The 54,958-nt window shown below is 65.2% G+C and carries 59 protein-coding genes and 1 tRNA gene (2 of these 60 running past the window's edge); 38 read left to right on the top strand and 22 right to left on the bottom strand.

All coding sequences use genetic code 11. From position 1 onward, the window contains the following. The 7 genes from ACTIF2_RS06220 to ACTIF2_RS06190 form a co-directional block, all read left to right on the top strand. On the top strand, positions 1-440 hold the end of the coding sequence (locus tag ACTIF2_RS06220) for an oxidoreductase (RefSeq protein WP_439496176.1). The gene continues 1,357 nt to the left of window position 1, outside the view; 440 of the gene's 1,797 nt are visible here — the last part of the coding sequence; its start codon lies off the left edge, out of view; the stop codon is at positions 438-440. Further along, on the top strand, positions 437-1,036 hold the full coding sequence (locus tag ACTIF2_RS06215) for a TetR/AcrR family transcriptional regulator (protein WP_439496175.1): 600 nt from the start codon (positions 437-439) through the stop codon (positions 1,034-1,036). Before ACTIF2_RS06220 ends, ACTIF2_RS06215 begins: the two co-directional genes overlap by 4 nt. 94 nt (positions 1,037-1,130) lie before the next feature. Further along, entirely contained in the window at positions 1,131-1,322 is a 192-nt protein-coding gene (locus ACTIF2_RS06210) for a hypothetical protein (protein ID WP_439496174.1), read from the top strand. A 178-nt stretch (positions 1,323-1,500) separates the two neighbouring features. Beyond that, on the top strand, positions 1,501-2,694 hold the full coding sequence (locus ACTIF2_RS06205) for a CaiB/BaiF CoA transferase family protein (protein ID WP_439496173.1): 1,194 nt from the start codon (positions 1,501-1,503) through the stop codon (positions 2,692-2,694). A gap of 14 nt (positions 2,695-2,708) precedes the next feature. Beyond that, a complete protein-coding gene (locus ACTIF2_RS06200; protein WP_439496172.1) occupies positions 2,709-3,488 on the top strand; it encodes an enoyl-CoA hydratase/isomerase family protein in 780 nt (259 codons plus the stop codon). 2 nt (positions 3,489-3,490) lie between these two features. Then, entirely contained in the window at positions 3,491-4,375 is an 885-nt protein-coding gene (locus ACTIF2_RS06195; RefSeq protein ID WP_439496171.1) for an NAD(P)-dependent oxidoreductase, read from the top strand. Between the two features lie 123 nt (positions 4,376-4,498). Further along, positions 4,499-5,113 (top strand): MarC family protein, encoded by a 615-nt coding sequence (locus tag ACTIF2_RS06190; RefSeq protein WP_439496170.1) that lies wholly within the window; start codon positions 4,499-4,501, stop codon positions 5,111-5,113. A 28-nt stretch (positions 5,114-5,141) separates the two neighbouring features. On the opposite strand, the gene ACTIF2_RS06185 is transcribed toward ACTIF2_RS06190, so the two are convergent. Further along, on the bottom strand, positions 5,142-5,867 hold the full coding sequence (locus ACTIF2_RS06185) for a GntR family transcriptional regulator (protein ID WP_439496169.1): 726 nt from the start codon (positions 5,865-5,867) through the stop codon (positions 5,142-5,144). A gap of 317 nt (positions 5,868-6,184) precedes the next feature. Here ACTIF2_RS06185 and ACTIF2_RS06180 point away from each other — a divergent pair, with 317 nt between their 5' ends. The 3 genes from ACTIF2_RS06180 to ACTIF2_RS06170 all read left to right on the top strand — a co-directional run bounded on the left by ACTIF2_RS06180 (position 6,185) and on the right by ACTIF2_RS06170 (position 9,143). Then, a complete protein-coding gene (locus ACTIF2_RS06180; RefSeq protein WP_439496168.1) occupies positions 6,185-7,189 on the top strand; it encodes a TRAP transporter substrate-binding protein in 1,005 nt (334 codons plus the stop codon). Between the two features lie 67 nt (positions 7,190-7,256). After that, positions 7,257-7,823 carry a TRAP transporter small permease gene (locus tag ACTIF2_RS06175; RefSeq protein ID WP_439496167.1) on the top strand — a complete coding sequence of 189 codons (567 nt, stop codon included), beginning with the start codon at positions 7,257-7,259 and terminating at the stop codon, positions 7,821-7,823. A 45-nt stretch (positions 7,824-7,868) separates the two neighbouring features. Continuing rightward, positions 7,869-9,143 (top strand): TRAP transporter large permease, encoded by a 1,275-nt coding sequence (locus ACTIF2_RS06170; RefSeq protein ID WP_439496166.1) that lies wholly within the window; start codon positions 7,869-7,871, stop codon positions 9,141-9,143. A 154-nt stretch (positions 9,144-9,297) separates the two neighbouring features. Here ACTIF2_RS06170 and ACTIF2_RS06165 read toward each other — a convergent pair whose 3' ends face one another. From ACTIF2_RS06165 to ACTIF2_RS06145, 5 genes are all read right to left on the bottom strand, one after another. Next, positions 9,298-9,969 carry a cyclase family protein gene (locus tag ACTIF2_RS06165; protein ID WP_439496165.1) on the bottom strand — a complete coding sequence of 224 codons (672 nt, stop codon included), beginning with the start codon at positions 9,967-9,969 and terminating at the stop codon, positions 9,298-9,300. Between the two features lie 147 nt (positions 9,970-10,116). After that, a complete protein-coding gene (locus ACTIF2_RS06160) occupies positions 10,117-10,707 on the bottom strand; it encodes a HutD/Ves family protein (protein WP_439496164.1) in 591 nt (196 codons plus the stop codon). A gap of 47 nt (positions 10,708-10,754) precedes the next feature. Then, positions 10,755-12,083 (bottom strand): TRAP transporter large permease, encoded by a 1,329-nt coding sequence (locus ACTIF2_RS06155; RefSeq protein WP_439496163.1) that lies wholly within the window; start codon positions 12,081-12,083, stop codon positions 10,755-10,757. Further along, on the bottom strand, positions 12,083-12,658 hold the full coding sequence (locus tag ACTIF2_RS06150) for a TRAP transporter small permease subunit (RefSeq protein ID WP_439496162.1): 576 nt from the start codon (positions 12,656-12,658) through the stop codon (positions 12,083-12,085). The genes ACTIF2_RS06155 and ACTIF2_RS06150 overlap by 1 nt, the downstream gene beginning before the upstream one ends. 87 nt (positions 12,659-12,745) lie before the next feature. Continuing rightward, positions 12,746-13,861: a TRAP transporter substrate-binding protein gene (locus tag ACTIF2_RS06145; protein WP_439496161.1), complete on the bottom strand. Its 1,116-nt coding sequence runs from the start codon at positions 13,859-13,861 to the stop codon at positions 12,746-12,748. Between the two features lie 449 nt (positions 13,862-14,310). Here ACTIF2_RS06145 and msrB point away from each other — a divergent pair, with 449 nt between their 5' ends. After that, on the top strand, positions 14,311-14,808 hold the full coding sequence (gene msrB, locus ACTIF2_RS06140; protein ID WP_439496160.1) for a peptide-methionine (R)-S-oxide reductase MsrB: 498 nt from the start codon (positions 14,311-14,313) through the stop codon (positions 14,806-14,808). 47 nt (positions 14,809-14,855) lie between these two features. Here msrB and ACTIF2_RS06135 read toward each other — a convergent pair whose 3' ends face one another. The 4 genes from ACTIF2_RS06135 to ACTIF2_RS06120 form a co-directional block, all read right to left on the bottom strand. After that, entirely contained in the window at positions 14,856-15,173 is a 318-nt protein-coding gene (locus tag ACTIF2_RS06135) for a hypothetical protein (RefSeq protein ID WP_439496159.1), read from the bottom strand. 198 nt (positions 15,174-15,371) lie between these two features. Then, positions 15,372-15,749: a DUF6481 family protein gene (locus tag ACTIF2_RS06130; RefSeq protein ID WP_439496158.1), complete on the bottom strand. Its 378-nt coding sequence runs from the start codon at positions 15,747-15,749 to the stop codon at positions 15,372-15,374. A gap of 82 nt (positions 15,750-15,831) precedes the next feature. Further along, positions 15,832-16,095, bottom strand: coding sequence for a 30S ribosomal protein S21 (rpsU, locus tag ACTIF2_RS06125; protein ID WP_439496157.1), 264 nt, complete (start codon positions 16,093-16,095; stop codon positions 15,832-15,834). Positions 16,096-16,240: 145 nt separating this feature from the next. After that, positions 16,241-16,450 (bottom strand): cold-shock protein, encoded by a 210-nt coding sequence (locus tag ACTIF2_RS06120; protein ID WP_439496156.1) that lies wholly within the window; start codon positions 16,448-16,450, stop codon positions 16,241-16,243. A gap of 301 nt (positions 16,451-16,751) precedes the next feature. On the opposite strand from ACTIF2_RS06120, the gene proB reads away from it, so the two are divergent. From proB to ACTIF2_RS06065, 11 genes are all read left to right on the top strand, one after another. Next, a complete protein-coding gene (proB, locus tag ACTIF2_RS06115; protein WP_439496155.1) occupies positions 16,752-17,876 on the top strand; it encodes a glutamate 5-kinase in 1,125 nt (374 codons plus the stop codon). A gap of 121 nt (positions 17,877-17,997) precedes the next feature. After that, positions 17,998-19,239: a glutamate-5-semialdehyde dehydrogenase gene (locus ACTIF2_RS06110; RefSeq protein ID WP_439496495.1), complete on the top strand. Its 1,242-nt coding sequence runs from the start codon at positions 17,998-18,000 to the stop codon at positions 19,237-19,239. Beyond that, entirely contained in the window at positions 19,236-19,847 is a 612-nt protein-coding gene (locus ACTIF2_RS06105) for a nicotinate-nucleotide adenylyltransferase (protein WP_439496154.1), read from the top strand. The genes ACTIF2_RS06110 and ACTIF2_RS06105 overlap by 4 nt, the downstream gene beginning before the upstream one ends. Before the next feature lie 162 nt (positions 19,848-20,009). Further along, positions 20,010-20,327, top strand: coding sequence for a ribosome silencing factor (gene rsfS / locus ACTIF2_RS06100; protein ID WP_439496153.1), 318 nt, complete (start codon positions 20,010-20,012; stop codon positions 20,325-20,327). 12 nt (positions 20,328-20,339) lie between these two features. After that, positions 20,340-20,819, top strand: coding sequence for a 23S rRNA (pseudouridine(1915)-N(3))-methyltransferase RlmH (gene rlmH / locus ACTIF2_RS06095; protein WP_439496152.1), 480 nt, complete (start codon positions 20,340-20,342; stop codon positions 20,817-20,819). A 29-nt stretch (positions 20,820-20,848) separates the two neighbouring features. Further along, positions 20,849-22,198: a murein hydrolase activator EnvC family protein gene (locus ACTIF2_RS06090; protein ID WP_439496151.1), complete on the top strand. Its 1,350-nt coding sequence runs from the start codon at positions 20,849-20,851 to the stop codon at positions 22,196-22,198. Then, the gene (locus ACTIF2_RS06085; protein WP_439496150.1) at positions 22,198-23,532 is read left to right on the top strand and encodes a S41 family peptidase; all 1,335 of its coding nucleotides are present in this window, start codon (positions 22,198-22,200) and stop codon (positions 23,530-23,532) included. Before ACTIF2_RS06090 ends, ACTIF2_RS06085 begins: the two co-directional genes overlap by 1 nt. Before the next feature lie 127 nt (positions 23,533-23,659). Then, complete coding sequence (locus ACTIF2_RS06080; RefSeq protein ID WP_439496149.1) at positions 23,660-24,868, top strand: divergent polysaccharide deacetylase family protein; 1,209 nt, start codon at positions 23,660-23,662, stop codon at positions 24,866-24,868. Continuing rightward, positions 24,865-25,371: an RNA pyrophosphohydrolase gene (locus ACTIF2_RS06075; RefSeq protein WP_439496148.1), complete on the top strand. Its 507-nt coding sequence runs from the start codon at positions 24,865-24,867 to the stop codon at positions 25,369-25,371. The genes ACTIF2_RS06080 and ACTIF2_RS06075 overlap by 4 nt, the downstream gene beginning before the upstream one ends. 168 nt (positions 25,372-25,539) lie before the next feature. After that, positions 25,540-25,926 (top strand): phosphoribosyl-ATP diphosphatase, encoded by a 387-nt coding sequence (gene hisE, locus ACTIF2_RS06070; protein ID WP_439496147.1) that lies wholly within the window; start codon positions 25,540-25,542, stop codon positions 25,924-25,926. Positions 25,927-26,051: 125 nt separating this feature from the next. Beyond that, positions 26,052-26,128 (top strand) — tRNA-Arg (locus tag ACTIF2_RS06065). Here the strand turns inward: ACTIF2_RS06065 and ACTIF2_RS06060 are convergent. From ACTIF2_RS06060 to ACTIF2_RS06015, 10 genes are all read right to left on the bottom strand, one after another. After that, positions 26,099-27,781, bottom strand: a complete 1,683-nt coding sequence (locus ACTIF2_RS06060; RefSeq protein WP_439496146.1) for a recombinase family protein — start codon at positions 27,779-27,781, stop codon at positions 26,099-26,101. The two genes, ACTIF2_RS06065 and ACTIF2_RS06060, sit on opposite strands and share 30 nt — an antisense overlap. Beyond that, the gene (locus ACTIF2_RS06055) at positions 27,778-28,278 is read right to left on the bottom strand and encodes a GNAT family N-acetyltransferase (protein WP_439496145.1); all 501 of its coding nucleotides are present in this window, start codon (positions 28,276-28,278) and stop codon (positions 27,778-27,780) included. Before ACTIF2_RS06055 ends, ACTIF2_RS06060 begins: the two co-directional genes overlap by 4 nt. Before the next feature lie 23 nt (positions 28,279-28,301). Continuing rightward, on the bottom strand, positions 28,302-28,607 hold the full coding sequence (locus ACTIF2_RS06050) for a type II toxin-antitoxin system TacA family antitoxin (protein WP_439496144.1): 306 nt from the start codon (positions 28,605-28,607) through the stop codon (positions 28,302-28,304). A gap of 85 nt (positions 28,608-28,692) precedes the next feature. Further along, entirely contained in the window at positions 28,693-28,932 is a 240-nt protein-coding gene (locus ACTIF2_RS06045) for a hypothetical protein (RefSeq protein ID WP_439496143.1), read from the bottom strand. 157 nt (positions 28,933-29,089) lie between these two features. Then, complete coding sequence (locus ACTIF2_RS06040; RefSeq protein ID WP_439496142.1) at positions 29,090-30,424, bottom strand: AbiJ-related protein; 1,335 nt, start codon at positions 30,422-30,424, stop codon at positions 29,090-29,092. Next, positions 30,421-32,304 (bottom strand): UvrD-helicase domain-containing protein, encoded by a 1,884-nt coding sequence (locus ACTIF2_RS06035; RefSeq protein WP_439496141.1) that lies wholly within the window; start codon positions 32,302-32,304, stop codon positions 30,421-30,423. Before ACTIF2_RS06035 ends, ACTIF2_RS06040 begins: the two co-directional genes overlap by 4 nt. Before the next feature lie 2 nt (positions 32,305-32,306). Further along, positions 32,307-34,274, bottom strand: a complete 1,968-nt coding sequence (locus ACTIF2_RS06030; protein ID WP_439496140.1) for an ATP-dependent nuclease — start codon at positions 34,272-34,274, stop codon at positions 32,307-32,309. A gap of 892 nt (positions 34,275-35,166) precedes the next feature. Continuing rightward, on the bottom strand, positions 35,167-36,441 hold the full coding sequence (locus tag ACTIF2_RS06025; protein WP_439496139.1) for a hypothetical protein: 1,275 nt from the start codon (positions 36,439-36,441) through the stop codon (positions 35,167-35,169). Beyond that, positions 36,438-36,791 carry a hypothetical protein gene (locus ACTIF2_RS06020; protein WP_439496138.1) on the bottom strand — a complete coding sequence of 118 codons (354 nt, stop codon included), beginning with the start codon at positions 36,789-36,791 and terminating at the stop codon, positions 36,438-36,440. Before ACTIF2_RS06020 ends, ACTIF2_RS06025 begins: the two co-directional genes overlap by 4 nt. Then, positions 36,791-37,357 (bottom strand): hypothetical protein, encoded by a 567-nt coding sequence (locus tag ACTIF2_RS06015; RefSeq protein WP_439496137.1) that lies wholly within the window; start codon positions 37,355-37,357, stop codon positions 36,791-36,793. The genes ACTIF2_RS06020 and ACTIF2_RS06015 overlap by 1 nt, the downstream gene beginning before the upstream one ends. Positions 37,358-37,393: 36 nt before the next feature. Between ACTIF2_RS06015 and ACTIF2_RS06010 the strand changes: the two genes are divergently transcribed. From ACTIF2_RS06010 to ACTIF2_RS05975, 8 genes are all read left to right on the top strand, one after another. Beyond that, complete coding sequence (locus ACTIF2_RS06010) at positions 37,394-37,831, top strand: HigA family addiction module antitoxin (RefSeq protein ID WP_439496136.1); 438 nt, start codon at positions 37,394-37,396, stop codon at positions 37,829-37,831. Continuing rightward, positions 37,828-40,590: a class I SAM-dependent DNA methyltransferase gene (locus ACTIF2_RS06005; protein WP_439496135.1), complete on the top strand. Its 2,763-nt coding sequence runs from the start codon at positions 37,828-37,830 to the stop codon at positions 40,588-40,590. Before ACTIF2_RS06010 ends, ACTIF2_RS06005 begins: the two co-directional genes overlap by 4 nt. Next, positions 40,587-42,662, top strand: coding sequence for a pseudomurein-binding repeat-containing protein (locus ACTIF2_RS06000; RefSeq protein ID WP_439496134.1), 2,076 nt, complete (start codon positions 40,587-40,589; stop codon positions 42,660-42,662). Before ACTIF2_RS06005 ends, ACTIF2_RS06000 begins: the two co-directional genes overlap by 4 nt. After that, positions 42,655-43,848 (top strand): GIY-YIG nuclease family protein, encoded by a 1,194-nt coding sequence (locus ACTIF2_RS05995; RefSeq protein ID WP_439496133.1) that lies wholly within the window; start codon positions 42,655-42,657, stop codon positions 43,846-43,848. Before ACTIF2_RS06000 ends, ACTIF2_RS05995 begins: the two co-directional genes overlap by 8 nt. Before the next feature lie 230 nt (positions 43,849-44,078). After that, the gene (locus ACTIF2_RS05990; protein ID WP_439496132.1) at positions 44,079-45,290 is read left to right on the top strand and encodes a DUF932 domain-containing protein; all 1,212 of its coding nucleotides are present in this window, start codon (positions 44,079-44,081) and stop codon (positions 45,288-45,290) included. 148 nt (positions 45,291-45,438) lie between these two features. Then, the gene (locus ACTIF2_RS05985; protein WP_439496131.1) at positions 45,439-47,568 is read left to right on the top strand and encodes a ParB/RepB/Spo0J family partition protein; all 2,130 of its coding nucleotides are present in this window, start codon (positions 45,439-45,441) and stop codon (positions 47,566-47,568) included. A 69-nt stretch (positions 47,569-47,637) separates the two neighbouring features. Next, complete coding sequence (locus tag ACTIF2_RS05980) at positions 47,638-48,696, top strand: DUF7146 domain-containing protein (protein WP_439496130.1); 1,059 nt, start codon at positions 47,638-47,640, stop codon at positions 48,694-48,696. A gap of 323 nt (positions 48,697-49,019) precedes the next feature. Next, positions 49,020-49,949, top strand: a complete 930-nt coding sequence (locus ACTIF2_RS05975; RefSeq protein ID WP_439496129.1) for a DUF2493 domain-containing protein — start codon at positions 49,020-49,022, stop codon at positions 49,947-49,949. A 74-nt stretch (positions 49,950-50,023) separates the two neighbouring features. Here ACTIF2_RS05975 and ACTIF2_RS05970 read toward each other — a convergent pair whose 3' ends face one another. Then, positions 50,024-50,233: a hypothetical protein gene (locus ACTIF2_RS05970; protein ID WP_439496128.1), complete on the bottom strand. Its 210-nt coding sequence runs from the start codon at positions 50,231-50,233 to the stop codon at positions 50,024-50,026. A 317-nt stretch (positions 50,234-50,550) separates the two neighbouring features. On the opposite strand from ACTIF2_RS05970, the gene ACTIF2_RS05965 reads away from it, so the two are divergent. The 3 genes from ACTIF2_RS05965 to ACTIF2_RS05955 all read left to right on the top strand — a co-directional run bounded on the left by ACTIF2_RS05965 (position 50,551) and on the right by ACTIF2_RS05955 (position 52,210). Then, positions 50,551-50,718 carry a hypothetical protein gene (locus ACTIF2_RS05965; RefSeq protein WP_439496127.1) on the top strand — a complete coding sequence of 56 codons (168 nt, stop codon included), beginning with the start codon at positions 50,551-50,553 and terminating at the stop codon, positions 50,716-50,718. 148 nt (positions 50,719-50,866) lie between these two features. Next, positions 50,867-51,301, top strand: coding sequence for a hypothetical protein (locus tag ACTIF2_RS05960; protein WP_439496126.1), 435 nt, complete (start codon positions 50,867-50,869; stop codon positions 51,299-51,301). Positions 51,302-51,886: 585 nt separating this feature from the next. Then, the gene (locus ACTIF2_RS05955; protein ID WP_439496125.1) at positions 51,887-52,210 is read left to right on the top strand and encodes a DUF736 domain-containing protein; all 324 of its coding nucleotides are present in this window, start codon (positions 51,887-51,889) and stop codon (positions 52,208-52,210) included. A gap of 216 nt (positions 52,211-52,426) precedes the next feature. Here the strand turns inward: ACTIF2_RS05955 and ACTIF2_RS05950 are convergent, their stop codons facing one another. Continuing rightward, positions 52,427-52,654, bottom strand: a complete 228-nt coding sequence (locus ACTIF2_RS05950) for a helix-turn-helix domain-containing protein (protein ID WP_439496124.1) — start codon at positions 52,652-52,654, stop codon at positions 52,427-52,429. A 186-nt stretch (positions 52,655-52,840) separates the two neighbouring features. Between ACTIF2_RS05950 and ACTIF2_RS05945 the strand changes: the two genes are divergently transcribed. The 5 genes from ACTIF2_RS05945 to parA all read left to right on the top strand — a co-directional run. Continuing rightward, positions 52,841-53,104 carry a DNA -binding domain-containing protein gene (locus tag ACTIF2_RS05945; RefSeq protein WP_439496123.1) on the top strand — a complete coding sequence of 88 codons (264 nt, stop codon included), beginning with the start codon at positions 52,841-52,843 and terminating at the stop codon, positions 53,102-53,104. Positions 53,105-53,228: 124 nt separating this feature from the next. After that, a complete protein-coding gene (locus ACTIF2_RS05940) occupies positions 53,229-53,453 on the top strand; it encodes a transcriptional regulator domain-containing protein (RefSeq protein WP_439496122.1) in 225 nt (74 codons plus the stop codon). A gap of 73 nt (positions 53,454-53,526) precedes the next feature. Beyond that, positions 53,527-53,991, top strand: coding sequence for a DUF2285 domain-containing protein (locus ACTIF2_RS05935; RefSeq protein WP_439496121.1), 465 nt, complete (start codon positions 53,527-53,529; stop codon positions 53,989-53,991). Between the two features lie 150 nt (positions 53,992-54,141). Continuing rightward, positions 54,142-54,435, top strand: a complete 294-nt coding sequence (locus tag ACTIF2_RS05930; protein WP_439496120.1) for a helix-turn-helix transcriptional regulator — start codon at positions 54,142-54,144, stop codon at positions 54,433-54,435. Next, positions 54,432-54,958 carry the 5' portion of a ParA family partition ATPase gene (parA, locus tag ACTIF2_RS05925; protein WP_439496119.1) on the top strand. It continues 112 nt past the right edge of the window, so the window shows 527 of its 639 coding nt (coding positions 1-527); it begins with the start codon at positions 54,432-54,434; the stop codon falls past the right edge of the window. The genes ACTIF2_RS05930 and parA overlap by 4 nt, the downstream gene beginning before the upstream one ends.

Here is a 54,958-nt window from a genome sequence, read left to right as displayed (position 1 = left end):
CGCGCGCCTGCAGGGATCAGGGAGCGACGATCCGGACGGGCGTCGACGTTCTGGCCGATCCCTCCCTGCTCGATGGCTTCGATCACGTCGTGGTCGCGACGGGTGCGCGCTATCGCGCCCGTACCGGGGCGCTGATCGAGAGCGCCTTGCGTCGCGGTGTCCTGCGCAAGCGGCCGTGGCGGGACCTGGCCGAGGGCGCGCGTCTGCGCAACTGGTTCTACTACAAGGCGCGCCGCGCCTCGGGCGAAGACGTCGCTGCCAGGTTGCGGGGGCGCGACTTCACGGTCGAGATCATCGGCGACGCGCTCAGCGCCGGGAAGAGCGAAGAGGCGATCGCCAGCGCCTTCGCGGCAGCTTTCGGGGCTCTGGACGGCGTTGCGAATAAGCCGCAGAAGGAGCCGATCCGCGGCGACTGGGACGGATTGGAGCAGGCCTCATGAAGGAGGAGATCAGACAAGTCTCTGTCGAGCTCCTGGTCCGCAACGGCTATCAGGGCTTTCGCTTCCGGGACGTCGCCGATCTCCTCAACACGACGCGCGCCAATATCCACTACTACTACGGCAACAAGCTCAATCTCACTGAGGAGGTCATCGTCGACTATGTCGAGCAGACGCTCGCCAACTGGGAGGCGAACTGGCGCAGCGAGAAGAGTTTCGAGGAGAAGATCCACGGCATGATGGAGTCGAACCGTCAGCGCTATCTGCGCTACAACCCGACGGGCACGACCGCCAATCCCTGGAGCCTGATCGGCCGGATGCGGCTCGAACGCGACGTGATCGGCCCGAAGGCGCGCGAGGCGCTGGCCCAGTTCGGCGTCACGCTCGAAAATCTCGTGATCACGGGCCTCGACCAGGCCGTGGCCAGGGGCGAACTCTCGAATGACGTTCCGCGCGGCGACATCGCGTTGCAACTGGTCTCGATCGCCGACAGCGCCGGGCCGATCACGCAGGATGGCGGCAATTTCGATCGGCTGGAGCAGCTCTACCGGTCCTTCAGCCGCGTCGTGCACCATGCCTATGGCTCGAAGCGGGGCTGATAGCGCGCCGATGGAACGCTGACGCCATCCCGGCGTTTCCCTCTGAGCCACGGTCGGGACCGGGGCTGAGATCGACACGAGACGGGGGAAGATCATGGCGAGCGCGGCTGCGAAGACCAATCCGGCTAAGGAAAGCCTACGCAAGGAGCAGCGCGAGCAGAAGCAGGTCGCGCGGAAGAGGGGCAAGGACGACGATCTCAGCGACGCGCTGAAGGACACCTTCCCCGCGAGCGATCCGGTCGCCGCCCAAACGGCGACGAAGCCAGGGGCGAAGAAGCGCCCTTAGGGCGCTGCGGCTGGCGCAGCCTGCATACACGGGTTTCGGCCGAGAGAGGCGCAGTTGAAGCTCTTTGGGTCGCCTTGCCCGCTTCATCCGAAAAATTGCATGCAAGATTCGACAGGCGTTGACGCTCGCGGGAGGGGCAACCATAGTCGGCGGCCCTGCCTTGATTGCAAGCCGAGCCATGCCCCGCCCGACGCCGTCCTCCGCCCTGTCGAAACTTCGCGTTCTGGATCTCTCGCGCGTCAGGGCAGGCCCCACCTGCGCGCGGGTTTTCGCGGATTTCGGGGCCGACGTGATCAAGGTCGAAAGCCCGCCCGGGCTCGATCCGAACGAGAACATGAGCGGCGCGCGGCATGGCTATGACATGCAGAACCTGCATCGCAACAAGCGCTCATTGACGCTCAACCTGAAGACGCCCGAGGGCAACGCGATCCTGGTCAAGCTGATCGAGGATGCCGACCTGCTGATCGAGAATTTCCGGCCCGACGTGAAGGACAGGCTCGGGCTCGATTTCGAGACGCTGCACGGGATCAACCCGCGCCTGATCCTGGTCTCGATCTCGGGCTTCGGCCAGAGCGGGCCCTATCGCACCCGCGCCGGTTTCGACCAGATCGCCCAGGGCATGGGCGGGATGATGTCGGTGACCGGGCTTCAGGGGCAGGGGCCGGTCAGGGCCGGCATCGCGGTCGCCGATTCCGCGGCCGGGCTTTACGGGGCGCTCGGCGCGCTGGTGGCGATCACCGAACGCGAGACCTCCGGCAAGGGGCAATGGGTCCAGACCTCGCTGCTCGAGGCGCAGATCGCGATGATGGATTTCCAGGCGGCGCGCTTCCTGGTCGAGGGCAAGGTGCCGCCGCAGGCCGGCAACGACCATCCCTATTCGACGCCGATGGGCGTCTACGCGACGAAGAACGGCCATATCAATATCGGCGTCGGGGCCGAGGGCCATTGGCGCTCCTTCTGCAAGGCGATCGGCCATCCCGAAATGGGGGAGAGCCCGGCCTATGACAGCATGGAGAAGCGCTACGATAAGCGCCCGGAACTGCGGGTCGTGATCGAGAGCATCCTGACCCAGCGCGATTCGGCGGATTGGCTCGCGGCCTTCGAGGCGCATGCCGTGCCGGCCGGGCCGATCTATGCGGTCGACGAGATGTTCGACGATCCGCAGGTGCAGCATCTGGGCATCGCGCAGCCGGTCAGCCATCCCGTCCTCGGCGATTTCCGGGTGGTCGGCGAGCCGGTCGCGTTGTCGCGGACGCCGGCCGGCGTCGCGACGCCGACGCCGGAGGCCGGGGAGCACAATGCCGAGATCCTGGCGGAGCTCGGCTACGATTCGGCGGCCGTCGCGCAGTTGCGCAAGGCTGGGGCGATCTGAAGGAGCGGCAGTGGATGGACGATGAAATCCTCTATGAGGTGAAGGACGGGGTCGGCACGATCACGCTCAACCGGCCGCAGGCGCGCAACGCCCTGACCTTCGCGATGTATGATCGCATCGCCGCGATCTGCGGCGATACCGAAGCCCATGGCGCTCCCAAGGTGCTGGTGCTGACCGGCGCCGGCGAGAAGGCCTTTGCGGCCGGCACCGACATCTCGCAGTTCCGCAGCTTCACCAAGCCCGAGGACGCGCTCGGCTATGAGGGCCGGATCGAGGAGATCATCACCACGATCGAGAGCTGCAAGCTCCCGACCATCGCGGCGATCTCCGGCGCGGTGACCGGCGGCGGCGCGGCCATCGCCTGCGCCTGCGACCTGCGCATCGCGACGCAGACAGCCCGCTTCGGCTTCCCGATCGCGCGCACGCTCGGCAACTGCCTCTCGATCAGCAATATCGCGCGGATGGCCAATCTGCTCGGCCCGGCGCGGGTCAAGGACATCGTCTTCACCGCGCGGCTGCTCGATGCGGAGGAGGGGCATCGCGTTGGCCTCTACAACGAGCTCGTCGCAGACCACCCGGCGCTGCTCGCGCGCGTCGCGGAGCTCGCGAAGATGATCGCCGGCCATGCGCCGCTGACGATGCGCGCGACCAAGGAGGCGTTGCGCCGGCTGGCGGTCGCGAACGCCCAGGCCGAGGACGAGGACCTCGTCCTGATGTGCTATATGAGCGCCGATTTCCGGGAAGGCATGGAAGCCTTCCTCGCCAAGCGCGCTCCCAACTGGCAGGGGAGGTGAGCATGGCGGACACGGTTGGATTCATCGGTCTCGGCCTGATGGGCGTGGGTTTCGTCAAGCGGCTGCTCGAGACCGGATACCAGGTCGTCGGCTGCGATATCGATGCCGGACGGCGCGAGGAGGCGAAGGCGCTCGGTGTCGCGCTCGCGGCCTCGCCGGCGGAGGTCGCCCGGCGCAGCAACCGCATCTGCATCAGCGTCACCACGATCAAGGCGGTCGATGCGGTCGTGTCGGGCTCGGACGGCATCCTGTCCGCTGCGCCGATCAGCGATGGCATCGTCGTTGATTTCTCGACGACCGAGATCGCGGTGACGCGCAGGCTCGGCGAGGCGCTTGCCGCAAAGGGCATCGCCTTCATCGACGCGCCGGTCTCGGGCGGCCCGAGCGCGGCCGAAGCCGGCACGCTCGCGATCATGGCCGGCGGGAGGCCCGAGGCGGTCGCGGCGGTGCGGCCGCTGGTCGAGCGGTTCGGCCTGTTCACCCATATGGGCGATATCGGCGCCGGCCAGGCGACCAAGCTGGTCAACCAGGCGCTGTGCCTGACCAATTACTGCATCGTCGCGGAGGGCCTGCGGCTGGCGGAGGCCTATGGCGTCGACGCCAGCAAGATCCCGGCGGCGCTGGCGCCGGGGCTCGGCAACTCGGCCGTGCTGCAGGCGATGATGCCGCGCATGATCGAGCAGGACTTTGCGCCACGCGGCTATGCCAGGCAGGTGCTGAAGGACCTCGAGATGCTGATGGAGGCCGGGCGCGAGCATCATCTCGCCATGCCGATGGTAGCCCAGGCGACGACGCTCTACCGCCTGCTGGTTGCGCAGGGGCATAGCGAGCTCGACGCGGCCGCCGTCCTCAAGGTCCTGCCCGAGGTCGAGCGCGGCGCGCATTGAGGAAGCCGCAGCGACGGGCTGCCACCATCCCGACGCGGTGATGGGGCAGGATCGGCTCGATACACAAGGTCCTCGCCCGGCCGGCGCTAGGCCTGTGCCTCGGCTGATCACGGGATTTCGACCATGGAGCGCTTTCTCACCGAGTTCATCAAGCTCTGGGTGGTGATCGATCCGATCGGCACCTTGCCGATCTTTTTGGCCGTGACGGCCGGAATGAGCGCGTCGGCGGCGCGGCGCGTCGCCTTGCATGGGACGCTGGTCGCCTTCCTCGTCCTGTCCTTCTTCGTTGTGGGCGGGCAGGTGCTGCTCGGCGCGATGGATATCGAATTGAGCTCGTTCCAGGTCGCCGGCAATATCGTGCTGTTCCTGTTCGCGCTCTCGATGATCTTCGGTGAATCGAAGCTGGAGGAGGAGGAGAAGCTGATCCGGCGCTCGGATGTCGAGCGCGCGGTCTATCCCCTCGCCATCCCGTCGATCGCCAGCCCGGGCGCGATGCTCACGGTGATGACCGTGACGGATAATTCGCGCTTCAGCATGGCCGAGCAGGCCGAGACGATGGTGCAAATCGTGGTCATCCTGGCGATCCTGCTGGGGCTGCTCTTCCTGGCGTCCCGCATCATCAAGATCATCGGCAATGCCGGAGCCAGCGTGATCAGCCGGGTGATGGGGCTGATCCTGGCCAGCGTCGCCATCGACGGGTTGGTCAAGGGCCTGCGCCAGATCATCGCTGGGTCCTGACGCGCCACGCGACGCGCGGACAGGGTCGTCAATCGCGCTCGGCCTGCGCCGCCGTCGCTTGCGCCGGCTCTTCCCGGTTGGCCGCGAGGATGGCGGCGAGCCCATTGGCGAAATGTGCCTCGATCAGCCGGCCAAGGGCTTCGCCGTCGCGGGCGACGAGGGCGGCGAGCATCGCGTCATGCTCATGCATCGCGGCCTTCCAGCGGTTGGGCTGCAGGTTCGGCAGGTATTTTGCGCGTTCGACGCGCGCTGCCAGCGTTTCCCAGACGCCGAGCAGGACCGGATTCTCCGCCGCTTCCACGACGGCGCGATGAATCTGCTGGTTGAGCGCGAAATATTCCGGCAGCTCGTCGCGGACATGGTGCAGCATCATGCGGTAATGCAGCACGCCGACTTCGGCGATCGCCTCGTCGGGCATGGTCTTGCATGCAAGCCGTGCGGCCAGGGCCTCGAGCGTGCCGACGACGTCGAACAGCGCGACGATATCGCTCAGCGTCAGTGGCGCGACCTCGGCACCGCGATTCTGGGTCAGGCGGACGAGGCCCTGTGCTGCCAGGGTCCTGAGCGCCTCGCGCAGCGGCGTGCGCGAGACGCCCAGGCGATCGCAGAGCTCCTGTTCGCGCAGTTTCTGCCCCGGGGGCAGCTCCCCGGTGACGATCATCCGGTGCAGCGCATCGACCGTATTGGTGTGCAGGCGGCCCTTGCGGCCGGGCTGCTTGCTGGCGGGAACCGGTTGTGCGGGTTTGGCGCTCATCGTGCCGAAAAGCCTGCGCCGCGGAGATTGATCATCGCAGCTCTCCTCTCGCCGCTTGACGGCTTTTCAAACTTGTATGCAAAATACGGCATTCAGAACAAGAGCCGCGCCGAGCGGCCGTTCGGGAGGAACGCGCCAGTGCGTTCACGGTCGAAGCATGAAAGCCGCGGCGGGTCCAGACCGGGCCCGTCTCCAGGATTGCCTTCGCTTGGCCGGCGCGATGCTTGCCGAGCGGAAATGGATCACGCGAGACCGGCCCGCCCGGATGAAGCGGGGCACAGGACACGGCGAAAACGCCGGTCGATCGGGAGGATATCATGATCAGACGTCGTGAATTGCTGGCTGGCGCCGCCGCACTCGGTGCGGGCTCCGCCCTTGGAATCGGTGCCGCCTCGGCCCAGCAGGTCAGGCTGCGCTACGCCCATGTCGGCTCCGAGGGCGACATCCAGTACTGGTATGGCGACGAGGCCGGCAAGCGCATCCCGAAGGTGACCGGCGGGCGGGTCACCGTCCAGGTCTTCCCGAACTCGCAGCTCGGCGGCGTGCAGGAACTGATCGACGGCGTGCGCTCGGGCGCGATCTCGATGGGTCATCACGAGTTCGCCTCGCTGGCCCGGCTCTCCAAGGACATCGCCGTCTTCAACGCGCCCTTCGTCTATCGCGATGGCGCGCATGCGCTGAAGGCGACCGACCCGCAGACATCCGAGGTGCTGATCGAGTTCAACGAGAAGCTCGTCAAGGATGGCGGCATGCGCATCGTCGGGCGGCTCTTCCGCGGCGCCCGCCAGATGACGGCGAAAATGGCGGTGACCTCGCCGGCCGACCTGCAGGGCAAGCCCTTCCGCGGCGTGCCGCTGCAGCTCTGGACGACGATGATCAAGGGTTTTGGCGCGATCCCGACGCCGGTCGAGGTCGGCGAGCTGCCGACGGCGCTGATGACCGGCATGGTGGTCGGCCAGGAAAACCCGCTGACCATGATCAACGCCAACAAGCTCTACGAGGTGCAGAGCCATGTGATGCTGACCGGGCACATGCAGAACGTGCTGCCCGTCTTCGTCAACGAGAAGGTCTGGGCCTCGATGAGCGCCGAGGACCGCAAGGCGATCCTGGCCGAGTTCGAGACCATGGCGCAGGAGACGCTGCAATCGGCCAACAAGGCGGAGGACGAGCTGATCGGCGAGCTCAAGAAGAAGGGCATGACCTTCGTCACCGAGAAGGAGGGGCTCAAGCTCGGCGAATTCCGCGACAAGGTCGTGGCCGAGGTCAACAAGGATTTCCCGAGCTGGAAGGGCTATATCGAGCGGATCGCGGCCATCAAGTGACGCCGATGCGGTCCTTTCTCCCACCCTGCCGCACCAGCCAGGCTGGCCAAGCCGGGACGGCGGGACGATGAGCGAACAACATGTCGCGGCTGAGGATCTCGGGCCGCCGCTCGCGATCGACCGGCTGCTCCATCCGATCCGCCAGGCCTATCGCTGGGCCGGGGTCGGGCTCGTCACGCTGATGATCGTCCTGCCGGCGCTACAGGTCGTCATGCGGCAGGTCTTCCAGGCGCCGTTCATCGGCTCCGAGGAACTGACACGCTTCATGCTGATCTGCGTCGTCTTCGTGACCTTGCCCTATGTCACCGCGTCGGGCGCCAGCATCCGCATGGAGGAGGTGCTGATCGCGCTGCCGCGTCGCGCGCGGGCGGTGCTGAACGCGATCATCGGCGCCACCGGGTCGCTTGCCTTCGCCGTCGCCGCTGTGGCGGTCGCGGTCGCGACCTTGCGCAATCTCGACAACGCCACGCCGACGCTGGGCATTCCCTACTGGATCTTCTTCTCCGCCGCGCTGCTCGGCTTCGCCTTCGCGGCGGTCGAATCCCTCGTGCAGATCTGGAAGGCGCTCGCCGGGCACCCGCCCTATGTGCGTTTCGCCGACGAGGAAACGCACGAGCCCCTGCCCAATATCTGACGCCGCGTCCGGCGGAGCCGGCCGACCTCCCGACCGCGAGCCCCGATGACCTTCCTTCTACTGGCCTCCTTCACCATCTTCTTCCTGTTCGGCTGGCCGGTGGTGCTTGCCATCATGCTGCCGGCCGTCGGCTATGTGCTGTGGAACGATTTTCCGCTCGAGCTTGTCGGCCAGCGCATGGTCTATGCGCTCGATTCCTTTCCGCTGGTCGCGGTGCCGATCTTCATCTTCGTCGGCAACCTGATGAACCAGTCCGGCATCACCGAGCGGATCTACCGGTTCTCCTCGGCCGTGGTCGGGCGCATCCATGGCGGGCTCGCCCAGGTCAACATCTTCGCCAGCCTGGTCTTCTCCGGCATGAGCGGGGCGGCGCTGGCCGATATCGGCGGGCTCGGGCGCATCGAGATCAAGGCGATGACCAGCCATGGCTTCAAGCGCGAGTTTGCCGGGGCCTTGACCTGCGCCTCCGCGATCGTCGGACCGATCTTTCCGCCGAGCATCCCACTGATCATCTATGGCTCGGTGACGAATGTCTCGATCGTCCAGCTCCTGGTCGCCGGCATCGTGCCGGCCCTGATCTGCGTCGTCATGCTGATGATCACGGTGGCGGTCCTGGCCTGGAAGCGCGATTTCCCGCGCGCCGAGCGCTGGCCGACACGGCAGGAGCTCGGCGAGTCCTTCCTGCAGGCCCTGCCGGCGCTGTTGACGCCGGTGCTGATGATCTCGGGCATGCTGATCGGCTGGTTCACGCCGACGGAGGCGGCGGCCGTCACCGTCGCCTATGTGATCTTCATCAGCGCGCTGGTCTATCGCACCCTGACCTGGCAACACCTGCTGGTCTCGGCCTATGAGACGCTGAAGAGCACCTCGGCCATCCTGGTCATCGTCTCGGCGGCGGCCTTGTTCGGCTGGATCATGGCGGTCGAGAACATCCCGCAGACGGTCGCGCGCGAATTGCTGACGCTCAGCAAGGACCCGCTGATGCTGTTGCTGATCGTCAACCTGTTGCTGCTGGTCGTCGGCATGTTCCTGGACAGCACGACGGCGACGCTGCTGGTGATCCCGATCATTGCCGGGCCGCTGCATCTGGCGGGCGTCGATCCGGTGCATCTCGGCATCGTCGCGATCTTCAACCTGATGCTCGGGCTGCTGACCCCGCCGATGGGACTGGCGCTCTTCCTGATCTCGGACATCGCCAAGGTCTCGATGCGCGCCGTGCTGAAGGAGATGCTGCCGCTCTATATCCCACTCGTCGGGACTCTGGCGATCATCACGCTTTTCCCGGAGCTGACGCTCTGGCTGCCGAAGATGCTGCGCTGACAGCACTTGCGAATTCTACTGCCGTGGCCGCCTGACGTGGCTTTCTGCGCTTCCGGTGCTCACGGACCGATGTCCGCTCCGCTCCGGTTCTCGAAAGTCACGCCAACCGTCTCACAGCAGCGAATTCTCAAGCACTGCCAGGCCGGGAATGAGGTCAGACCCCCAAACCCTCGATCGCGTAGATGCGCGCCGGCGCGCCGTCGGCGTTCGGGATCAGCAGCGGGGCCGCGCTGAGCAGGACGCGCGGCTGGCTGAGCTTGCCGGTGTTGACGACATATTCGATCAGGGTGACGCCGGTCTTGAGCAAGATGTCATGGGTGACATGCTCGCTCTTGGGCACCTCCTTGCCCTCAAGCAGCAGCCGGATCGGATAATCCTGCGGGAAGTCGAAGGCGACGGCCGTCGGCTTGCGGGCCTGAAGCCATTTGGCCGCTTCGAGCGAGAGCCAGGGCGCTTCCGTCCAGAAGGTCTTGTCCTGATAGTCGCGCCGGTCGTTCCAGCCGGCGGCGAGCAGCAGGATCTCGCCCTCGGCCCCGCCCGGATCGGCGGCCTGGAGCTGCTCGGGCGTGATCGCGGCATTGGCTGGCGCGTCGCGCAGGTTCAGGACACGGCAGGGGCCGACGACCCGGTCGAGCGGCGTCGCCTCGATGGTCGGCGCGCCGGCAACGAAATGCGCGCCGGCATCGACATGGGAAAAGCCATGGCAGGTGGTCGACAGGCGGCTGACGCGAAACTGGTCGCCGGCCGCGATGTCGCCCTTGATCCCGAGCTCGATCGGCCAGCGGAAATGCGGCGCGATCGGCATGCTGAGGTCGATGACTTTCATTCCCGTCTCCATCCCGGAAGGCTGCGCTTGGCCGCGCCACTCTGTATGCGGCATGTTGCATACAAGGCAGCCGGGCGGTCAAGACAGGGCGGACGCTTGCCGGTCCTTCCGGCAGCGCACGGGATCAGGCTGGCTAGGCCGTGTGGTTCAGAGTCGCCTGATCGATGCCAGGAGCGCGCGCCCGCTCGCCAGTGTCAGCGTCGTCGGAGCGGTTGCGTCGAGGCGCAGGGCATGTCCGCCCGGCAGCGCGATATCGGCGCCGCCGCAGCGGCCGGCGATGCCGGCATCGGGGGCGTAGAGGATGTGGATGCCCTCATCGAGCGAGCGGCTTTCGCCGGGGGCGGCGACATGGAGGTCGATGGCGCAGAGCGCCCGGTCGGCGATCAGGTTGACGACCTCGACCGGCCCGCCCTCGAGTCGGGTCACGATCGGCGTGCCGCCATCGTAGCGCACCGGCACGAAGGGGTGGCGCAAGTCGATCTCGCCGGCCGGGGTCTCGAGCACCAACCCGCTTCCGCTGATGACGACCTGCAGCCGCTCATAGCCCGTGAGGTCGGAGAATGGGCCGGGCGCGACGATCGCCGTGCGGCCGAAGCGCCAGACGACGTTGTCCCAGTCCCCCGGCGCAGAGCCATCGCGGTAGGCGCCGGCGATGTCGATGGCGACGCCGCCGCCGTTCTTCCAAGGGGTGCGCCGGAAATCCTCCGGCGCGATCGGGGTGCAGCTCGTGTTCGTCATGCCGACTGCCTACCCGCTAAGGCGGCAGCCGGCTAGATCGCCGACGCTCAGCCGTAGAGATATTTCGGCAGCCAGAGCGCGATGCCGGGGAAGATATAGACGAGCACCATCGCGAACAGGACGATCGCCAGATAGGGCATCACGCCGGAGAAGATCTGGTTGATCGTGACATGGGGCGGCGCGATGCCCTTCAGGTAGAAGGGCGCCATCGCGACGGGCGGCGACAGGAAGGAGGTCTGGATATTGAGCGCGATCAGGATGCCGAAGAACAGCGGGTCGATCTGGAAGAACTGCAGGAGCGGCAGGAAGATCGGCACGAAGATGACGATGATCTCGGTCCATTCCAGAGGCCAGCCGAGGATGAAGATGATGATCTGCGCCACGATCAGGAACATGGTCGGCGACAGGTTCAGCGCTGTCACGAGGTTCTTGATCGGCTCGTGACCGCCGAGGATCGCGAAGATCGAGGAGAAGATATAGGAGCCGACGAAGAGCCAGCAGACCATCGCCGAGGTCCGGGCCGTCAGGATCACCGATTCCTTGACCTTGTTGAAGGAGAGCGAGCGGTAGGCGGCCGCCAGGATCAGGCTGCCGAGCGAGCCGATCGCGGCGGCTTCGGTCGGTGTCGCCAGCCCGAAGAAGATCGCGCCGAGCACCGACATGATCAGGACGGTCAGCGGGAAGAAGCTGGTCAGCAGCGCCCAGATGACCGTGGTCCAGGGCACATCGGTCTGCTCCTTGGGCAGCTTCGGCGCCAGCGCCGGGTTGATGATGCAGCGGATGATCACATAGATCATGTAGAGCCCGGCGAGCAGCAGGCCAGGGAACAGCGCGCCGGCATAGAGTTTTGGCACCGAGACGCCGGCGGTCGCGCCGTAAAGGATGAGCATCACGCTGGGCGGGATCAGGATGCCGAGGCAGCCGCCGGCGCAGATCACGCCGGCCGAGAGCTTCACGTCATAGCCGGCGCGCAGCATCGCGGGGAAGGCGAGCAGACCCATCAGGGTGACGACGGCGCCGACGATGCCCGTCGCGGTGGCGAAGATCGCGCAGGTCGCGAGCGTCGCGATCGCGAGCGAGCCGGGAACGTTGCCGAGCGCGATCTGGATCGAATGGAACAGCCGGTCGAGGATGTTCGCTCGTTCGATGATGTAGCCCATGAAGATGAAGAGTGGGATCGAGACCAGCACGTCGCTGGCCATGACCGAATAGGCGCGCTGCACCACGAGCGCGAAGACGTTGTCGCCCATGGCCCAGTAGCCGAAGCCGACGCCGAGCGCCATCAGCGTGAAGGCGATCGGGAAGCCGAGCATGATGAAGACGATGAACAGGACGAGCATGACCACGCCCAGTTCGGGATTGCCCAGTCCGAACATCAGATCGACCCCTCGCGCGCGGCGGCTTCCTCGAGAATGACCTTTTCGGTCTCCTCCACGTCATGCAGGCGTGGCGGCCATTCCCCCGTGCGCAGGCAAATGATGCAGCGCGCGACCTCGGCGCAGCCTTGGACGCACATCAGCACCCCGACGATCGGGATCAGCGACTTGAAATGATAGAGCGGTGGGCCGTTCGGCGAATTCGAGGAATGCTCGCCGATCATCCAGGAGAAGGACGCGAAGGTGTAGCCGGCCCAGGCGAGCGCGATGATGCCGGGAAAGAAGAACAGGAAATAGAGCGCGAGGTCGAGCCTGGCCTGGGTTCGCGGCGCCCATTGCCGGTAGAGGAAATCGCCGCGGACATGGCCGTTGCGGGCGAGCGCATAGGGCCCTGCCAGCATGAACAGGCTGCCATAGAGGATATAGCTGACGTCGAAGGCCCATTCGGTCGGCGCGCGCAGAATATAGCGGGCGAAGACCTCGTAGCTCATCGCCAGGGTCAGGAGCAGGATCAGCCAGCCGGCGAGCTTGCCGATGGCGGTGTTGAACCTGTCGATCGCGAGAATGAGGCGCATCCGATCTTCCGCGGCGAGCTTGTGAATCTTGCAGGCGAGAACGCCCGCCACCCGAGGGGCGGCGGGCGTCACGATCGTGACTGAGGCTCAGGCCTTGAAGAAATGCGTGTAGGCCAGTTCGCGCGAGGGCTCGTTGATGCGCTGATAGGCGACCGTGCGTTTGACCCAGTCCTTCTGCGAGTCGACGACCTTCTTGAAGAAGGCATTCTCCGCCGAGAGCTTTTCGAGGACCTTGTCCCAGGCCGCGAGCTGCGCCTTCAGGATCACCTCGGGCGTGGCCACGACATTGACGCCCTTGGTGCGCAGCATGTCGAGGTCCTTGGAATAGCGGTCGAGCGCCTTCCAGATCATGTCGGAGGAGGCCGATTCAGCGGCGTATTTCACGATCGCCTTCTGCTCCGCCGGCAGCGCGTCGAACTTCGCCTTGTTGAAGAGCAGTTCGAAGCTCTCGGCCGCCTGGTGGTAGCTCTGCAGCATGTAGACCTTGGCGACGTCCTGGAAGCCGAGGATCGAGTCCGAGGACGGGTTGTTGAACTCGGCGCCGTCGATGACGCCGCGCTCGAGCGCCGGGACGATCTCGCCGCCGGCCAGGATGGTCACCGCCGCGCCCATCTCCTTCATCAGGTCGGCGGCGAGGCCGACCGTGCGGTATTTCAGCCCCTTGAAGTCGTCCGGGCTCTTCAGCTCCTTCTTGAACCAGCCGAGCGGCTGGCATGGCATCGGGCCGCTGAAGAAGCCGACGAGGTTGAGTTTCAAGGTCTGGCCGACGAGCTCGTTATAGAGATCGTAGCCGCCGCCATAGTTCATCCAGCTCAGGAAGTTCGTGGCGTCCCAGCCGAGCGCGGGCGGCGTGCCGAAGAGCGAGAAGGCCTTGTGCTTGCCGTACCAATAGGCCGAGACGCCGTGGCCGCCGTCGAGAATGCCGGCTGCGACCGCATCCTGCATCTGGAAGGCCGGCACGACGGCGCCGGCGGCGAGCACGTCCATCTTCAGGCGGCCGCCCGACATGTCGTTGACGCGTTTGGCGAAGTCGCCGGCGAATTCGTGGAAGATATCCTTGGTCGGCCATGTCGACTGGAATTTCCAGGTCACGGTCTGGGCCCGGCTGACATTCGGCATGGCTATGGCGCCGGCTCCCGCCAGCGCAGTCACCTTCAGGAAATTGCGACGGCTGGCAGGTGCCTCGACTTTCTCGGTCGTCATCTGTCTCTCCCCTGATTGCCCGTCCGCTTCGAGGGGGCGAGCTCATCTGCGGCTTGAACACCGCCGGTTGTCAGGATTTCCGCAGCGCGACCTTAAGGCAAGAGCTAGAATTAATACTAAAGTCGTAATTACGCGAAGTGAGAGCTGAAAACAGTGACGGTAACTTGAAGCGGCCGGGCTTTTCTTTCGAGCTTCGTTGCGTTGCAGCAATATCCGCTGCGCCGATATCGATCGGCTCCTTACTTCACACCCGGCATTCTTGACGATGACGCGCCGGCAATCTTGCCAGCCTCGTCGCAATGCTTACTTGAAAGCATCGCAGATGCTGGGTGACGCGAGGGCGAGCTGTTTAGCAGCTGCAACATGACCGCGTCACGCGCTTGTGACCGTTCGCGGCGCATCCGGATCAAGTGCATTTCGTTATCGAGAACAATGGAAAGGAGCCCGCCATGGTTTCGAGACGCAATGTCCTTCTCGCGAGCGCCGCGGCTGCCGGCGTCGCGGCGCTCGGCCTTCCGAGGAGCGCTGCTCTCCGTCCCGCTGCCGCTGCAGAAGGCGGCTTCGAGATCAGCAGGACGCGGGCCGAATGGCGGGCGCGGTTGACGCCGGAGCAATTTGCCGTGCTGCGTGAGGAGGCGACGGAGCGCGCCGGATCGAGCCCGCTCGACAAGGAGAAACGGACCGGCCTGTTTCACTGCGCCGGCTGCGACCTGCCCGTCTATTCGTCGCAGGCCAAGTTCGACAGCGGTACCGGCTGGCCCAGCTTCACCGCGTCTCTCGACAATGCGGTCGCCACCAAGATCGACAGGGGTTTCTTCATGACCCGGACCGAAGTGCATTGCCGGCGCTGCGGCGGCCATCTCGGCCATATCTTCGACGACGGTCCGCCGCCGACGGGCAAGCGCCATTGCCTCAACGGGGTGGCGCTAAAATTTGCAGCCGCCTGAGCTGTCGCCGGAAAACGCCGCGACGCCCATTCGAGCGGGCGACTTGTTCAAGCCGGCGACTTGGCCGGCTTCTTCTTCGGCGGGGTTTTGGCCGTCTTGGCAGCCTTCGCCAGCGCCTTCTCCTTGATCAGCGCCGCCTTGGCGCGGGCCTGTTCGGCGGCGAGTGTCGCGGCCGCCTCGGCATCGGCGCTTTCCTTGGCGAGACGCAGAGCGCGCAGCCGCGCGGTCTTTTGCGCCACGGCCTCCCGCTCGATCCGTTCGGCCTCGAAGGCCCGGGAAGCTTCCTGCTTGCGCTGGTCCGCCTTGTCGAAGGCCAACTGAGCCCGGCGCTTGATCTCGTCGGGGGAAAGTCCGCGCGTCGCCATGACGATGGGCTCCGGTTCAAGAGGGCAGGCCGGTCACCCCGGTCCTGGCCAAGGGCCTGACCGGGAACGTCGGTTGCCGAGTCTCCTGCCGCCAATCGGCGCGAGCGAGAACCCCGTCAACAATGCGGGACTAGAATAGCATCTTACACCAAGAGTGGGCGAAAAACCGCGTCCCGCCCTTCATGGCCGGGATCCGGTTCAGCGACGGCCTTTGCCGGCTGCGCGCATCTGGGCGTACTGAACGGCCTCGAGCAGGACCTTGCGCGGGCGCTCGGCATCGCGCTTGGCCTGCTCGGCCTTGCGGGCGGCTTCGCGCAACAACTCGGCCTGGCGTTCGGCTTCTTCCTGGGCGGCGCGCTCGATCGCCGCGAGACGCTCCGCCTCGACGCGGGCGGCGGCCTTCTCGGCGTCGCGGGCGGCGCGCGCCTCGGCGACGGCCTGGCGCTCCGCGCGGCGCTGCTGCATGATCGGGTCATCCGGGCCCGGCCGCGCCTTGAAACGCTCTAGCAGCGCCTTCTTGGCATTGGCGGAGTTGGTCTGACGATCAGTGAAGCTGCGGTCGTTCGGGTTCTTCAAGGTCTACCTTCTGGGGTTGAGACGGGCGATATCGCGGCCCGCATGGGCCAATAATCCAGATCGCGCCGGATTGGTATTGAACTCAGCGCGCAGGCGCTGCGCCTGCGGCGCGGGTCGGCCGAACCTTGGGCTTCGGCGCGGCGATGAGACCTTCGCGCTGGGCCTGCTTGCGGGCGACCTTGCGGGCGCGGCGGATGGCGTCGGCCTTCTCGCGGACGCGCTTCTCGGAGGGCTTCTCATAGGCCGACCGGCGCTTCATCTCGCGGAAGACGCCTTCGCGCTGCATTTTCTTCTTCAGCACCCGGAGGGCCTGGTCGACATTGTTGTCGCGGACGAGAACCTGCATCCTGGTCTCCTTCAATCACAAATACGGAAAAAGGGCCGGGCTGGTCCCGACCCTTCATCTGGCCGTGTCACGTGTCGTTCGAGCTGGCGCCAGTACATCCGTGGTCGCCTGCCCGATCGATGATCACGTCACGCAGCCTTGCGGCTCACTCAGCGCGGAGCTGGTCGGCCGACATCTTGCCCGAGCGCTTGTCCTGCACGAGCTCGTAGGAGATCTTCTGACCTTCCCTGAGATCGCGCATGCCAGCGCGCTCGACGGCGCTGATGTGGACGAAAGCGTCCTGACCGCCATCATCCGGCTGGATGAAACCGAAACCCTTGGTCGAATTGAACCATTTAACAGTGCCCGTAGCCATGACGAACCCTTTCGCAGAAGTGTAGCAGTGGAAGCGCGCGAAACAGCTCGCGAGCCGATTTTCGATTTGAGCGGGAAGGTCGTCAGCAAGCGCATTCACATGCGCGGGGCCACGTCGTTCGGCCTAATATCGACGGGCCCCATATGGGCGCTCGGAACCCGATTGTCAATGCAACCCGCAAGCGAAACGACGCGACCGGCGCTTTCACGCATGGCGGCGTCTAATTTCTCCCTGCTTTACAAGAGCCGCATTTTCGCCAACAGGCAAGCATTGCTTCTGCCAACTCGCCCGGTCGCCTCCCGTGAACACGCCGTCGCTGAGCCAGTTTCGCCGCATCGTGGTCAAGGTCGGCTCGGCCTTGCTGGTCGATCGCGCCCGCGGCCGCCTTCGCCAAGCTTGGCTCGCGGCGCTGGCCGAGGACCTCGCAGACCTGCACCAGCGCGGCGCGGATGTGCTCGTGGTCTCCTCGGGCGCCATCGCGCTCGGCCGCACCGTGCTCGGCCTGCCGGGCGGCGCGCTCCGGCTCGAGGAAAGCCAGGCGGCGGCCGCGGTCGGCCAGATCGCGCTGGCGCGAACCTGGGCCGAGGCGCTCGGACATCACGGGCTGACGGCCGGGCAGGTGTTGCTGACGCTCGCCGATACCGAGGAGCGCCGGCGCTATCTCAATGCGCGCGCGACGCTCGGCCGCCTGCTCGACCTGCGCGCCATCCCGGTGATCAACGAGAACGACACCGTCGCGACGACCGAGATCCGCTATGGCGACAACGACCGGCTGGCGGCGCGCGTCGCCACCATGGCCGGCGCGGACCTGCTCGTCCTGTTCTCCGATATCGACGGGCTCTACACGGCGCCACCCGCGCGCGATCCGCACGCCCGGCACATCGCGTTGGTCGAGCGCATCACGCCCGAGATCGAGGCGATGGCCGGCGGCGCGGCGTCCGAATTGTCGCGCGGCGGCATGCGCACCAAGATCGAGGCCGGCCAGATCGCGGCGGCCGGCGGCACGCATATGCTGATCGCGGACGGGCGCGTGAAGAATCCCCTCGGCGCGATCGCGTCAGGCGCGCGCTGCACCTGGTTCCTCTCGGCCTCGACGCCGGCGACGGCGCGCAAGACCTGGATCGCCGGCTCGCTCGAGCCGCGCGGCACGCTGCATGTCGATGCCGGTGCGGCCCGCGCCCTGAAGGGCGGGGCGAGCCTGCTGCCGGTCGGCGTCACCCGGATCGAGGGCGAGTTCGCGCGCGGCGACGCCGTCCTGATCCGCGATCCGGAGGGCCGGGTCCTCGGCCGCGGCCTCGTCGCCTATGACGCGGGCGAAGCCGGGCTGGTGCTGGGCAAGGCGTCACGCGATATCGAGGCGGTGCTCGGCTATCCGGGCCGAGCCGAGATGATCCATCGGGACGACATGGCGCTCGGCGTCGGCTAAGGTCATGGCGGCAGGACACGATCCGCGGCGAGACAGGGCCCTAACGGAATTGACGATGACGAATGAAAGCGCCCTGCGCGTGGTGTCCGCCAATGGCGCGCCGGAGGAGATCGGCGTGGCGATGAACGCGCTCGGGGCGCGCGCCCGGGCGGCGGCGCGGCTGGTCGCGCTGGCGCCGGCGGAGCAGCGCGACGCCGCTCTGAGGGCGATGGCCGCCTCCCTGCGCGACGCCGCACCTGCCATCCTCGCGGCCAATGCGGCCGATCTCGCGGAGGCGCGGGCCGCCGGCCAGAACGCCGCGTTCCTGGACCGGCTGATGCTGGACGAGGCCCGGCTCGACGCGGTTGCCGAAGCGGTGGCCAGCGTCGCGGAGCTGCCCGATCCCGTCGGCCGCGTGCTGGCGCGCTGGACACAGCCGAACGGCCTCGCCTTCGAGCGCGTCGCGACGCCGCTCGGTGTCATCGCCGTGATCTTCGAGAGCCGACCCAATGTCACGGCCGATGCCGGTGCACTCTGCCTGAAAAGCGGCAATGCCGCGATCCTGCGCGCCGGCTCGGACAGCTTCCGGACCTCGACGGAGATCGCCGCGGCGCTGCGGCGCGGCCTCCAGGCGGCGGGCCTTCCCGGCGATGCGATCCAGCTCGTGCCGACGCGCGACCGGGCGGCGGTCGGCGAGATCCTGGCGGGCCTGGGCGGCGCCGTCGATGTCGTGGTGCCGCGGGGTGGAAAGAGCCTCGTGGCGCGGGTCCAGAGCGATGCGCGGGTGCCGGTCTTCGCGCATCTCGACGGCAACTGCCATGTCTATGTCCATGAGGCGGCCGATCTCGCCATGGCGAGGGAGATCGTCCTCAACGCCAAGATGCGGCGCACCGGCGTCTGCGGCGCGGCCGAGACCCTGCTGGTCGATGCGGCTTGCGCCGCGACGCATCTGCAGCCGCTGGTCAGGATGCTCGTCGAGGCCGGCTGCGCGGTGCGCGGCGACGTCGCGGCGCGAGCCGCCAACCCGCAGGTGACGCCGGCGACGGACGCCGACTGGTCGACGGAATATCTCGACCGGATCATCGCGGTGAAGGTGGTCGATGGGCTGGAGGCGGCAATCGCCCATATCGAGCGCTACGGCTCGCATCACACCGACGCGATCGTCACGGGCGACGAGGCGGCGGCGCGGCGCTTCCTGGCCGAGGTCGATTCGGCGATCGTGCTGCACAACACCTCGACGCAGTTCGCCGATGGCGGCGAATTTGGCTTCGGCGCCGAGATCGGCATCGCCACCGGCCGGATGCATGCGCGCGGGCCGGTCGGCGTCGAGCAGCTCTGCTCGTTCAAATACCGTGTTCATGGCAGCGGCCAGATCCGGCCGTGACGGCAGAAGAGCTGCGACTTCCGCCGCACGCGCCGGGATTGCGCGTCGGCCTGTTCGGCGGGTCGTTCAACCCGGCGCATGACGGCCATCGCCTCGCGAGCCTGACGGCTTTGCGCCGGCTGCAGCTCGACCGGGTCTGGTGGCTGGTCACGCCCGGCAATCCGCTGAAGGACAATGCGGCGCTGCCGCCGCTGGGCGAGCGCATCGCCGGGGCGCGCCAGGTCGCCGACCATGCCCGCATCCATGTCACCGGCGCCGAGGCCGGCCTGCGCACCCGCTATACGGCCGACACGCTGCGCGCGCTCAAGCTGCGCTGCCCCGGCGTGCGCTTCGTCTGGATCATGGGCTCGGACAATCTCGCCGGCTTCCACCGCTGGAACGAGTGGCGGGCGATCGCCCGGATGATGCCGATCGCGGTGATCGATCGCCCGGGCTCGACGCATCGCTCCATCGCCTCGCCCGCCGCCAACTGGCTGTCGCGCTGGCGACTGGCCGAGAGCGCGGCGGCGGCCTTGCCCGATCTGGCGCCGCCGGCCTGGGTCTTCCTGCATGGCCGCCGCTCGGAACTGTCCTCGACCTATTTGCGTCAGTTGGCGGGTCGCGATTGAATTTCGAGCCCATCTCGCTTAATTTGGGCATGTCGCGCTGTGAGCGCGTCGTCATGTGAGGATACGGAACTGAACCGTCCAACCCTTGGTGAAGCCGAGCCGAAGCCGCTTCCCCAGGCCGCTGTCCCCGGCAATCCATCCGCTGACAGCGTGGCCCTCGCAATGCATGTCCTCGAAGAGATGAAGGCCGAGGACGTCACCGTCATCGACCTGGTTGGCAAGACCTCCCTCGCGGATGCGATGATCATCGCGTCCGGGCGCGTGAACCGCCATGTCGCCTCGATCGCCGACAGCCTGGTCGAGGCCTTCAAGAAGGCTGGCCTGCAGCCGCCGAAGGTCGAGGGCGTGCCGGCCTGCGACTGGGTCCTGATCGATACGGGCGATATCATCGTCCATGTCTTCCGCCCGGAAGTGCGGCAATTCTACAATCTCGAGAAGATGTGGGGCGCCGATCGCCCGCATGAGCGCCTGGTCGGCTGATCCCGGTCGAAGGTGCGTCTCGCCATCGTCACTGTCGGCCGGCTCAAGGACGGGCCGGAGCGGGACCTCTGCGAGCGCTACCGGGAGCGTAGTCAGGCCCTGGGCCGTGGCCTGGGCCTCAACGGACCGGACATCATCGAAATTCCGGAAAGCCGGGCGCGCCGCGCCGAGGAGCGCAAGCGCGACGAGGCCGCCGCAATCCTCGGCAAGCTCGCCCCGGGGCTGCTGATCGTGCTCGACGAGCGCGGCCGCAGCCTGACGAGCGAGGCCTTCGCCGCCAGGATCGCGTCGGCACGCGATGCCGGGACGGCCGCGGCCAGCCTGGTCATCGGCGGCGCCGACGGGCTGGACGAGGCGCTTCGCGGCCGCGCCGATCTCGCGCTCGCCTTCGGCGCCCTGACCTTGCCGCACCAGCTCGTCCGCGTGCTTGCGCTGGAACAGCTCTATCGGGCGATGACGATCATCGCCGGACATCCCTATCATCGCGCATGATCTCAACCTCGCCAGTGATTCGGCCGCCAGTGATTCGCTTCCGGCGCAGCCGAAACCACGGCTGCGCCGCGCTGCTATGGCTGGCGCTGGTCGCCGCCCCGGCCTCGGCCCAGGCGCCGGCTGACGAGACCCAGCCGCCCGCTCCGGAAATTGCGCAGAAGCTGGCCGAGAAGCAGGCGCGGGAGGCCGAGCTCAAGGCGATCCAGGAGCGGCTTGCCGGCAATGCCGAGGCCAGGGCGAAGCTCGAACAGGAGATTGCCGCGATCAGGGCCGACCGGGCCGGCCTCAACAAGGCGCTGCTCGATGCCACGGCGCGGACGCAGGCCGTCGAGCGACGCGTCAGCGCCATCGAGGAACGGCTGGCGCTGCTGCAGACCAGCGAGACCGCGATCAGGCGCTCGCTCGAGGGGCGCCGCGGTCTCATCGCAGAGGTGCTGGCGGCGCTGCAGCGGATCGGGCGGCGGCCGCCGCCTGCGGTGCTGGTGCGCCCCGAGGATATCCTGGAGGCGGTGCGGGCCTCGATGCTGCTCGGCGCCGTCGTGCCCGACCTGCGCCAGGAGATCGAGATCCTCAGCACCGATCTCGGCGAACTGGTCCGGCTGCGCAGCGGCATCGCCGAGGAGCGCAAGGCGATCACCGGCGAACTCGAGAGCCTGGCCGGCGAGCGCCAGCGCCTCGCCTCGCTGATCGAGGCCAGGCGCGATCGCGAGGCCGCCGCCGCCAAGGATGCCGAGACGCAGCGCAGCCTCGGCGGCGAACTGGCAGGCCAGGCGAAAAGCCTGCGCGACTTCGTCGAGCGCATCGAGAAGGAGATCTCGGTCGCCAATCGCGCGGCCGAGGCGGCGCGCCAGGCATTGGAGGCCGAAACGCGCGAGCAGCGCCAGCGCATGGCGGCGCTGGCTTTCAAGGATCCGGCGCGGCTTGCGCCCAAGATCGCCTTCTCCGAGGCGCGCGGCCTGCTTCCCCTGCCTGCAGCCGGATCACGATTGCGTGGTTTTGGTGACAGTGACGGCGCTGGAGGCACGACGCGTGGAATTTCGATCGCGACGCGGCCGAATGCCCTAGTTTCGGCACCTTCGGACGCTTGGGTGGTTTATGCCGGCCCGTTCCGGTCGTTCGGGCAACTCTTGATCCTGAACGCCGGAGGGGGATACTACATGCTTCTGGCCGGCATGCAGCGGATCGACGTGTCGCTGAACCAGTTCGTCCTTGCAGGAGAACCGGTTGCGGTGATGGGGGAAACGTCGGAAGCTGCCGCGACGATCGTGGGTTCGGGGACCGGGGAGCCGGTTCTCTATATCGAGTTCAGAAAAGACGGCGTTTCGATCGATCCGACGCCGTGGTGGACGAAACCGCAAAGCGAAAAGGTTCGCGGATGATGCGCAAGGTCTCTCTCGTTCTCGCCGGTGCGGTCGCCGGCGCGGGCCTTACCGGTCTGGTCACGCAGACCCACCTGCTGTCTTCCACGAGCGCGGTCGCGGCTTCGGCCGAGGTCTATCGCAGTCTCAACCTGTTCGGTGACATCTTCGAGAAGATCCGCACCGATTATGTCGAGAAGCCCGACGAGCAGAAGCTGATCGAGGCCGCCATCAACGGCATGGTCTCCTCGCTCGATCCGCATTCGGCCTATCTCGACGCCAAGAGCTTCCGCGACATGGATACCGACATGCGCGGCCAGTTCGGCGGGCTCGGCATCGAGGTCACGATGGAGGAGGGCGTCCTCAAGGTCGCCAAGCCGATCCGCGACACGCCCGCCTCGAAGGCCGGCATCCTCGCCAACGACATCATCCGCGAGATCGACGGCGACCAGGTCAAGGGCCTGAGCCTGACCCAGGCCGTCGAGAAGATGCGCGGCATCATCAATACCCAGGTCAAGCTCAAGGTCGAGCGCCCCGGCAAGCCGGAGCCGCTCGAATTCACGCTGACGCGCTCGACCATCGTCGTGCCGGCGGTGGAGGAGCGGGTCGAGAGCGATGTCGGCTATATCCGCATCGGCACCTTCAGCGAGCAGACCTATGAGGGGCTGCGCAAGGCGATCGACAAGGTCAATGCCGAGATCGGCGTCGACAAGATCAAGGGCTACGTCATCGACCTGCGCAACAATCGCGGCGGCCGGCTCGACCAGTCGGTGCTGGTGTCCGACGCCTTCCTCGAACGCGGCAAGATCGTCTCGACGCGCGGCCGCAATGCCGAGGAGACCCAGGTCTTCAACGCCAAGTCGGGCGATCTGACCAAGGGCAAGCCGGTGGTGGTCCTGATCAACGGTTCCTCCGCCTCGGCGGCCGAGATCGTCGCGGGCGCCCTGCAGGACCACAAGCGCGCGCAGGTGATGGGGACCCGCTCCTTCGGCAAGGGCTCGGTGCAGACCGTGATCCCGCTCGGCTCGAATGGCGGCCTGCGCCTGACCACGGCGCGCTACTACACGCCGTCGGGCAACTCGATCCAGGCCAAGGGCATCACGCCGGATATCGAGGTCGTCCAGGAGATCCCGCCGGAGCTCAAGGACAAGCTGAGCGAGAACAAGGGCGAGGCGTCGCTGAAGGGCCATCTCAAGTCGGGCGACGGTGCCGACGAGCAGTCCGGCTCGGCGTCCTATGTCCCGAACGATCCGACCAAGGATACGCAGCTGATCGCGGCGCTCAACCTCCTGCGCGGCGTCAAGAAGGACGCCGCCGCGCCGACCCCGGCGCCCGAGCCGGCCAAGCCCAACTGAGGCTCGGCCCCGGGCCCTGAGGAGGGCGCGGCATCGGGCGCTCTCGACGGGCGGCGCGCCAAGCGACAAGACTAGGCGCGCGGGCCACTGATTCGGGTCCGTCTCGAACAGCTGAGGACGGCTGACCTTGGCGGGAACGCCGCTTACCGAGCTCAACCGGCCGCTTGGCCAGGATCGCCTGGTGCGTCACGGCAAGCCGTGGGCGCGCTGGGCCGCGTTCGCTTGTACCGGCATCGTCGGATGCGCCTTCCTGGCCTTGGTCTTCATCCTCCTGTTCCGCCGCGATCCCGATGGCGGCGAGCCGATGGCGACCGCGGCCATCGTGACGCGGCCGGTCCAGCCGGACGTCGCCGTCGCACCGCCCACTGAGCCGGGCGCGCGCGAGACGCGCAACCAGTCGACGGCGCGCCAGCTCGAAAGCGAGTCGGGGGTGACCGTGGTGCGGCCGGGGGCAGAGGTTCCGGGCGCGATCGTGATCACCGTTCCCGACAGCGGCGAGGTCAAGCTCGCGCCGGCGCCGGATAATCGCCTGGTCGAGCGCAGCCGTTTCGGACTTCTGCCCAAGGTCGGCCCGGACGGCGCGACGCCGGCGCAGGTCTATGCCCGCCCGCCCGGCCCGGCGCCCGAGGCCAAGCCGGCGGGCCGCATCGCCCTCATGGTCGGCGGCCTCGGCATCAGCCAGAGCGGAACGGCAGACGCCATCGCAAAGCTGCCCGGCGCCGTTTCGCTCGCCTTCGCGCCCTATGGCGCGGAACTGGAGCGCGTGGTGCAGCGGGCCCGCAGCGATGGCCACGAGGTCTTCCTGCAGGTGCCGATGGAGCCCTTCGACTATCCCGACAACGACCCAGGGCCGCATACCCTGCTCGCCGGAGCCAAGGGGGCCGACAATCTCGACCGGCTGCACTGGGTGCTCGGCCGTTTCACCGGCTATGTCGGCATCGTCAACTTCCTCGGGGGGCGCCTGACCGCGGACGAGACCGCGCTCTCGCCGATCCTGCGCGAGATCGCCGGGCGCGGCCTGATCGTGGTCGATGACGGCTCCTCCTCGCGCAGCCAGCTCGCCGCCTCGGCCGTGCGCGCCCATATCCCGGCGCTGAAGGTCGACCGGGTGATCGACACCGTGACCCGTGCCGATGCCATCGACGAGCAGCTGCAGCGGCTCGAGACGCTGGCGGGCGAGCAGGGCGTGGCGGTCGGGACGGCCAGCGCCCTGCCGGTCTCGATCGAGCGGATCGCGCGCTGGGCCAAGTCCCTGGAGGCCAAGGGCATCGTCATCGTGCCGGTCAGCGCCGCGCGCGGGCTGCGCAACCCTTCCACGACAGGCTCTTTGCGATGACCGACGCTCCTGCCGGCTACCGCCCCTGCGTGGGGCTGGCACTGTTCAATCGGGAGGGGCTGGTCTTTCTCGGGCGCCGCGCCAACAAGCGTCAGCGCGAGCATGTCGCGCCCGGCTTCGCCTGGCAAATGCCGCAGGGCGGCATCGATAGGGGCGAGACGCCCCACCAGGCGGCGCTTCGCGAATTGCAGGAAGAGACCAATGTCACCTCCGTCTCGCTGCTCGCAGAGGCGCCCGGCTGGCTGAGCTACGACCTTCCGGTCGAGATCGGCCAGGAGGCCTGGAAGGGGCGCTGGCGCGGGCAGGCGCAGCGCTGGTTCGCCTTCCGCCTCGAGGGGCCCGACAGCGAGATCGACACCCTCCACCCCGCCGGCGGCCACAAGGCGGAGTTCGACGCCTGGCGCTGGGCGCGGCTGGCGGAGACACCAGACCTGATCATTCCGTTCAAGCAGGCGGTCTATCGCGAGGTTGTGCGGTATTTCGCGCCTTTCGCGGCAGCCTGATCGCCGCCGACAGGCTCGCAGCGGATGAAAACTGCCGGTCCATTGCCTGATTTCACGCCAGCCGTCGGATTTTGGACTACGCTAGGTAAGCGGGTGATTCGTCTGGCGCCCGCCCGCGTGACAGCGGCCTGTCACGAAACGCTCACATGACGAGGTGACGCTCCGCAGATGGTCGATTCGGTTCTCAAGCTCCACGCCGCGGTCCTGGCCGCACGCACGCGCGATCCCGCCTTTTCGCGGACCGCCAAACTGATCGGCGAAGGCGTGCCGAAAATGGCGAAGAAGCTGGCCGAGGAGGCCGTCGAGGTCGGGCTGGAAGCGGTCCAGGCCGATCGCGAGCGGGTGATCCTCGAGAGCGCGGACCTGATCTACAATCTCGTGGTGCTGTGGAGCGAGATCGGCATCGCGCCGGAAGACGTCTGGCGGGAGATGGACCGTCGCGAGCAGCTTTACGGCATTGCCGAGAAGCTGCCGAAGAATCGCGCCGTCAAGCAGGCGGAGAGCCAGGGCACAGAGGCGGCCGCGCTTGCCCGCGCCGTCTCGCGCGAGGATTGACGCGGCAGTCGGCCCGCGCACCGGCCGGCTGGTTTTTGCGACGGTTCAGGGCTTGCCAAGCCGAAGCGGAGCGGCTATTCCCGCCTTCATCGGAACGACATGGCCCCGGCTGTGCTGATCGATATGCGCCCGTAGCTCAGCTGGATAGAGCATCAGACTACGAATCTGAGGGTCAGAGGTTCGAATCCTTTCGGGCGCGCCACTTCGGTATAAAACTGCGAACGCCACCAGCCGCCGATTCTACGCCTGCGGCCGCGACAAGTGTCCGTAGCAGTTCGGTTTTCGTGCCGAGGATGCGGATTTCGCTCGGGTCGACGACTTCGACGCGCTGGGCAAGTGCACGCAAATGGTCCCGCCGATAGGTTCCATCTTCGTTCCGCAGCTTGCGTCGAGCGGCGAGCGCGAACCGCCGCAAACTGTCCGACGTGATCGCGGGCCCGAGTCGCTCCACCGCGGAAGTCGCGCGCTCCGCGTCAGCCTGCGCCTGGTCGCGCACCGCGGTGAGTTCTGCGATGCGATCTTTCAGCGACGGGTCGGCCATGTCGACCACGCCGTTCTCGATCGCTTCATAGAGACGCTTTAACTTCGCCTCCGCTTCGGCCGCACGCTTGCGCAGCTCTGCGATGTGCCCGCGACGGCGTTCATTCCATTCCTCACGTCGCTCAAGCAACTGATCCATCATCGTCGTCAAACGCGCCGGATCGAGCAGCCGCCACTCCAGGTGATCGACGACGGCCCGGTCGAGCTTGTCCATCGGCACCGTCAGACCGCGACAACCGCGCTCGCCTTGTCGCGCCTTCGTCGAGCAGGTGTAGTAGCGATACATGCCGCCCGCGCTGCCCTTGCCGGTGCGTAGCGTCATCGCACCGCCACACGATGCGCAGAAGCAAATCCCGGTCAGCAAAGTCGGACCGCTCACCGCGCGTGGCGGCATCCATTTCGGACTGCGCGCCTTCAGCGCCGCCTGGACGGCCTCGAATTCCGCTTCGGTGATGATCGGCGGAACGTCCATGACCGCATGCTCGGCCTGGGGTTTTGCCGTGCGTGTCTTGTGGTCGCGCGTGTTGAACCGATGCTGCCCGATATAGGTCGTGCGCGTGAGGATTTGATGCACCGAGGCGATGCCCCAGCGGCCGCCGTCGCGGGTGCGGATGTCGCGCTGATTGAGATAGGTGGTGATCGACTTGATCCCCATCGGACCGCTGTCGCTGTGTCCATTGAGCGCCAGCCTGTAGATCAGGCGCACCGTGTCGGCGTGGATGGGATCGATCTCCAGCTTCTTTTTGATCTTCGCACCGCGCTGCTCAGCGGCCACGATGCGATAACCGATCGGCGGCAGCGCGCCATTCCAATAGCCCTGGCGCGCATTCTCCTTCATAGCGCGCAGCGTGTGCTTGGCGTTTTCCTTCGACTGGTATTCGTCGAACAGAGTCATGATCTGACGCATCATCACGCTCATCGGATCGTCGCCGAGGTCCTGCGTAATGGAGATCAAACGCACGCCATTCTTGGCCAGCTTGCGGACATAGAATTCGAACTGGAATTGATCGCGGAAGAAGCGTGAGAAGGAGTGGACAATGATGACCGTGAAGGTCGGCGGCTTCACCATCGCCGCATCGATCATCGCCTGAAACGCTGGCCGGCGATCGTCGGTGGCGGTGTTGCCCGGCTCAACGAATTCGGCCGCGACGTCCCAGCCCTTGGCGACGCAATAGGCTGTAATCTGTCGCCGCTGATCGGGGATCGACAGATCGCTCTCCGCCTGCCGTCCGGTCGAGACGCGCAAATAGAGCGCCACCTTGGCAAGCGCAGCCCCAGCCGTCACGTCAGGCGATGCAGGTACTGCGTCGGTCATGGTTCTACCAGTCGTTGGATCGCGTGCATCGGCAGCACCAACCGAAGCGAATCCGGCAGGCGCACGAAACCGTTTCCCTCATAGAAGGCGGCGGCGCGCTCGCTGATGGCATCCACCACCAACATCGAGGAACCGACCGTGGCCGCGCTCGCATACGCGCGCTGCACCGCGTCGGCGAGAAGCATCGCGCCCAGCCGCTCGCCCTGCCGCGCTTCGGAGACCGCGAGCCGTCCGACCAGCGTGGCGCTGACCAGCGGATAGCGCGGGATGTGCTTGCGGGCGACGGCCGGCACGTCGCCCTGCGCAACACCGGTCGCGCATAGCGTATAATAACCTAGCACGACATTCGGCTTGTGCGGCTCCACTAGAATGAAGACCCCGTTCGCCTTGCGCCGAACATCCTGGCTCGCCTGCGTCCGGAGATAACGGTCGAGGCTGTCGACGCCGCAGGAAAAGCCGTCCCGGTTGTGATGCGACGCGAGCGCCTCAATCTTCAAATCTGGCCGAGACGCTGCCATGCTCAGGAAACGACCCGGCGCTTGTGCTCGGCCAGCGCGCGGACCAGCCGCTCGCTTGGCTCAGGCGGATTGACCAGCGCGTCGAAGAATGCCGCGCGGTCGCGATCGGACAGCACTAACGTCTCATGCTCGGCGATCGTCCGGCGTGCGGTGTCGGTGAGCGCGGTCACGCAGAAGTCGCTGACCTTGCGCCGCGACAGATGGGCGGCCCGCTCGATAAGATCCTTCGTCTCTTCATCCAGCCGGAATCCGAGGCGCTCGACGCGGTTGGGCGTTTCCCGTTCGATCTTGGGCTGTTTGCGCGGCATTGGGGTCACTCCTGCCATGGCCTACGTTTCCCCAACAATGTACGTCATACAGACGAACAAATCAATCTCAAAATCCTGCCGCCCATCAGGCCCGTGGCCCGAAAAGCTCGTCCAGCTCTTCGGCGAAATGGCTTTCCAAGACCCTCAACTCGGCGTCCGCGATCGGCACGATTTCGGGCCAGTCGTCCGTCACGGTGATCGCCCCCTCCAAATGCAGCGGCGACCGCCCCGCCCGCGGCGCTGGCGGCTGGGTATAGTCGAAGAGGTCTTCTGGAGCGCCAGACCATACAGGTAGAGCCCGGCGCGAATGTCGCTTCTGGGCCATGCGCCATCATGGAACGGTGTGCGGCACCCATTGCAAGTGCAACGACGAGGCGTCGTGCTGTGGCGTACAACGACAGGGGAACGGCGGGCCATTCCGCGCCTGTGCTCCCAGTCTACAAGAACAAGGTCGTCAACCGATCGCCGATTCACCTTCCCGATCAACTCAACACTTTGTGGAACTTGAGGAGGCGTTCAAAGAACCGCGCGATGACATCTGGGCCGCCGCTACCAACCAGTTCGTTCGCGCCGAAGCGGTAAATCTCGTAGCCGTTCAAGCGTAGATCCCGGTCAGCGGAAACCATGTCTGCATAGGCGGCCAGCGAGGGCTTCCCGTCACGACTGAAATGGTGTGCGCCATCGACCTCGATGACGACCCGTTGATGGTTCGGCAAGAGCATCAAGAAATCCATTCGCTGCCGCGGCAGCGCGGCACGGTGACGTAGGTTCTTCACGACGGCTGGATCATAGTGCAGGTAGACTTGCGGGATGAGCGCTGGCAGCGCCGACCCAAGGCGCGGCTTGTAGAGGCGGAAGTACGCCTCGAACAGATTGCGCTCCGCGTCCGAGGCAAGCGAGACTTGGAGGCGCAGGCCAAGCGCGCGTGCAGAGTCCCCTGAGGCCCCGCCTTCCTGTGCGCCCCACCAATCGACCAACTCGGACCACAGGAGGCCGTCGCGCCGGATCGGACGGTCATAGATCAAACAACTCTCCGCATTCGAGAGAATGACGATGTCGTTGTTGATGGCGTCGCTGAAGCCGATCTCCGGTTTAGGCCCATTGGACGCGAAGATGAGATTCTTCGGGGCGCCGGTGACACCCCGCGTCACTGATCTCAGCCGATAGACCGGATAGCCGGACTCCTCACCCTCGACGGCGAGAACGTAACCATCGCGCCGAAAAACCGCGTTCAGGTGATCGGCCAGGGCCGCTTGAGCCGGACCACGCCGGCCGAGGGGGTGCAGCGCCGCTTCTATCACGCGTGAGAACCGATCGCGCGAGCACGAGAACGCACCGATCTTTTCGAAAAGGTATTCGACGGTCCAATCGCCGAAGTTCGAAATCATGTGCCGCTCGATATCACTCGCCAACGACCGCCCGGCGAAGAAGTCTGCGCTCAAGGTGTCGATGGGAAAGAACCTGCGCACGAGTTCAAGGACATTCTGCTCGCCAGAGAGATCGTCGCCAAAGCACTTGGCCACGTCCCTTCGGGTGATCTCGCTGATCGGAGGCTCTCCCTCTTCAAGGACCGCGGAGCCGGCCTCTTCGAGCGCATAATCACCCCAGTGCGCGCCCAGCCGGCGAGCGACCTCACCCAGCTCACGAGGGGACTTGCCGTCGAGGGCGGCAAGCGCCCTATCACGCTTGCTCACGCCCTCGGCCTCCGCCGCCATGATCAGACCGGCTTCAAGCGCGACGCTCGGCATGACCTGGTGGGTGCAGCGGTCCTTAAGCGCTCCGGCGATCCGAAGCGCAAGATTGCTTGCGCCGCTCATATGGCGATCTCCGGGACGCCTGCGTCGGTCAGCAGTTGAAAGAGGTCCGCTACCCGCCGGCGCTGGCCACGTCCCTGGCAGAACGCGAAGATCGCCCTCTGCTTAGCGCGGGACAGCGCCACAAAAAACGTCGCTAGACCCTCGGGATTTCCGGGCGTGTGGCTCCACCAGGCCCGATCGTCCAAGCCGACGAAGATGACCGTGTCGTACTCCAGGCCCTTGCTCTTGTGTACCGTCATCAACGGAATCTGTGCGACGCCTTCGAATGAGTCGAGGCATGTCGACCAGTTCGCGGCTCCAGCAGTGGACGCCGCCAGGTGCAGCGCAAACGCTTCGACCATGATGGCCAGCAACTCACCCGTTCCGTACTCAAGAAAAGTTCGGGCGACCGCACCCAGATCGAGAAATCCGAAGAGACGACCAGCTATAGCTTGGCTGTTCTCCGCCGTCGGCGCGGTGCGTGCCATTTCTGCTCGAAGATCCCCCAGGAACACAGTGAGTTCCGCTTCGACCTTATGGCAGGCCAACTCATCGTCGGGATCGACCGCGCGCAGGCTTTGGAGCGCGTTCGACGCCAGCCGCCACGCGTCGGGCGCGCGCCGGAGCGCTCCCAGGCGCAGTATCGCGATCGCGATGCGAGCGAGTTCGTCAGCCAACAAATCCTGCAGCGTGGTGCGGCCGAGCGCATGACTTTCATTTCGAAGCCGCAAGCCCGCCTGAGCGAGTGGCCCAGACAGCTCGGCTTCGTAGTCGTCCGATTTCTGTCGGACAAGTAAGGCGTAGTCGCGCGGCGACCGACCGCGACGCGCCATGTCCTCGGCGAGCCATCGGGTGAGATATTCGGCTTCGCCATCTCGCGTCTGACTGTTCCAGACCTGGGCGACATCGCCGTCCACGAGTTGAGCCGCCTGCGCCACGCCCGCGATCACGTTCGCGTCCAGCGCACGGGCGACCACATGTTGAATCCGCACAAGGCCCGGCGACGACCGAAAGTTGAAGGCCAGAGGAATCCGGACGGCACCGAAATCCGCCTCGAAACGCTGAAACGCGTCGAGCCGCGCGCCGGCCCACGCCATGATCCGCTGCTTGTCGTCTCCCACGGCGATCACGGCCGTCCCGCCGTCGGCAAAAGCCGAGAGGAGGAAGTCGTACTGCGCATAGGTCGTGTCCTGGAATTCGTCGACAAAGACGAAGGGATACGTCGCCCGCAGCGCGCGCCGAATGTGCGGGTTCGCCCTCAACAACAGTTCGGCAAGGCGGTTGAGGCTGACAAAGGTAAGCGACGCCCGCGCCCGCTCCCCGATTTGGCCGTACCACCAACGATCAATGGCATATTCCTCGCCAGACTGCGGCTCGGCGCGAACTAGCGGCAGGCGGTGACCACCCACATGTCGCGACTCGAAATCTCCGACGCCCAAGCCCGCAATCGCGGCCTGCCATTGCGGCGGGGCGCCGAGGCGCGTCTGGTCGAGGAATCCTTCAACCTGTCGCCGTGTCGGGAACGCGATATCGTAGGGCCGACCTGGGCGCCAATCGGTCGGGATGGCGGTGGTGAAGCGGTCGACCAAGCCCTTGGTGAAGGCGTCAAAGGTGAGCGAGACGAAGCGGCCCGCCAACTCGGGCGGACATCGTTGCCGCACGCGCGCTGCGAGATTGTCGGCCGCATCGCTCTTGAACGAAATAGCGAGGACCCGATAGGGCGGCGGACAAGCGCCCGTCTCGAGCAGATAAACCGCACGCTGCGCCAAGAACTCGGTCTTGCCGGCGCCGGGTCCGGCGACGACACAGGCGCAGCCGGCCTGACGGAGCGCTCGCCAAGCCTGGGGTTCGAGGTCCTCTATCCCTCGCGGCCGCCAGTCGTCCGGCCGAACGCGCGGCATGGTCAGGCTTCCGCCGGTGCCGGCGGCTCAAGCCGCGCGACGATCGCGGTGAGCAGCGCGCGCAGCTCCTCCGGCGCCCCGGCGGCGAGATCCGCGGCCGCCAGGCCACTCAACACGCGGACGTGCGTGCTCGGCTTGCCCCGGCCGAGGAAGAGGTAGCGATACCAGCGCAGCGGCCCATCCTGATCTGCCGCGTACAGCGCAGGCAACCCGTCGTCGCCGAGCACCGCCGTCCGTGGGTCGCCGCGGTTCGACGGCCCCTGCCGACCGGGTTCGGCCACCTGGTATGCCGCAGGGAAAGCCCGCAACATCGAATAGTCCAGATCAAGCGGCGCGCAGAAGAACACGCCAAATCGGCGCAGCCACTTCACCCAGGCATCAAGACTATTAGCGTCATCGGCGGCGAGGCGATCAAATGCGGCGAGGTTCGCAGCCGGGCCATCGGCGTGAAGGTGTTCGCCGAACAACGCACCCGGTGTGACCCCATTCTCTAGCAGTTGGGTGCATGCCGTCTTTATACGGCCCCAGCCGCCTCCGGCCCGACCCCAGTCGAGGTCCAAGAGCGTTGCGTAGGGAATATCGAGGTCCGTTAGGAGGCGCCAGAGATGGTTCACGTGCCGGCCGCCGAGCGGAACGACGGCCACGAACGAGCGATCAATCGCGAAGTCGAGCGCGTCAGCCAACCGCGGCAACACGACTTCCTCCGAGGCGCCTTCACCCAACACCGCGAAGCGTGCGAAATATAGTTCCGGATAAGTTCGCACTGCCTCACGCACAAATTTCGATGCCGCTTCCTGACCTTCGGGCAGCCGGATCGGACGAACCTTCGCCGTGCGGTCGGCAGGATCGAGGCGAAAATGCCGGACTTGTGTCGGGTCGATGCGCGCGAGAATACTTGGCGAGTGACTGGAGACCACCGCTTGTGCGCGCCTCCCACGTGTCAGGTCTTCGATCTGCCGGATGATCCGCGACAGATAAAACGGCGCGAGATTGTTCTCTGGCTCCTCGACCGCGATCAGCGTCAGGGCAGGCAGCGGGATACCGTCCGCCTGGAAGCCGATTCCAGCCGGGTCCGCAGCGATTCGCGCTTCGACATCCAGGATGGCGGCGGTCATGGCGAGATGGAAAAGCGAACGCTGCCCATCGCTGAGATCGTCGAGACTGCGCTCGCGACCAGCTTCGTCGGGGTGAAAGACGACCTCAACCTTGCGGATGAATTCCTGAAAACGCAGATCGAGCGGTCGAAAGACAGGTGTCGTATCAGTGCCCGCGCTATGCACTTCCTGCCAGCGCTGCTTGACCGCCGCGGCCACCAGATCGACGGCTGCCTCTCCGCCGAACGCCCCGTTCAAGGTGGCGCCGGCTTCGGCGAAAACGTCCCTCACTTCCTGCGACCAGTCGATGGCGCGCCAAAGCCGCCCGCGCAGGAACGCCGTCACCTGCGAAGCGCCATCGCGCGCCGCGGGAACGTAGATCATCTGGATGCGGGCGCGATCGATCGCCTTCAGCTCGATGCAGTCGGCCTCAGTGAAATCTCCGAATGTTCGGATTGCCCAGAATTTCTGTTCGATGGCTCCGTCAAGTGAGCCATCATCGGTCCAAGTAGCCTGCAAGCGCAGGCGGCATTTCAGCCTGCCGGCGTCGTCCGCGGCCATCTGGTGGAAGAACTCTGGCACGGCGGCGTTGTCGCCGCCTTCCGCATCGAGCTCGGGGAAGGCGAGGATCGCTTCGATTACGAAGGCCCGCTGTCGCGCCGGTGCGGCTTCGGCTACCGGCACATGGAAGTCCTGACGCCGCAGGCGGCGTTGGTCGCCCGTCACCCCGAACAGGCGCTGCAGCGCTTGCATGACGGCCGTCTTGCCGGCGCCATTTACCCCCACAAACGCGGTTAAGCCGGACGCGAGGTCGATCGATCGAGGTTCGGGGCCGAAGCAGCGGAAATTGGTCAGGATCAAGCGCTCGATGAACATGAGGAAATCAGTCCCAATAAAGAAGTCGGAAGTGACGACTATCGACCGCCGAGGTTGGTAGCGGGGCCTGGACGTATTCAATGCGGCAAGTCTTCAGTAAATCTGCTAAGGACGACGGATCAGGGGGCGGGCGCGACAACGCGGGCCAATTCATGGTCCATCCAGACCCCTGCCAAGTCATGGGGCGAGGATCGGTGGGTTGGCCACAGCGGCGGGTCCGGATCACCAACTGAACGGCGACTTTGCCGGCGCCGATGACCTCCTGTGGGCGGCCCAATCCGGCGGCCTGTCGGGCCTGGGCCCGGTCAGCGTAGACCGCTCGGGTCGTCTCGGCCCACTGATTGAGATGCTGATGGCGCGCCGCGAAAACCCTATCGCTTTTGCCCAGGTCCGCTTCGCTGCGCCCTTCGCGTCCGTCATCGAAGCAGCGCTCGACCACGGCACCATCGCGGGCAGCGGTTACGCCGCGCATCACGGTGCGTTCCCGCTGGCTCGCTTCGCCGAGACCGGCGATGGATCCGATCAATGGGCGCTTTGGCGAAGCCGCGCCGAACAGGCGGCGGTCGCAGTCGGGTTCGGCAAACCGCTTGCCGCGGCCATCATCGGCGCCATGGGCGAACTGCAGGAGAATGTCTTCCGGCATAGCGGCCGGCCGGAGACCGGACTGGTGGCCTTTGCGGCGATACCGAGCGCCTTTGAAATCGTTGTCTCGGATGCCGGGGTCGGCGTGCTGGCCAGTCTGCGTGAAAACGCAGACTATAGCGGCCTTGTTGACGCCGGCACCGCGCTCAGAGTCGCCGTCGAGGACGGCGAATCGCGTTTCGGCCGTGCCAGCGGCGCTGGGTTCGGAATGGGGCAAATGTTTCGTGCGCTCGCGAACCATGATGGAGAGCTACGTTTCCGCAGCGACGATCACGCGCTTGCTGTTCGCGGTCACAGCCCCAGCCTGCAAGGAAGCGTCGAGCTCAGCCATAAAGCTCGGCTGGGCGGGCTGACGATTAGCGTCCGCTGCCGGGCGCCGAACGGGCGCTCGCACCCGTGAGGCGTTAGGCATGGCGAGCCTTGGCGAGCTCAACGCGAGGCGGACGGTGGTGACGTTGTGCGCCAGCAACTCGTCGATTGGATCGCCTTTTGGCGTCGGGGCGCGGAGCCAACGCAGACGGCCTGCCTCGGTGATCGTGGCGCGGCGGCGCTTCAGTGCACGGCTGAAAGCCTCGGTCTCGATGAGGATGACCTGAGCGAAGGACGCCCGAAGCCGCGGCAGCATGCGAACACCGCCGCGCAAGACGAGGATGAGGGGCCTGCCCGCCGTGCGGGCAAGAGCGCAAAGCCGTTCGACATGCCAGTCGATCCGGTTCGGATGGCCTGCGCCGGTTCCGAATTCGAAGGCAACGATCTCCACCTCCGGCCGGGCCGCGACGAATTGCGTCCAACGGGCATAATCGAAGTCGGTGCGGGCGTTCAAATGTAACGCCGCGGGAATCCCTGCGGCCATCAGCTCGGCCCAGGACAAGGCGATGCGCTTCATCCCGTGAAGATTGTCCGGACGGGGAACATTGGTGAACAGGCTGAAGTTTGGGGTCGTCACCAGTGCGATTCCGAGATCGCGCAGGGTCTGCATTACCTTGGCGCGGTCTGCGAACTCCCACCAACGCTCGACCTTGAAGTCGCGATCGACGCCAGTGGCGACTATGATCGCATTGTCCGGGATCAAGAAGCGCGCCGCCAGCTCGGCACGGTTACGGACATGCGGCTCCCCGGTCCCCATGTGAAAGATCTCGTAGAGCGGAACGGCGACGACATGCTCCGCGAGCGTTCCGGTTCGACTGTACTTGTGACCAATGAGAGGTATGTGGTCAGGAAGCGGAGAGGCGACAACCGGCACAACCCGTGGCGTCGTTTCCAGATCGAAGCCGCCGATTTCCATCAGCCGCTCGAAGAAGGCCAGTGGCTTCCGACGGCATACCATGTCGCACGTCTCTTGGTTCGCGCAGGAACAGAGGTCGCCGCAGTCGAAGATGCCGGCCTCGGTATGAAGCCCCCCACATGCCTTGAAGTCCGGGCAACCGCGGCAACCGAGCCAGAGCGCATTGCGCTGGGCATCGTCCTGAAGGCGCGGCGATGGACGGAAATCTCGAGTGGGTTCGTGAGCCGGCCGACGGTTCATTTGAGCTTGAGCTCCGCGGTGGTGCCAAAGCCCCCGATCCGCTCGACTGTGGCCGGGGCGAGCCCATGCTGCGCGGCCAGCGCTCGCGTGACGTCCGGAGGCGGATTGACGACACATGCGATCTGCCGATGCCCGTCCATCACGGCCAGGTCCCCCGATGCAGTCGTCTGCACGAGGTAGGCGCCGCCTTCCCGAGGGGAGCATCCCGGCGTCAGCGTCGCCGTCACCACACGGCTCTCCGCGCTCAAATTGACGTCGAGCAAGGTCGGCGTTTTCAGGCGATTAAGGCCCTTGGCCCAACGCTTGACATAGGGCTTACCGGCTTGGCCCCGGATGTAATCGATACCCATCAGTTGACCTCCAGGACGGGCGCGAAGGTTTTGGTTTTGCCACCGCGGCGCTCGATCAGGAGTCCGCGGTTGGCGAGGTTCGTCAGACGGTTGTTCCAAGCCGTCGGCCCCACACCCGACTCGCCGCCACCGGCCGCCGCCAGCGACGGGGCGCTTGCCGCGCCGAGCTCGAGCACCCGATCGAAGGTCTCGCGCTGCACGTCGTCGAGCTCACCAAGCAACCGAGCGTTCCGAACAACACCGGCGGCGCTGATGTCGCAGGCCCACAGCGCGTCGCCGCGATGCCGCAGAAAGAAGCTTAGTTCCTCAGTGACCACCTCGGCGGCATTTGCGACCACGGGATACAGGTTCGGCATTGTCGAGCGCGCGTAGTCCCGGAAGGCCACCACGCTTTCGCGCAGGAAAGACGCCGTCGCAACTTCGACGCCGGAGAAGTCCAGAAAGGCGGGTTCTGGCTCGGGCGGCGCGGGCGCTTTCGCAACCAGCCGCGCAAATAGGCTCCGGCCGGGCTGCGCGCCCGTCAATATTCTGTCCCCACCCGCGAGAGCTTTGATCTCTAAATGCACGACTCACCATCCTCACTATGCGCAGTGAGAATGGTGATGGCGCTATCGTTTGTCAAGGGCCGCGATCCAGGCAGCGACGGGTCGGCGCGCGTGCCCCCGCCTGCCCGCTTGTCGAGTGTCGATTATCACCATACCCTCGAACAGGCGATGAGCAGTACGATTCGACAGGCTATGCACCCAGGAACGACCATCCGGCGAGACTGCATTGAAAAGAACGGATTGAATGTGACCGACGCGGCGCGAATCCTCGGCGTCGATCGGCAAACCCTCAGCAACTTGCTGAACGCCCGATCCGGCATCTCGCCCGAGATGGCTGTTCGGCTGGAAAAAGCGTTCGGTACGCCAGCCCGTGAATGGTTGATCCGTCAACTCGACTATGAATTGGCCGGGGTCATGCGCCGGGTCAAAAAGATCAAAGTTGAGCCTTTCCAAGCTACAACGCAGGCGCCCGCGGAAAGGCAAGGGGAAGCATGAACGCCGTTGAGATCGAGGAGGCCATATCCATCCTCGCCGAGCAGCCGTTCGACTCCGAGCAGTTTCCGTTCGCGTTCCTTCAAGCCTTCGGCAACAAGGAAACGACAATCAAGCGGCTGCGCAAGGGCGAGTCAAACAAGTCCGACCTGGGCGGCATCCTTCAGACCAACAACATCCACATCATCGTCGCTGCTCCCGGCGACGTCACGAAGACGCTAGCCGCGTTGAAGGCCAGCCCGGCGACCGCGAGAGCCAAGGCAAAGTTCGTTCTGGCGACCGATGGGGACACCTTCGAAGCCGAGGATCTGGCAAGCGGCGAGACTGTCGCCTGTGCCTATGCCAACTTCCCGGATCATTTCGGTTTCTTCCTGCCGCTCGCCGGCATCACGACCGTCAAGCAGGTCCGCGACAGCTCTTTCGACATCAGGGCCACCAGTCGTCTCAACAGGCTCTATGTCGAACTGCTGAAGGACAATCCCGCGTGGGGCACAGCCGAGCGCCGCCCCGACATGAATCACTTTATGGCGCGACTGATCTTCTGCTTCTTCGCCGAAGATACCGACATCTTCGGGGGTACGCGGCGCTTCACCTCCACCATCGAGCAAATGAGCGCCAAGGACTCGTCCAACACTCACGAGGTGATTGGTACGATATTCGTCGCCATGAACATAAAAGGGCCGGATCGCGCGGCGGCCGGGATCCCCCGGTGGGCCGACCAGTTCCCCTATGTAAACGGCGGTCTCTTCTCCGGCAGCATGGAGGTGCCACGCTTCAGCCGCATCGCGCGCGCCTACCTTCTCCATATCGGCAATCTCGATTGGACCAAGATCAATCCCGACATCTTCGGGTCGATGATTCAGGCCGTGGCAGAGGACGAGGAACGCGGCGCGCTCGGGATGCACTACACGAGCGTCCCGAACATCTTGAAGGTCCTCAATCCTCTGTTCCTCGACGACCTGCGCGCTCGGCTCGATGAGGCCGACGACAATCCTCGGATGCTGCTGAACCTGCGCAAGCGAATGTCGCGGATTAGGGTCTTCGATCCGGCCTGCGGCTCCGGCAACTTTCTGGTCATCGCCTACAAGCAGATGCGGGAGATCGAAGCCGAGATCAATCGGCGGCGCGGTGAGCTGGATCGGCGAAGCGAAATCCCCCTGACCAACTTCCGTGGGATCGAGCTGCGTGACTTTCCAGCGGAGATCGCGCGCCTCGCCCTCATCATCGCCGAATACCAGGGCGACGTACTCTATCGCGGCCAGAAGGAGGCCCTACGGGATTTCCTGCCGCTGGACGCCGAAAACTGGATCACTTGCGGCAATGCCCTGCGTCTCGACTGGTTGAGCATTTGCCCGCCTACAGGGACCGGAGTGAAACATCAAGCAGAAGACCTATTTCATTCGCCGCTTGACCAGGCTCAGATCGATTTTGAGAACGAGGGCGGCGAAACGTATATCTGCGGCAACCCGCAGTTTAAGGGTGCCAGAAAGCAAAATAAGGCACAAAAAGAAGATATGGCTTTCGTTTTTGGAGGCGGGAATGACTTTAAAGACTGCGATTATGTCACCGCCTGGTATTTGAAAGCATCGGAATTCGCAAAGTATTGCGATGCAACTTTTGCATTTGTATCCACCAGTTCGGTTAGTGAAGGCGAGCAAGTCGCCCATCTGTGGTCCCGACTCTATGACGCTGGTTGTCATATCATTTTTGCGCACCGAGGCTTCAAGTGGAGAAACAACGCTTCAAACAACGCCATTGTACAATGCGTAATCATTGGCGTGGGCCTGTCTAAGCCAGGTCGATGCGAATTGTATGAAGGGGAGATAAAGAGGGAGGTGGAATCGATTTCCCCATATCTCATCTCCGGACCAGAAGTTTATGTGGAGGCGCGAAGTAAGCCATTGTCTCTCGAGCTAGACCCAATGGTTTCGGGCAGCATGGCTCGGGACGGCGGCAACCTAATCCTCACGTATGACGAGGCAAATGAGTTTGTCCTCCATAATCCTTCAGCACGAGCGTTTTTTCGTGGACTAGTAGGCTCCCAGGAGTTGGTGCATCACAGAAACCGCAGGTGTCTTTGGATAGAGGATGATCTTCTGTCTCTGGCGATGACAATCCCTGCTGTTGCCCACCGGATCGACGACGTACGGTCCTTTAGAAAGAATTCGTCTGCTAAGACAACCAATGCGTATGCTGCGATCCCTCACAAATTCGCCCAACGCGCTCATAAAGAAATTACATCTATTGCAGTAGCAAAAACCTCTTCTGAAAACAGAGAATACATTCCAGCCGATATATTTAGCAACGAAACTGTAATATCGGACCTGGCTTTTGCCATCTATGACCCGCACTTATGGGAGATTGCAATTGTCCTTTCCAAACTGCATCTGTCGTGGATAGCAACTGTTTGCGGTAGACTGGAAAGTAGGCTCCGGTACTCTTCTACGCTCGGTTGGAATACCTTTCCTCTTCCTAGTCTTACAGAGAAGAACAGGGCCGATCTGACTCGCTGCGCCGAGGACATTCTGTTGGCGCGCGAAGCGCATTTTCCCGCGACGATCGCCGATCTCTACGACCCTGAAAAGATGCCCGCGGATCTGCGTGAAGCGCACGAGCGCAATGACGAGGTGCTCGAGCGCATCTATGTCGGCCGGCGGTTCCGCAACGACACCGAGCGGCTGGAAAAACTGTTCGAGCTGTACACCAAAATGGTCCTGTCACCGGGCGCGGCGAAGAAACGCAAGGCGGAGGCACGCGCATGACCGACGAAAAGAAAATGGTTCCATCCGTCTCGGTCTCCTATGCCCGCAACGGCAACTCGACCAAGGCCAACTCCCTCGGCATGCGGCCGATGCAAGAGCGCGCCTATGAGAAGCGGGGCGAGCAGTATCTTCTCATCAAGTCCCCGCCGGCCTCGGGCAAGAGCCGCGCACTCATGTTCATCGCCCTCGACAAGCTCCACAATCAGGGCCTCAAGCAGGCGATCATCGTCGTGCCGGAGAAATCCATCGGCGCGAGTTTCAACGACGAGCCGCTGACCAAGTTCGGCTTCTGGGCCGACTGGACCGTCACACCGAAATGGAACCTCTGCAACGCGCCCGGCGAAGATGGCGGCAAGGTCAATTCGGTCGGCGCATTCCTCGCCAGCGAAGACAAGGTGCTGGTCTGCACCCATGCCACCTTCCGCTTCGCCGTAGACAGGTTCGGCCTGGAACTTTTCGACGACCGGCTGATCGCCGTTGACGAGTTCCACCACGTATCCGCCAACCCGGACAACAAGCTCGGTCTGCATCTCGGCCAGTTCATCGCCCGCGATCGCGTGCATGTCCTGGCTATGACCGGTTCCTATTTCCGGGGCGATGCCGAAGCCGTGCTCGCTCCGCAGGACGAGTCGAAGTTCGATACCGTCACCTACACCTACTACGAGCAGCTCAATGGCTACGAATATTTGAAGCAGCTCGACATCGGCTATTTCTTCTATTCGGGTTCCTACGCCGACGACATCCTCAACGTACTTGACCCAGCCGAGAAGACGATCATCCACATTCCGAGCGTCAATTCACGAGAGAGCACAAAGGACAAGATCAGGGAGGTCGAGCACATCATCGAGGAGTTGGGCGAATGGCAGGGGGCAGACCCCGCCACCGGCTTCCAACTGGTCAAGACGGCGGAAGGCCTTGTCCTTCGAATTGCCGACCTGGTTGATGACGACGCGGCCAAGCGCGACCGAGTTGCGGCCGCGCTGAAAGACCCGGCGCAGAAAAACAACCGCGACCACGTGGACATCATCATCGCTCTCGGCATGGCGAAGGAAGGCTTCGACTGGATTTGGTGCGAGCACGCGCTGACGGTCGGCTATCGGTCGAGCCTCACCGAGATCGTGCAGATCATCGGTCGCGCCACGCGCGATGCGCCGGGCAAGACTCGCGCGCGCTTCACCAACCTGATCGCCGAACCCGACGCCTCCGAGGAAGCCGTCACCGAAGCGGTGAACGATACGCTGAAGGCCATCGCGGCGAGCCTGCTCATGGAGCAGGTGCTGGCGCCACGCTTCGAGTTCAAGCCCAAGAACCCGCAAAACGGACCGACGCCCGGCTTCGACTATGGCGAAGACGGCTATGATCCCAACAAGACCAATGTCGGCTTCAACGAGGAGACGGGGCAGTTCCAGATCGAGATCAAGGGTCTCGTAGCGCCGAAGAGCGAGGAGGCGCAGCGCATCTGCCAGCAGGACTTGAACGAGGTCATCGCCGCCTTCGTGCAGGACAAGGCGACGATCACGCGCGGCCTGTTTGATGGCGAACACGCTGGTGGCGAGACCTTGGCAGAAGAGCTGACCCAGCTTCGCATGGGCAAGATTATCAAGGACAAATTTCCCGAGCTGGACGAGGAGGACCAGGAGGCCGTGCGTCAGCACGCCGTCGCCGCTCTGAACCTCACGCAGAAGGCCAAGGAAGTCGCCTTGGGCGGAACCGATGGTGATGGCGACAAGAGCCCGAACACGGCCTTCATCGAGGGTGTTCGCAAATTCGCAATGGACGTGCGCGAGCTGGACATTGACCTGATCGACCGCATCAACCCCTTCGGCGAAGCCTATGCCATCCTCGCCAAGACCATGAGCGAGGAGAGCCTGAAGCAGGTTGCGGCCGTGATCGGGGCCAAGCGTGCCACGTTGACGATCGAGGAGGCGCGCGAGCTTGCCAAGCGGGCCTTGAAGTTCAAACAGGAGCGCGGCCGACTCCCCTCGATCACCTCGCCAGACGCTTGGGAAAAGCGCATGGCCGAAGGCGTGGCCTTCCTTCAACGCATGAAGGCGGAGGCCGCGCGTGGCTAAGGGCTTCACCGACGAGGATGACGCGCTTCTCGAAGAGCTTGGCGTCGAGGTCGAGACGAAGAAGGAGTCGAGCCGGATGCCGCGCGAAGAGCGCGTCGTGGCCGGCTTCGAGGAGATTCAGCGTTTCGTCGAGAAGCACGGCCGCCCTCCGCATCACGGCGAGGACCGTGACATCTTCGAGCGCCTTTATGCCGTGCGCCTCGATCGCCTGCGCGAGTTGGCCGATTGCCGCAGCTTGCTCGCTACCTTCGATCACCAAGGGATTCTGGCCAGCGCGGAGCCTGCCGTAGGCAATGTGCCCGACGAACTCGACGATGATGAGCTTCTGACGCAACTCGGGGTAGACGCCGAGCCGAGCGACATCACGGAACTCCGGCATGTCCGGTCGGCTGCGGAGAAACGCGCGGCCGAGGAAATCGCCAATCGCCAGACATGCGAGGACTTTGAGACCTTTAAGCCGCTGTTCGAGCAGGTGCAAAAGGAGCTCAGCGCTGGCCTGCGGCAGACTCGGCGCTTCGAGCGAAAGTCCGAGATCGCGCCCGGCCGATTCTATATTCTTGGCGGTCAGAAAGCCTATGTCGCGACGATGGAGCAACCTGCCACCAACGAGCATGGCAACATCGACGCCCGGCTTCGCGTGATCTTCGACAACGGGACCGAGAGCAATTTGCTCATGCGGTCGCTTCAGAAGGCCCTGCAACAGGACGACGCCGGCCGACGGATCATCGAGCCTTCGGCAGGTCCGCTCTTCACCGATCAGAACGAAGACGGAGATGAGGCCAGCGGCATTGTCTATGTGCTGCGCAGCAAATCCGATCATCCCGTCGTCGCAGCCCACCGTGACGTTCTGCACAAGATCGGCGTGACCGGCGGCGACATTGCGCGCCGTCTCGCCAACGCAAAGCTCGACCCGACCTTCCTCATGGCCGATGTCGAGGTAGTTGCCACCTACGAGCTGTTCAACATCAACCGCACCCGGCTGGAGAACCTGATCCATCGGATCTTCGGCACCGCCCGCCTCGACATCGAGATCAAGGACCGTTTTGGCCAGCCAGTCATCCCGCGCGAGTGGTTCCTCGTTCCGCTCTTCGTGGTCGATCAAGCCATCGAGAAAATCAGGGACGGAACGATCACCGGCTACATCTATGATCCGAAGACCGCCTCGCTCACGCGCGAAGTCCGCTAAGGGTCGTTGCCATTCCCTTGCGCTCCATGCGATCGCAAACGGTCAGCCCGCACGCGGGTTTGAAGGGCAAGGCTTCCAGCGTCCGATGATTTACGCGAAGGCATAGAGCGGGTCTGGTGCCTCTACTTCTTTAGTCCAGCCTCGCTAGAGGAAGAGGGCTGCGGCTGTCGCCGTGACGGGTTGAGGGTCGAGAGAGAGGCTCCCGGCCGGCCCGTCATGGAGATTCCGCCATGACCCAGATAAGCACTATCACCGATCGGGACATCCTCGGTCCACCGCCGGTTTCAGCCGGCTATAAAGTCGACATCTCGCGCGGCGAACGGATCGGGCGGGTGTCGTCCGAATGGTTCTCGCGGCCAGACGACGAGCGCTATCTGTCGCTTAGCGCCCTCTACGCCGCCGTTCGCGCACGCGCCGACCGCGCCACCGCCCGCACCGTCGAGACCCGGACCCTTCGTGTCGAGGCGAGTCGTGATAACGCCGAACGCCTGGCCCTGATCGTGCCCGGTCGCGAGGAGCCCATCGCTCCAACGCACTGGTCATTCGGCCAGATGTGTAGCCTGGTCGGCGCGCCCGCCGGCTACATGCGGCAGCTCCCCGCGCCGCTGGCTGGCATCAACATGCAGCACGGGCTGCTCTCGCACCGCGCCGAGCTGGTGAAGACGCTGGAGGCGGATGACGGGCGCATCGAACTGCGCGCCGTCACCGGCCCAGACTATGGCCGCATCTGGGACCATGAGCTGGTCGCGGCGGTCATGAAGATCGCCGGCGAGGGCACGGGCGATACGCGCTGGAAGGTACCGGGCCTGCTCGACTGGTCGACCATGACGCACAATCCGTTCGTCGAAGTGACCAAGGATACGACCACCCTCTACGCCTCCGATCGCGATGTCTTCCTCTTCCTGGTCGACGACGCCCATCCGATCGAGGCCGGCCGCCTCCCCAACGGCGATCCCGACCTCTACTTCCGCGGCTTCTATTGCTGGAACAGCGAGGTGGGCTCCAAGACGCTGGGCATGGCGTCCTTCTATCTCCGTGCCGTTTGCATGAATCGCAATATCTGGGGCGCCGAGGGCTTCGAGGAGATCTCGATCCGCCACAGCAAGTTCGCCAGCCACCGTTTCGCGCACCAGGCGGCGCCGGCGCTGGAACGCTTCGCCACGTCGTCGCCCGCGCCGTTTCTGGCGGGGATCAGAGCCGCTCGCGAGCAGATCGTGGCCCGCAAGGATGAGGATCGCGAGAGCTTCTTGCGCAGGCGCGGTTTCTCGCGTCCCGAGACCGAGAAGATCATCGCCACCGTGCTGGAGGAAGAAGGCCGCCCGCCGGAGTCGATCTTCGATTTCGTCCAGGGGATCACGGCGCTCGCCCGAACCAAGCCGCATCAGGATGCGCGGCTGGAGCTGGAGGGTAAGGCCGCGAAACTCCTTTCCAGCGTCCAGTAATACCGGGAGGCGTGGAGCCGGGTCCACGGCTCCACGCCTTTACGATTCCGCGCAGCCCCAGCCTCCTAGAGGAAGAGGGCTGCGCTCGCTTCGTGACGGGTTGAGGGTCGAGAGAGAGTCTCACGGCCGCCCGTCATGGAGAATGACCATGACCCGAGTTCAGAAGATCGTCCTGTCCTCATCGCGGGACATCCCGTTCAACAAGCTGCTGCTGAGCCAGTCCAATGTCCGGCGGATCAAGGCCGGCGTCTCGATCGACGAGTTGGCCGAGGACATCGCCCGGCGCACGCTCCTGCAGAGCATCACCGTGCGGCCGGTTCGCGACGTCGAAGGCGTCGAGACCGGCATGTTCGAGGTTCCGGCCGGCGGTCGCCGCTTCCGCGCGCTCGAACTTCTGGTCAAGCAGAAGCGCTTGGCCAAGACCGCGCCCGTGCCCTGCGTCGTGCGCGAGGACGGCATTCCCGAGGAAGACAGTCTCGCCGAGAACGTCCAGCGTGCGCCGCTGCATCCGCTCGATCAGTTCCGGGCCTTCCTGGCGCTGCGCGAGAAGGGCCAGTCCGAGGAGGACATCGCCGCGGCCTTCTTCGTCGCGGTGTCGGTCGTCAAGCAGCGCCTCCGCCTTGCATCCGTCTCGCCCAAGCTGCTCGACATCTATGCCGATGACGGCATGACCCTCGACCAGCTCATGGCGTTCACCGTCAACGGCGATCATGAGCGTCAGGAGCAGGTGTTCGAGCGCCTGAGTCAGTCCTACTCCAAGGAGCCGCATGTCATCCGCCGGATGCTCACCGAGGGCGCCGTGCGGGCGTCTGACAAGCGCGCGCAATTCATCGGCCTCGCCGCCTACACCGAGGCGGGCGGCGTGATACTGCGCGACCTGTTCCAGGGCGACGACGGCGGCTGGCTGCAGGATGTGGGTCTCCTCGACATGCAGGTGGCCGAGAAGCTGCGGGAGCAGTCCGAGGCGATCCGCGCCGAAGGCTGGAAGTGGATCGATGTCGCGCCCGACTTCGCCTACGGCCACACCTATGGCCTCCGGCAACTGCGCGGCGAGCAGCTTCCGCTCACCGACGAGGAGCGGGCGACGCGTGATGCGTTGCAGGCCGAGATGGACGGTCTGGAGGAGACCTACGCCGAAGCCGGCGAACTGCCCGACGAAGTCGATGAACGGCTCGGCGAAATCGAGACGGCGCTTGCTGAATTCGATGATCGCCCGCAGGTCTTCGATCCCGAAGAGGTCGCACGCGCTGGCGCCTTCGTCAGCATCGACGGCTCGGGCGCCCTGCGCATCGAGCGCGGCTATGTCCGCCCCGAGGACGAACTTCCGAGCGCTCCCGAGGCCGACGGCGAGACCGATCCGGCCGACGAGGCTGCGATCGCAACGCAAGCCGAGGATGACGATGCGGGCGCGGCGGAAGGTGGGGCGCCTCCCGCCGGTGAGCCCGAGGAAGACGACGGCATCAAGCCGATCCCCGACCGGCTGATGACCGAGTTGACCGCCCACCGGACTCTGGCCCTTCGCCACGCCCTGGGCGAGAATCCTCACGTCGCCTTCGTCGCGGCGCTTCACGCCCTGTGCCTTAGGGTGTTCTACCGCTATGCGCAGGACACCTGTCTGGAGCTCGACGTGAAGAGTGCGGGATTTGGCGCTCAGGCGCCGGGCCTCGCGGACAGCGCACTTGCCGTCGCTTTCGACGCCCGGCATCAGGCTTGGCTCTCTTCCCTGCCCAAGGAGCCGGCCGACCTCTGGGACGGGCTCATGTCGTTCGACACCGACAGCCGCCAGGCGCTGTTCGCGCACTGTGTGTCGTTGTCCGTCAACGCCATCTATGAGGCTCACAACCGCAAGCCTCGCGCCCTGGCCCATGCGGACCGCGTGGCCCAGGCCGTCGATCTCGACATGATCGCCGCCGGTTGGACGCCGACCATCGAGAACTATCTCGGCCGCGTGACCAAGGCTCGCATCCTCGCAGCGGTGCGGGATGCGAAGGGTGCGCGTGCGGGCGACCGCATCGAGCACCTGAAGAAAGGCGAGATGGCGGGGCAAGCGGAAGAGCTGTTGGCCGGGTCCGGATGGCTCCCAGAGCCGCTGCGCACGCCTGGCCGCACTACGCTGAAGGCCGTTGAGTCCGACACCGCCGATCCCGCCGAAGCGGGCGCCGATGCGGACGGCGAAGAAACGGCGGCGGACGGCGGCGAAACGGCCGTGGTGGAAGACGAGGAAGTGACCGAGGATGAATCGGTCGCGCTCGAACCCCACGCGACCGCGGCCGAGTAACGAAGGAGCCAACCGCACCGTCAGGGGCCCGCCAGCGATGGCGGGTCCTTTTTCGTTCCGGAGGACACGATGCCGGACAAAGCATCCGACTTGGCCCAGCGTCTCGGTCGGCAGGCCGAGGCGGTGTGCCGCCACTATCTTTCGAACGGCCGCCGCGAAGGCCGTTACTGGCTGGTCGGCGATGCCCGCAACACGCCGGGGCGGTCCATGTTCGTCCGACTAAAGGGGGCCGAATCCGGCAAGGGCGCTGCGGGCAAATGGACCGACGCGGCCACCGGCGAGCATGGCGATCTGCTCGACGTGATCCGCGAAAGCTGCGGCCTGATCGACTTCAAGGACGTCGCCGATGAGGCGCGTTTATTCCTCAGTCTGCCGCATCCCGAGCCGGAGCCGGATCGTCCCAGATCGCACGCACCAAGCGCTCCAACCGGATCGCCAGAGGCGGCACGGCGATTGTTCGCCATGTCGCAGCCGATTTCTCGTACTCTCGTGGAAACGTATCTCCGCAATCGCGCCATTACGGTTTTGCACGGAACCGGAAGCCTGCGCTTCCACCCGCGCTGCTACTACCGGCCGGACGAGCACAGCCCGACCGAGACCTGGCCGGCGATGATCGCTTCCGTCACCGATCTCGCGGGTCATTTGACCGGGGCGCATCGCACCTGGCTCGATCCCGGCGGCTTCACCGAGGCGACGCTTGGCAAGGCGCCGATCGACACGCCGAGGCGGGCGATGGGCGACCTTCTCGGTCACGCCGTTCGATTTGGCGTGGCGGGCGAAGTGATGGCGGCCGGTGAGGGAATCGAGACGATGCTGTCGTTACGATGCGTCTTGCCGACCCTGCCGATGGTCGCAGCTCTCTCGGCGGCGCATCTCTCCGCCATCCTGTTCCCGGACATGCTGCGGCGACTCTACATCGCCCGCGACGACGATCCCGCCGGCAATGGCGCGATGGCGACGTTGATCGAGCGGGCGCAGGAGGCCGGGATCGAGCCGATCGTGATCTCGCCACGGCTCGGCGACTTCAACGAGGATCTCCGGCTGCTCGGGATCGGCGCGCTTCGGGCCGCAAGCCGGGTGCAGATCGCGGCGCAGGATGTTGCCCGCTTCATGGAACTGGCGGCATAGCCGGAACGGGGATGGGTGCGGCAGCATCGTCGCCCCAGGGTCGGCGGTCATGCTTTCCCTCGGCGTCGGAGAGGATAACGCCCACGGCCTTCTGAGAGGGCGATCGGGCAGCAAGCGGCCCGGACCGGCAACCTTGTGGGCCGACTATTTTCCGTCGGCGGCGGAGCCGCCTTTACATCGCGAGACAAAATAGTCGGCCCCCTTCGGTCCTTCGCCGAGGCTTCGGCCCTCCGCTGCGCTGCGGGTGCAAGTCCGTTCCGCCCGCTGCCTTCGTCGCCATGAAGGCCGCGATGGGCGCGGCCGATCCGACAAGGAAAGCCGCGATGACCACCGACCACGACGACGATTTCGAGCCGCACCACACCTCATCCCCGACCGACCAGGTCCTCCACGAGCTCCAGCTCTATGGCTACCGTCCCTTCAACGACGAACCCGACCCCAGGCCGCTTCCCGAAGCGAACATCCTCGTAGGCAGCATCTCCGACATCTTCGACGCCCTCGTGGTGGCGCTGGCCGACACTCGCCTCGAACCCGACCTCGAAGACCTGCTCTGGTCGACGGTGAACGTCTTCCACCGGGCCATCGAGCGGATCGAACGCGAACTCGACGACAACGAGCTTGCGCAGCAGCGCTCGCAACGGGAACAGGACGGCAGCGAGGTCAAATCCGTCGAGCTGGAGCGCCTGACGGCGGAAGGCCAGACGCTGATCGAGCGCCGCAATGCCTTCGAACTGATGCGCGACCAAGCCGCCGACCAATTCGAGCACCACACCCGCTCAACCTGGCGACCGCGCAACGGGTCGAAGGTCAACCATCGCAACCTGACTTCAGCGATGATCGACAGCCGCGATTTCCTAGCGGCGAAGAAGCGGGCCGACAACCAGGTACTCTTACCCGCGGGACCGAAGGTGGCGTTGACCGGCGGCGTCGACTTCAACGATCACCGGCTGATCTGGGCGAAGCTTGATCAAGTCCACGCCAAGCATCCCGACATGGTGCTGCTGCACGGCGGCTCGCCCAAGGGCGCCGAGCTGATCGCCGCCAAATGGGCCGACAACCGCAAGGTCCCGCAGATCGCCTTCAAGCCGAACTGGACCAAGCACGCCAAGGCCGCACCGTTCAAGCGCAACGACGCAATACTCGAAGTGCTGCCGATCGGAGTGATGCACTTTCCCGGCACCGGCATCCAGGACAACCTCGCTGACAAGGCGAAGAAGCTCGGCATCCCGGTTTGGAAGTTCGGCGGCGCGTGAGCGCCGCCTTACTCTTCCTGCGCAATGACGTGAAACCGCAAAGGCGGATCAATAGCTTTCCGCAAAACCGCCTTTCAGTCGGGTTCGCCCGTCACGGCGATCCGAGCTGCACGCGCATAGTGCGCCAACTCCGTATCGTTCTCGATCAGGCCATCAAGCAGCGCCTTCATATCGCTCTGATCGGACGACGATTGAAGCGGCCCCGGCTGCCGCTCGATCGCCAGCACCGCAATGGAGAGCGCCTTCTTCAGCAGATGCAGGTCGCGACCCGTGAATTCCGCCATGCCTCAACCATCATATCGACTCGTAAGCGCACCTTAACTGATCGGTCAGCGCACCGTGAGGATAGCGAGGTTTCACGCATAGTCGGTGACGGCCTTTGAGTGGCGGCTCCTGCCGGCGGGGCGCCATCTCCGCGTCTATTGGCGCTGATCCTTGGTCCACCCGAGAGGCCTGACGCCATCAACCCGCAAGGGGTCGGCTTACGCTGAAGCGTGCCGCCGCTTGGTCTTCGCCTGCGCGGTGATTGCGGCCCTCGGCCGGACACATCGGGCGCCTGTCGCGCGGGGATGGTCCCCGCCTCAGCACAGGAGCCGGATCAATGTCTCAAGCCCTCGCATTCGCCAACGGCTGGAACCTCGCCACCACCCTCATGGTCTGCGTTGTCATCTTTCATGCTGACAGTGGCAACTACGGCGTCATGCTCGCCGCCGAATATGACGGCGATCCCGGCGCCGTGATCCACGAATTCGACCCCTTCCAACCATGAAGGGGCGAATCGCCACGCAAGCTGCACCGCAGAAGGCCAGCGGGATTTCCGCTCCCGCTGGCGCCTGTTTGCAGCTATACTCATGGCCGCGCCGTGGTGGTGGTGGAAGGCGCGACCGTCAGACCTTTATCTCACGGAGCACACCGCCATGATCTTCATCGGTAGCATCGCCGCGATCGGCGTTTTCTGCTGTCTGCTCTTCTATCTCGCGGTCTATGCGCTGCCCTTGTTCGCTGGCGTCACAGTCGGCGCATGGGCTTACGGCACAGGTGCGGGATGGCTGGGAGCTATTGCCGTTGGGTTTGTCGCCGGCTTGGTCACTCTCGGCGTTGGCCAGCTCCTGCTCGGGTTCGTGAAGCCGCTCTGGCTAAGGCTCGTGATCGCCATCGCCTTCGTCGCACCGGCCGCAATCGCCGGCTACCACGCCACCCACGGCATAGTGAAACACACAATGCCGTCCGAGACGTGGCAGGTCATCTTCTCTGTGGTCGGCGCCATTGCAGTCGGCGTCACGGCATTGGTTCGCGTGACGACATTGGCCGGGCCCACGCCTTCGGGGCAAGGCGGAATCGCGCGCGCTTAAGCACGCTGCACCGAAGGGGCGGCCGAGCAAGGCTTGCCATACGCTGCCCTATTCGGTTGTTGGCGAGACGATGCGATAGGGCGCCTCTCGACTAGACTTGAGCAGCCCACATCGAAGCCCGGTCGGGAACGCAAGCCAGGCGGCGAAGCTGCTCTCTCAACTCCACAATAGTGAATCCGTGAGACGTCTTTCGTCTACGCGGCCGGGGCGACGCTCCCCTTTCATCGGCCGGACGCGGGTACGGAATGCCGTGCTGAACATGCCGGTCCAGTGGGGAAGGTGACGGGTCGGCCACGTTCTCCTTGATACGCCTCTGTCCAATCGAGCACTCCAAGCGACCTCTTCGATGGGCTGATCTGGCCGAAGGCCGGCCGCGCCTCGACCGCCTATGCCGCAATGGCGCCGATCGACTTTCTTCCCCTGCCGGCTGCGCCGGCATTCCTCGCGAAACAACAAAGTCGCCTGGCTGCCATCCTCCGCTGCGCTTCGGCCTGCAAGCAGGTGCGGCGCCGATCGCCTCCGGCCAACCGATCGCCATCGAGGCCGCATGGTGCGGGCTCGAAACAGAGATCAAGGAGAACTACCATGGCGACCATCGGCACCTTCAAGAAGACCGGCAACGAGTTCACCGGCCAAATCGTCACCCTCAGCGTCCAGGCGAAGAACGTCCGCATCGTTCCCGAGGCCAACCGCTCCGGCGAGAACGCCCCCAGCCACCGCGTCTTCGTGGGCCGCGTCGAGATCGGCGCCGCCTGGGCCAAGCGCTCCAACGAGGGCCGCGATTACCTGGGCCTCAAGCTCGACGATCCGAGCTTCACCGCTCCGATCTACGCCAACCTCTTCGACGACGAGGACGGCGAAGGCTACAGCCTGATCTGGTCCCGCCCCAACGGCCGCCGCGCCGACTAACCGCCCGCGACGCCCCGCCCGATCCTCGGGCGGGGCAGTCCTTCAAGGCGCCGCCAATACACGCACGCGCAACCACCTCGAAGGCTGGCCCGAACGCGCTGGCCTTCCGGCTTTGCACTTTGTCGGTTTTCCGGATCGACGGTTGGTTGGCTTTGCGCCTCTCCGACAATCAAGTTGCCGAGCTAGAGCGCCGATTGTCATGCGCCGCGCGTAGAGTCAGGCTTCAGCGTCCTCAACCGTCTCATCCAGGAGATCGGCGGGTCTCACGCCCAACGCTTCCGACAAATGCCACATCGTCAACAGCGTGACGTTCTGCTGGCCCCGCTCCATGCCGCTCACATAGGCGCGGTCCACACCCATTTTCACGGCGACCGCCTCCTGACTCAGACCAGCCGCGACGCGATACCTCCTGACGTTGGCTCCAAAAATTCTGCGAATGTCCATCCGCAGGATAGGAGGCAATCGTGCATTATATCGCTACGTGTTATAATACACGGCCATACAGGCCTGTCCCGATGCTGCAATGGGACCGACGCGATGCGTCAAGCGCATCGGGAAATTTCAGCGATCGGTCTGGTTTGCAGTTGCGATGCGAATACGATCAGTTAACCAAACAAGATGGGCGCGTCCATGACTGTCAGCACCTTTCAGGATCGTCCGCCCGACGGCGACAGCGTAACGAGCTACGACGAAAGCCACCTCGCTCTTTATATTCGGCTCCTCGACGCCGCCGCGGAGGGCGCCGACTGGCGCGAGGCCGTGCAGATTCTTTTTGGACTCGATCCTGGCCGAGATGCTGACCGCGCGCGAAGGGTTCATGACAGCCATCTCGCCCGCGCCCGCTGGATGACGACCACCGGCTACCGCGAACTCCTCCGCCCCCGAGTGTCCTAAATCAAGACACGCCTTGAGGTTGTGGCACGCATCACGCCGCTTAGTTTCGGGGACTTCCGTCAAATCTCCTCGCCGGTAACTCTTCACGCGGAGGAGCCACTCAGGCGCGCACGAGGAGACGCGTATGGCCGAGCCGCCCGATTGGCGATTGCAGCAAACCGAACGCGCTTTGAACCGGCTGGAGCGGCAAGGGTTCGCGTGGGAATTTCTGCGCCGCAATCCCGACTATCGCAGTGACTACAACCGCCTGCGCAGCACACTGACAAGTCGACGAGGCGCCTCGCAGAGGAGCGCCACCCCGCAATGGGGGTTACGATTTCCTGATCGACCCCGACCGCTCTGCTCATGAGACTCCGATCTTTTGGCGACCCGAACTCGTCGCCAGCGTACTGCTGCTTGAAGCCGCACCAGCGGTCTTTCGGATGGCGCGGCGCCTCGAAGATCTCGACCTCGCCTACGCGACGCTGCAAACCCAAGACGCCATAGTTCTGGCGGACCCAGGCGGTGACCATCACTTAGTCGTCGGCACCATCAACCCGACTCAACCGCTCGCCGTGCTTCTGCCGCTCGACGACAGCTTCAACATCCGCGCCGAAGCGGCGCTGCGATTCCAACGCCGTCTCTTCGGACGCGCCGCCGGTCCGCTACCGCGCGCGCTCTCGCTTACGCCGCGGCACCGCCTGCGCCTGGTGCGCATGGTGCGCGCGCTCGATGGCCAAACCTCAGGCGCCACGTATCGCGAGATCGCCGGCGTCCTGTTCGATACGCCCGGCCAATCCGCCACCGAATGGAAAACGTCGCCGATCCGCGCGCAGACGATCCGCCTGGTCAAGGACGCCCAGACAATGATGCGCGGCGGCTATCTCCGCTTGCTCGCCGGCCGCTGACCTACGCGCCAACCCGCCTCGACCCCTGTCGAGGGGGTACGCACTCGCGGGGGTTTCACTCCGTCATCCACCTGGATGCCGATGGCTCGCCATCGTGGTCGCCGCTTCGCCACCGCTCGCTGGAGGCGCAGCCGACGCCCGGAGGCCGCCATGTCAGCAACGCGACTCGACACCCCGCCACGCTATCTCCGCACGCCCGAGGCGGCGCGCTTCCTGGGTTTGTCCGGTCGCACCCTGGAGAAGCATCGCACCTACGGCACCGGACCAGTCTATCGCAAACTTGGCGGCCGCATCGTCTATGCTCTCGACGACCTTCAGGTCTGGGCGGATCGTGGCACGCGACTGTCCACGTCCGATCCCGGACATGACGTTGTCCATCCCGCCAAGCCGCACGCGAGACTCACCCAGGCGACTCCCGCCCGGCGTGGCGGCGGTGCGTCATGATTGTCGCGCTCCTCAACCAGAAGGGCGGCGTCGGCAAAACGACGCTCGCGCTCCATCTCGCGGGCGAATGGGCTCGGCGAGGAAAGCGCGTCGTTCTCATCGACGCCGATCCCCAAGGCTCCGCGCTCGACTGGTCGCAGCAGCGAGCGCGCGAAGGCCTGGCGCGCCTGTTTGGTGTCGTCGGTCTGGCGCGAGATACGCTTCATAGCGAAGCGCCCGAGCTGGCGCGAAGCGCCGATCATGTGGTGATCGACGGGCCACCGCGCGTCGCCAGCCTGATGCGGTCGGCGTTGCTTGCGGCCGACCTGGTGTTGATCCCCGTACAGCCGTCGCCTTTCGATGGCTGGGCCTCCGCGGAGATGCTCTCGCTGCTCGGCGAGGCGCGGATCTATCGCCCCCAGCTTGCCGCTCGCTTCGTGCTGAACCGCTGTGGCGCACGCACCGTCATCGCCCGCGAAACGGCCGAGACGCTCGCAGATCACGATCCGCCGGTGCTCGCCTCGAGCATCGGCCAGCGCGTCGC

The sequence above is a fragment of the Allobosea sp. genome, from assembly GCF_051860145.1.
Lineage (GTDB): Bacteria > Pseudomonadota > Alphaproteobacteria > Rhizobiales > Beijerinckiaceae > Allobosea.
Note: the sequence above shows the minus strand (reverse complement) of the source record. Positions and strands in the feature narration are given on the sequence as shown.

What these genes read in the sequence shown, in the direction of transcription:
- ACTIF2_RS06150 (WP_439496162.1), bottom strand. Translation starts at nt 12,658, where the DNA reads ATGCGCCTCATTCTCGCGATCGACAGGTTCAACACCGCCATCGGCAAG.
- ACTIF2_RS06205 (WP_439496173.1), top strand. Translation starts at nt 1,501, where the DNA reads ATGCCCCGCCCGACGCCGTCCTCCGCCCTGTCGAAACTTCGCGTTCTG.
- ACTIF2_RS06215 (WP_439496175.1), top strand. Translation starts at nt 437, where the DNA reads ATGAAGGAGGAGATCAGACAAGTCTCTGTCGAGCTCCTGGTCCGCAAC.
- ACTIF2_RS06025 (WP_439496139.1), bottom strand. Translation starts at nt 36,441, where the DNA reads ATGAACCGTCGGCCGGCTCACGAACCCACTCGAGATTTCCGTCCATCG.
- ACTIF2_RS06145 (WP_439496161.1), bottom strand. Translation starts at nt 13,861, where the DNA reads ATGACGACCGAGAAAGTCGAGGCACCTGCCAGCCGTCGCAATTTCCTG.
- ACTIF2_RS05965 (WP_439496127.1), top strand. Translation starts at nt 50,551, where the DNA reads ATGTCTCAAGCCCTCGCATTCGCCAACGGCTGGAACCTCGCCACCACC.
- ACTIF2_RS06185 (WP_439496169.1), bottom strand. Translation starts at nt 5,867, where the DNA reads ATGAGCGCCAAACCCGCACAACCGGTTCCCGCCAGCAAGCAGCCCGGC.
- ACTIF2_RS06060 (WP_439496146.1), bottom strand. Translation starts at nt 27,781, where the DNA reads ATGACCGACGCAGTACCTGCATCGCCTGACGTGACGGCTGGGGCTGCG.
- ACTIF2_RS06155 (WP_439496163.1), bottom strand. Translation starts at nt 12,083, where the DNA reads ATGTTCGGACTGGGCAATCCCGAACTGGGCGTGGTCATGCTCGTCCTG.
- ACTIF2_RS06020 (WP_439496138.1), bottom strand. Translation starts at nt 36,791, where the DNA reads ATGGGTATCGATTACATCCGGGGCCAAGCCGGTAAGCCCTATGTCAAG.
- ACTIF2_RS06195 (WP_439496171.1), top strand. Translation starts at nt 3,491, where the DNA reads ATGGCGGACACGGTTGGATTCATCGGTCTCGGCCTGATGGGCGTGGGT.
- hisE (WP_439496147.1), top strand. Translation starts at nt 25,540, where the DNA reads ATGGTCGATTCGGTTCTCAAGCTCCACGCCGCGGTCCTGGCCGCACGC.
- ACTIF2_RS06170 (WP_439496166.1), top strand. Translation starts at nt 7,869, where the DNA reads ATGACCTTCCTTCTACTGGCCTCCTTCACCATCTTCTTCCTGTTCGGC.
- ACTIF2_RS05980 (WP_439496130.1), top strand. Translation starts at nt 47,638, where the DNA reads ATGCCGGACAAAGCATCCGACTTGGCCCAGCGTCTCGGTCGGCAGGCC.
- ACTIF2_RS06120 (WP_439496156.1), bottom strand. Translation starts at nt 16,450, where the DNA reads ATGGCTACGGGCACTGTTAAATGGTTCAATTCGACCAAGGGTTTCGGT.
- ACTIF2_RS05975 (WP_439496129.1), top strand. Translation starts at nt 49,020, where the DNA reads ATGACCACCGACCACGACGACGATTTCGAGCCGCACCACACCTCATCC.
- ACTIF2_RS05945 (WP_439496123.1), top strand. Translation starts at nt 52,841, where the DNA reads ATGACTGTCAGCACCTTTCAGGATCGTCCGCCCGACGGCGACAGCGTA.
- ACTIF2_RS06045 (WP_439496143.1), bottom strand. Translation starts at nt 28,932, where the DNA reads ATGGCCCAGAAGCGACATTCGCGCCGGGCTCTACCTGTATGGTCTGGC.
- ACTIF2_RS05960 (WP_439496126.1), top strand. Translation starts at nt 50,867, where the DNA reads ATGATCTTCATCGGTAGCATCGCCGCGATCGGCGTTTTCTGCTGTCTG.
- ACTIF2_RS06050 (WP_439496144.1), bottom strand. Translation starts at nt 28,607, where the DNA reads ATGCCGCGCAAACAGCCCAAGATCGAACGGGAAACGCCCAACCGCGTC.
- ACTIF2_RS06005 (WP_439496135.1), top strand. Translation starts at nt 37,828, where the DNA reads ATGAACGCCGTTGAGATCGAGGAGGCCATATCCATCCTCGCCGAGCAG.
- ACTIF2_RS05935 (WP_439496121.1), top strand. Translation starts at nt 53,527, where the DNA reads ATGGCGCGGCGCCTCGAAGATCTCGACCTCGCCTACGCGACGCTGCAA.
- ACTIF2_RS06160 (WP_439496164.1), bottom strand. Translation starts at nt 10,707, where the DNA reads ATGACGAACACGAGCTGCACCCCGATCGCGCCGGAGGATTTCCGGCGC.
- ACTIF2_RS06210 (WP_439496174.1), top strand. Translation starts at nt 1,131, where the DNA reads ATGGCGAGCGCGGCTGCGAAGACCAATCCGGCTAAGGAAAGCCTACGC.
- ACTIF2_RS05930 (WP_439496120.1), top strand. Translation starts at nt 54,142, where the DNA reads ATGTCAGCAACGCGACTCGACACCCCGCCACGCTATCTCCGCACGCCC.
- ACTIF2_RS06165 (WP_439496165.1), bottom strand. Translation starts at nt 9,969, where the DNA reads ATGAAAGTCATCGACCTCAGCATGCCGATCGCGCCGCATTTCCGCTGG.
- rpsU (WP_439496157.1), bottom strand. Translation starts at nt 16,095, where the DNA reads ATGCAGGTTCTCGTCCGCGACAACAATGTCGACCAGGCCCTCCGGGTG.
- ACTIF2_RS05940 (WP_439496122.1), top strand. Translation starts at nt 53,229, where the DNA reads ATGGCCGAGCCGCCCGATTGGCGATTGCAGCAAACCGAACGCGCTTTG.
- rsfS (WP_439496153.1), top strand. Translation starts at nt 20,010, where the DNA reads ATGCATGTCCTCGAAGAGATGAAGGCCGAGGACGTCACCGTCATCGAC.
- ACTIF2_RS06190 (WP_439496170.1), top strand. Translation starts at nt 4,499, where the DNA reads ATGGAGCGCTTTCTCACCGAGTTCATCAAGCTCTGGGTGGTGATCGAT.
- ACTIF2_RS05985 (WP_439496131.1), top strand. Translation starts at nt 45,439, where the DNA reads ATGACCCGAGTTCAGAAGATCGTCCTGTCCTCATCGCGGGACATCCCG.
- ACTIF2_RS06010 (WP_439496136.1), top strand. Translation starts at nt 37,394, where the DNA reads ATGGCGCTATCGTTTGTCAAGGGCCGCGATCCAGGCAGCGACGGGTCG.
- ACTIF2_RS05970 (WP_439496128.1), bottom strand. Translation starts at nt 50,233, where the DNA reads ATGGCGGAATTCACGGGTCGCGACCTGCATCTGCTGAAGAAGGCGCTC.
- ACTIF2_RS06135 (WP_439496159.1), bottom strand. Translation starts at nt 15,173, where the DNA reads ATGGCGACGCGCGGACTTTCCCCCGACGAGATCAAGCGCCGGGCTCAG.
- ACTIF2_RS06035 (WP_439496141.1), bottom strand. Translation starts at nt 32,304, where the DNA reads ATGCCGCGCGTTCGGCCGGACGACTGGCGGCCGCGAGGGATAGAGGAC.
- ACTIF2_RS05950 (WP_439496124.1), bottom strand. Translation starts at nt 52,654, where the DNA reads ATGGACATTCGCAGAATTTTTGGAGCCAACGTCAGGAGGTATCGCGTC.
- ACTIF2_RS06110 (WP_439496495.1), top strand. Translation starts at nt 17,998, where the DNA reads ATGAACGCGCTCGGGGCGCGCGCCCGGGCGGCGGCGCGGCTGGTCGCG.
- ACTIF2_RS06075 (WP_439496148.1), top strand. Translation starts at nt 24,865, where the DNA reads ATGACCGACGCTCCTGCCGGCTACCGCCCCTGCGTGGGGCTGGCACTG.
- ACTIF2_RS06200 (WP_439496172.1), top strand. Translation starts at nt 2,709, where the DNA reads ATGGACGATGAAATCCTCTATGAGGTGAAGGACGGGGTCGGCACGATC.
- ACTIF2_RS06085 (WP_439496150.1), top strand. Translation starts at nt 22,198, where the DNA reads ATGCGCAAGGTCTCTCTCGTTCTCGCCGGTGCGGTCGCCGGCGCGGGC.
- msrB (WP_439496160.1), top strand. Translation starts at nt 14,311, where the DNA reads ATGGTTTCGAGACGCAATGTCCTTCTCGCGAGCGCCGCGGCTGCCGGC.
- ACTIF2_RS06000 (WP_439496134.1), top strand. Translation starts at nt 40,587, where the DNA reads ATGACCGACGAAAAGAAAATGGTTCCATCCGTCTCGGTCTCCTATGCC.
- ACTIF2_RS06175 (WP_439496167.1), top strand. Translation starts at nt 7,257, where the DNA reads ATGAGCGAACAACATGTCGCGGCTGAGGATCTCGGGCCGCCGCTCGCG.
- ACTIF2_RS06030 (WP_439496140.1), bottom strand. Translation starts at nt 34,274, where the DNA reads ATGTTCATCGAGCGCTTGATCCTGACCAATTTCCGCTGCTTCGGCCCC.
- ACTIF2_RS05990 (WP_439496132.1), top strand. Translation starts at nt 44,079, where the DNA reads ATGACCCAGATAAGCACTATCACCGATCGGGACATCCTCGGTCCACCG.
- ACTIF2_RS05955 (WP_439496125.1), top strand. Translation starts at nt 51,887, where the DNA reads ATGGCGACCATCGGCACCTTCAAGAAGACCGGCAACGAGTTCACCGGC.
- ACTIF2_RS06180 (WP_439496168.1), top strand. Translation starts at nt 6,185, where the DNA reads ATGATCAGACGTCGTGAATTGCTGGCTGGCGCCGCCGCACTCGGTGCG.
- ACTIF2_RS06040 (WP_439496142.1), bottom strand. Translation starts at nt 30,424, where the DNA reads ATGAGCGGCGCAAGCAATCTTGCGCTTCGGATCGCCGGAGCGCTTAAG.